This window comes from Streptomyces sp. NBC_01006, assembly GCF_045162725.1.
Classification (GTDB): domain Bacteria; phylum Actinomycetota; class Actinomycetes; order Streptomycetales; family Streptomycetaceae; genus Streptomyces.
The window spans coordinates 1,659,608-1,716,649 of the sequence record NZ_CP108700.1; the positions used below are offsets into that span (position 1 = coordinate 1,659,608).

54 protein-coding genes, 2 rRNA genes, 1 pseudogene and 1 riboswitch (1 of these 58 running past the window's edge) are annotated in these 57,042 nt (G+C 70.9%); of the genes and pseudogenes, 14 read left to right on the top strand and 43 right to left on the bottom strand.

Annotated elements, in window-relative coordinates; genetic code table 11:
- Positions 1-30: 30 nt before the first annotated feature.
- The 16 genes from OG509_RS07430 to OG509_RS07505 form a co-directional block, all read right to left on the bottom strand.
- Complete coding sequence (locus tag OG509_RS07430) at positions 31-1,563, bottom strand: GMC family oxidoreductase (protein WP_406181111.1); 1,533 nt, start codon at positions 1,561-1,563, stop codon at positions 31-33.
- Entirely contained in the window at positions 1,560-2,519 is a 960-nt protein-coding gene (locus tag OG509_RS07435; protein WP_406181112.1) for an adenosine kinase, read from the bottom strand. The genes OG509_RS07430 and OG509_RS07435 overlap by 4 nt, the downstream gene beginning before the upstream one ends.
- A gap of 136 nt (positions 2,520-2,655) precedes the next feature.
- Positions 2,656-4,818, bottom strand: coding sequence for a 4-alpha-glucanotransferase (gene malQ / locus OG509_RS07440; RefSeq protein ID WP_406181114.1), 2,163 nt, complete (start codon positions 4,816-4,818; stop codon positions 2,656-2,658).
- Positions 4,819-4,848: 30 nt separating this feature from the next.
- Positions 4,849-5,703, bottom strand: a complete 855-nt coding sequence (locus OG509_RS07445) for an HAD family hydrolase (RefSeq protein WP_406181116.1) — start codon at positions 5,701-5,703, stop codon at positions 4,849-4,851.
- Positions 5,700-6,308, bottom strand: a complete 609-nt coding sequence (locus OG509_RS07450; protein WP_406181118.1) for an NUDIX domain-containing protein — start codon at positions 6,306-6,308, stop codon at positions 5,700-5,702. The genes OG509_RS07445 and OG509_RS07450 overlap by 4 nt, the downstream gene beginning before the upstream one ends.
- Positions 6,305-7,228: a sugar nucleotide-binding protein gene (locus OG509_RS07455; protein ID WP_406181120.1), complete on the bottom strand. Its 924-nt coding sequence runs from the start codon at positions 7,226-7,228 to the stop codon at positions 6,305-6,307. Before OG509_RS07455 ends, OG509_RS07450 begins: the two co-directional genes overlap by 4 nt.
- A complete protein-coding gene (locus OG509_RS07460; RefSeq protein WP_406181122.1) occupies positions 7,225-8,253 on the bottom strand; it encodes an ROK family protein in 1,029 nt (342 codons plus the stop codon). Before OG509_RS07460 ends, OG509_RS07455 begins: the two co-directional genes overlap by 4 nt.
- Positions 8,246-9,442 (bottom strand): sugar phosphate nucleotidyltransferase, encoded by a 1,197-nt coding sequence (locus OG509_RS07465; protein WP_406181124.1) that lies wholly within the window; start codon positions 9,440-9,442, stop codon positions 8,246-8,248. Before OG509_RS07465 ends, OG509_RS07460 begins: the two co-directional genes overlap by 8 nt.
- A complete protein-coding gene (locus OG509_RS07470) occupies positions 9,435-11,549 on the bottom strand; it encodes a glycogen/starch synthase (protein WP_406181126.1) in 2,115 nt (704 codons plus the stop codon). Before OG509_RS07470 ends, OG509_RS07465 begins: the two co-directional genes overlap by 8 nt.
- A 12-nt stretch (positions 11,550-11,561) precedes the next feature.
- A complete protein-coding gene (locus OG509_RS07475) occupies positions 11,562-13,061 on the bottom strand; it encodes a phosphotransferase (RefSeq protein WP_406181128.1) in 1,500 nt (499 codons plus the stop codon).
- A 3-nt stretch (positions 13,062-13,064) separates the two neighbouring features.
- Entirely contained in the window at positions 13,065-13,871 is an 807-nt protein-coding gene (locus OG509_RS07480; protein ID WP_406181130.1) for an ABC transporter permease, read from the bottom strand.
- The gene (locus OG509_RS07485; RefSeq protein WP_406181132.1) at positions 13,868-14,764 is read right to left on the bottom strand and encodes an ABC transporter permease; all 897 of its coding nucleotides are present in this window, start codon (positions 14,762-14,764) and stop codon (positions 13,868-13,870) included. Before OG509_RS07485 ends, OG509_RS07480 begins: the two co-directional genes overlap by 4 nt.
- Positions 14,764-15,816, bottom strand: coding sequence for an ATP-binding cassette domain-containing protein (locus tag OG509_RS07490; protein ID WP_406181134.1), 1,053 nt, complete (start codon positions 15,814-15,816; stop codon positions 14,764-14,766). Before OG509_RS07490 ends, OG509_RS07485 begins: the two co-directional genes overlap by 1 nt.
- The gene (locus tag OG509_RS07495; RefSeq protein WP_406181135.1) at positions 15,813-17,114 is read right to left on the bottom strand and encodes an aspartate aminotransferase family protein; all 1,302 of its coding nucleotides are present in this window, start codon (positions 17,112-17,114) and stop codon (positions 15,813-15,815) included. Before OG509_RS07495 ends, OG509_RS07490 begins: the two co-directional genes overlap by 4 nt.
- Entirely contained in the window at positions 17,111-17,542 is a 432-nt protein-coding gene (locus OG509_RS07500; RefSeq protein WP_406181137.1) for a cupin domain-containing protein, read from the bottom strand. The genes OG509_RS07495 and OG509_RS07500 overlap by 4 nt, the downstream gene beginning before the upstream one ends.
- 204 nt (positions 17,543-17,746) lie before the next feature.
- Positions 17,747-18,877: a sedoheptulose 7-phosphate cyclase gene (locus tag OG509_RS07505; RefSeq protein WP_406181139.1), complete on the bottom strand. Its 1,131-nt coding sequence runs from the start codon at positions 18,875-18,877 to the stop codon at positions 17,747-17,749.
- 275 nt (positions 18,878-19,152) lie between these two features.
- Here OG509_RS07505 and OG509_RS07510 point away from each other — a divergent pair.
- A pseudogene (locus OG509_RS07510) lies at positions 19,153-19,425 on the top strand (serine/threonine protein kinase); the annotation flags it as partial.
- Positions 19,426-20,103: 678 nt separating this feature from the next.
- Here OG509_RS07510 and OG509_RS07515 read toward each other — a convergent pair.
- On the bottom strand, positions 20,104-20,952 hold the full coding sequence (locus OG509_RS07515; protein ID WP_406181141.1) for a LysR family transcriptional regulator: 849 nt from the start codon (positions 20,950-20,952) through the stop codon (positions 20,104-20,106).
- Positions 20,953-21,047: 95 nt separating this feature from the next.
- Here OG509_RS07515 and OG509_RS07520 point away from each other — a divergent pair, with 95 nt between their 5' ends.
- Positions 21,048-21,779, top strand: coding sequence for an SDR family oxidoreductase (locus OG509_RS07520; protein WP_406181143.1), 732 nt, complete (start codon positions 21,048-21,050; stop codon positions 21,777-21,779).
- Positions 21,780-21,936: 157 nt separating this feature from the next.
- Here OG509_RS07520 and OG509_RS07525 read toward each other — a convergent pair whose 3' ends face one another.
- Positions 21,937-22,554, bottom strand: a complete 618-nt coding sequence (locus tag OG509_RS07525) for an SDR family NAD(P)-dependent oxidoreductase (RefSeq protein WP_406181145.1) — start codon at positions 22,552-22,554, stop codon at positions 21,937-21,939.
- 27 nt (positions 22,555-22,581) lie between these two features.
- Between OG509_RS07525 and OG509_RS07530 the strand changes: the two genes are divergently transcribed.
- From OG509_RS07530 to OG509_RS07540, 3 genes are all read left to right on the top strand, one after another.
- Entirely contained in the window at positions 22,582-22,842 is a 261-nt protein-coding gene (locus OG509_RS07530; RefSeq protein ID WP_406181147.1) for a hypothetical protein, read from the top strand.
- On the top strand, positions 22,839-22,967 hold the full coding sequence (locus OG509_RS07535; RefSeq protein WP_406187501.1) for a helix-turn-helix domain-containing protein: 129 nt from the start codon (positions 22,839-22,841) through the stop codon (positions 22,965-22,967). Before OG509_RS07530 ends, OG509_RS07535 begins: the two co-directional genes overlap by 4 nt.
- Positions 22,968-23,133: 166 nt before the next feature.
- Entirely contained in the window at positions 23,134-23,919 is a 786-nt protein-coding gene (locus OG509_RS07540) for an SDR family oxidoreductase (RefSeq protein ID WP_406181149.1), read from the top strand.
- A gap of 26 nt (positions 23,920-23,945) precedes the next feature.
- Here OG509_RS07540 and OG509_RS07545 read toward each other — a convergent pair whose 3' ends face one another.
- Positions 23,946-24,317, bottom strand: coding sequence for a winged helix-turn-helix transcriptional regulator (locus tag OG509_RS07545; protein WP_406181151.1), 372 nt, complete (start codon positions 24,315-24,317; stop codon positions 23,946-23,948).
- 98 nt (positions 24,318-24,415) lie between these two features.
- Here OG509_RS07545 and OG509_RS07550 point away from each other — a divergent pair, with 98 nt between their 5' ends.
- Positions 24,416-25,255, top strand: a complete 840-nt coding sequence (locus OG509_RS07550) for an SDR family oxidoreductase (protein ID WP_406181153.1) — start codon at positions 24,416-24,418, stop codon at positions 25,253-25,255.
- A gap of 80 nt (positions 25,256-25,335) precedes the next feature.
- On the opposite strand, the gene OG509_RS07555 is transcribed toward OG509_RS07550, so the two are convergent.
- Positions 25,336-25,950: a cysteine hydrolase gene (locus tag OG509_RS07555; RefSeq protein ID WP_406181155.1), complete on the bottom strand. Its 615-nt coding sequence runs from the start codon at positions 25,948-25,950 to the stop codon at positions 25,336-25,338.
- Positions 25,951-26,026: 76 nt separating this feature from the next.
- On the opposite strand from OG509_RS07555, the gene OG509_RS07560 reads away from it, so the two are divergent.
- Positions 26,027-26,485, top strand: a complete 459-nt coding sequence (locus OG509_RS07560) for a pyridoxamine 5'-phosphate oxidase family protein (protein WP_406181157.1) — start codon at positions 26,027-26,029, stop codon at positions 26,483-26,485.
- 22 nt (positions 26,486-26,507) lie between these two features.
- Here the strand turns inward: OG509_RS07560 and OG509_RS07565 are convergent, their stop codons facing one another.
- Complete coding sequence (locus tag OG509_RS07565; RefSeq protein WP_406181159.1) at positions 26,508-27,419, bottom strand: LysR substrate-binding domain-containing protein; 912 nt, start codon at positions 27,417-27,419, stop codon at positions 26,508-26,510.
- 74 nt (positions 27,420-27,493) lie between these two features.
- Here OG509_RS07565 and OG509_RS07570 point away from each other — a divergent pair, with 74 nt between their 5' ends.
- Positions 27,494-28,426 carry a DMT family transporter gene (locus OG509_RS07570; RefSeq protein WP_406181161.1) on the top strand — a complete coding sequence of 311 codons (933 nt, stop codon included), beginning with the start codon at positions 27,494-27,496 and terminating at the stop codon, positions 28,424-28,426.
- Positions 28,427-28,444: 18 nt separating this feature from the next.
- Here the strand turns inward: OG509_RS07570 and OG509_RS07575 are convergent, their stop codons facing one another.
- From OG509_RS07575 to OG509_RS07590, 4 genes are all read right to left on the bottom strand, one after another.
- Complete coding sequence (locus OG509_RS07575; RefSeq protein ID WP_406181163.1) at positions 28,445-28,879, bottom strand: hypothetical protein; 435 nt, start codon at positions 28,877-28,879, stop codon at positions 28,445-28,447.
- Positions 28,879-30,174 carry an amidase domain-containing protein gene (locus OG509_RS07580; protein WP_406181165.1) on the bottom strand — a complete coding sequence of 432 codons (1,296 nt, stop codon included), beginning with the start codon at positions 30,172-30,174 and terminating at the stop codon, positions 28,879-28,881. The genes OG509_RS07575 and OG509_RS07580 overlap by 1 nt, the downstream gene beginning before the upstream one ends.
- A 3-nt stretch (positions 30,175-30,177) precedes the next feature.
- Positions 30,178-30,501, bottom strand: a complete 324-nt coding sequence (locus tag OG509_RS07585) for a type VII secretion target (RefSeq protein ID WP_406181167.1) — start codon at positions 30,499-30,501, stop codon at positions 30,178-30,180.
- 116 nt (positions 30,502-30,617) lie between these two features.
- Positions 30,618-31,949 carry an aminotransferase class I/II-fold pyridoxal phosphate-dependent enzyme gene (locus tag OG509_RS07590; RefSeq protein WP_406181169.1) on the bottom strand — a complete coding sequence of 444 codons (1,332 nt, stop codon included), beginning with the start codon at positions 31,947-31,949 and terminating at the stop codon, positions 30,618-30,620.
- Between the two features lie 64 nt (positions 31,950-32,013).
- Between OG509_RS07590 and OG509_RS07595 the strand changes: the two genes are divergently transcribed.
- Positions 32,014-32,718 carry a pyridoxamine 5'-phosphate oxidase family protein gene (locus tag OG509_RS07595; RefSeq protein ID WP_406187502.1) on the top strand — a complete coding sequence of 235 codons (705 nt, stop codon included), beginning with the start codon at positions 32,014-32,016 and terminating at the stop codon, positions 32,716-32,718.
- On the opposite strand, the gene OG509_RS07600 is transcribed toward OG509_RS07595, so the two are convergent.
- Entirely contained in the window at positions 32,700-33,731 is a 1,032-nt protein-coding gene (locus OG509_RS07600) for a DMT family transporter (RefSeq protein WP_406181171.1), read from the bottom strand. The two genes, OG509_RS07595 and OG509_RS07600, sit on opposite strands and share 19 nt — an antisense overlap.
- A gap of 163 nt (positions 33,732-33,894) precedes the next feature.
- A complete protein-coding gene (locus OG509_RS07605; protein WP_406181173.1) occupies positions 33,895-34,866 on the bottom strand; it encodes an EamA family transporter in 972 nt (323 codons plus the stop codon).
- 171 nt (positions 34,867-35,037) lie between these two features.
- Here OG509_RS07605 and OG509_RS07610 point away from each other — a divergent pair, with 171 nt between their 5' ends.
- Entirely contained in the window at positions 35,038-35,466 is a 429-nt protein-coding gene (locus tag OG509_RS07610) for an SRPBCC family protein (RefSeq protein ID WP_030158395.1), read from the top strand.
- Between the two features lie 84 nt (positions 35,467-35,550).
- Here the strand turns inward: OG509_RS07610 and OG509_RS07615 are convergent, their stop codons facing one another.
- The gene (locus tag OG509_RS07615; protein WP_385591484.1) at positions 35,551-36,159 is read right to left on the bottom strand and encodes a PadR family transcriptional regulator; all 609 of its coding nucleotides are present in this window, start codon (positions 36,157-36,159) and stop codon (positions 35,551-35,553) included.
- Between the two features lie 180 nt (positions 36,160-36,339).
- On the opposite strand from OG509_RS07615, the gene OG509_RS07620 reads away from it, so the two are divergent.
- A complete protein-coding gene (locus OG509_RS07620) occupies positions 36,340-37,179 on the top strand; it encodes a PhzF family phenazine biosynthesis protein (RefSeq protein WP_406181175.1) in 840 nt (279 codons plus the stop codon).
- A 47-nt stretch (positions 37,180-37,226) separates the two neighbouring features.
- Here OG509_RS07620 and OG509_RS07625 read toward each other — a convergent pair whose 3' ends face one another.
- Entirely contained in the window at positions 37,227-38,024 is a 798-nt protein-coding gene (locus OG509_RS07625; protein ID WP_385591479.1) for a CPBP family intramembrane glutamic endopeptidase, read from the bottom strand.
- 155 nt (positions 38,025-38,179) lie between these two features.
- The gene (locus OG509_RS07630) at positions 38,180-39,715 is read right to left on the bottom strand and encodes a glutamate-cysteine ligase family protein (protein WP_406181176.1); all 1,536 of its coding nucleotides are present in this window, start codon (positions 39,713-39,715) and stop codon (positions 38,180-38,182) included.
- Positions 39,716-40,209: 494 nt separating this feature from the next.
- Between OG509_RS07630 and OG509_RS07635 the strand changes: the two genes are divergently transcribed.
- Positions 40,210-40,830: a hypothetical protein gene (locus tag OG509_RS07635; protein WP_134068362.1), complete on the top strand. Its 621-nt coding sequence runs from the start codon at positions 40,210-40,212 to the stop codon at positions 40,828-40,830.
- Between the two features lie 311 nt (positions 40,831-41,141).
- Positions 41,142-41,348 (top strand): DUF5999 family protein, encoded by a 207-nt coding sequence (locus OG509_RS07640; protein ID WP_030158404.1) that lies wholly within the window; start codon positions 41,142-41,144, stop codon positions 41,346-41,348.
- 149 nt (positions 41,349-41,497) lie between these two features.
- On the opposite strand, the gene gcvP is transcribed toward OG509_RS07640, so the two are convergent.
- The gene (gcvP, locus tag OG509_RS07645; RefSeq protein ID WP_406181179.1) at positions 41,498-44,383 is read right to left on the bottom strand and encodes an aminomethyl-transferring glycine dehydrogenase; all 2,886 of its coding nucleotides are present in this window, start codon (positions 44,381-44,383) and stop codon (positions 41,498-41,500) included.
- A 198-nt stretch (positions 44,384-44,581) separates the two neighbouring features.
- Positions 44,582-44,680, bottom strand: a riboswitch (glycine riboswitch).
- 113 nt (positions 44,681-44,793) lie between these two features.
- Between gcvP and OG509_RS07650 the strand changes: the two genes are divergently transcribed.
- Positions 44,794-45,165 carry a PRC-barrel domain-containing protein gene (locus tag OG509_RS07650; protein ID WP_406181181.1) on the top strand — a complete coding sequence of 124 codons (372 nt, stop codon included), beginning with the start codon at positions 44,794-44,796 and terminating at the stop codon, positions 45,163-45,165.
- Here the strand turns inward: OG509_RS07650 and OG509_RS07655 are convergent.
- From OG509_RS07655 to OG509_RS07710, 12 genes are all read right to left on the bottom strand, one after another.
- The gene (locus OG509_RS07655; protein ID WP_406181183.1) at positions 45,162-46,628 is read right to left on the bottom strand and encodes a DNA polymerase IV; all 1,467 of its coding nucleotides are present in this window, start codon (positions 46,626-46,628) and stop codon (positions 45,162-45,164) included. The two genes, OG509_RS07650 and OG509_RS07655, sit on opposite strands and share 4 nt — an antisense overlap.
- A 76-nt stretch (positions 46,629-46,704) precedes the next feature.
- Positions 46,705-47,343, bottom strand: a complete 639-nt coding sequence (locus tag OG509_RS07660; RefSeq protein WP_403738582.1) for a MerR family transcriptional regulator — start codon at positions 47,341-47,343, stop codon at positions 46,705-46,707.
- A 192-nt stretch (positions 47,344-47,535) separates the two neighbouring features.
- Positions 47,536-48,009 carry a bifunctional nuclease family protein gene (locus tag OG509_RS07665; protein WP_030009777.1) on the bottom strand — a complete coding sequence of 158 codons (474 nt, stop codon included), beginning with the start codon at positions 48,007-48,009 and terminating at the stop codon, positions 47,536-47,538.
- 63 nt (positions 48,010-48,072) lie between these two features.
- A complete protein-coding gene (locus OG509_RS07670) occupies positions 48,073-48,846 on the bottom strand; it encodes a MerR family transcriptional regulator (RefSeq protein WP_406181185.1) in 774 nt (257 codons plus the stop codon).
- Positions 48,847-48,922: 76 nt separating this feature from the next.
- Entirely contained in the window at positions 48,923-49,819 is an 897-nt protein-coding gene (locus OG509_RS07675; protein WP_406181187.1) for an FHA domain-containing protein, read from the bottom strand.
- Between the two features lie 130 nt (positions 49,820-49,949).
- The gene (locus OG509_RS07680; RefSeq protein ID WP_406181189.1) at positions 49,950-50,837 is read right to left on the bottom strand and encodes a DUF881 domain-containing protein; all 888 of its coding nucleotides are present in this window, start codon (positions 50,835-50,837) and stop codon (positions 49,950-49,952) included.
- A gap of 5 nt (positions 50,838-50,842) precedes the next feature.
- Positions 50,843-51,175 carry a small basic family protein gene (locus tag OG509_RS07685; protein WP_030158423.1) on the bottom strand — a complete coding sequence of 111 codons (333 nt, stop codon included), beginning with the start codon at positions 51,173-51,175 and terminating at the stop codon, positions 50,843-50,845.
- Positions 51,172-52,080, bottom strand: coding sequence for a DUF881 domain-containing protein (locus OG509_RS07690; protein ID WP_406181191.1), 909 nt, complete (start codon positions 52,078-52,080; stop codon positions 51,172-51,174). The genes OG509_RS07685 and OG509_RS07690 overlap by 4 nt, the downstream gene beginning before the upstream one ends.
- Before the next feature lie 109 nt (positions 52,081-52,189).
- Positions 52,190-54,685, bottom strand: a complete 2,496-nt coding sequence (locus OG509_RS07695; protein WP_406181193.1) for a sugar phosphate nucleotidyltransferase — start codon at positions 54,683-54,685, stop codon at positions 52,190-52,192.
- Between the two features lie 100 nt (positions 54,686-54,785).
- Complete coding sequence (locus OG509_RS07700; protein WP_053688838.1) at positions 54,786-55,376, bottom strand: CDP-alcohol phosphatidyltransferase family protein; 591 nt, start codon at positions 55,374-55,376, stop codon at positions 54,786-54,788.
- Positions 55,377-55,497: 121 nt separating this feature from the next.
- A 5S ribosomal RNA gene (gene rrf / locus OG509_RS07705) occupies positions 55,498-55,614 on the bottom strand.
- Between the two features lie 76 nt (positions 55,615-55,690).
- A 23S ribosomal RNA gene (locus tag OG509_RS07710) occupies positions 55,691-57,042 on the bottom strand; it runs 1,771 nt beyond the window's last position.

Here is a 57,042-nt window from a genome sequence, read left to right on the forward strand (position 1 = left end):
TCCGCATGCCGGTGGGACCGGTCGGGGCGGTCATCGCTCGTCGCTCTCCTTCACCGCGTCGGCGAGCATTTCGGCGAGGACGAGTACCGGGAGCTGGGTGTTCGCCGCAGGAGCGGTGGGCAGGATGGAGGCGTCGGCGACCCGCAGGTTGTCCACACCCCGCACCCTGCCCTCGCCGTCGACGACGGCCGCCGGGTCGTCGGGGTGTCCCATGGCGCAGGTACCCACCGGGTGCCAGTACGTGCCGAGCCGGGCGCGCAGCTCCTCGTCCGACAGGTCGCGCGACGGGCGGCCCGCGACGGGGCCGGCCAGCGGCTTGAAGGCAGCGGTCGCGGCGAGCCGCTCCACGAGCTGCAGGCCCGAGCGGAGCGCGGCGGCGTCGCGGCCCGCCGGGTCGGTGAGGAAGGCCGGGTCGATGTCCAGGCGGGCGTGAGGGTCGGCCGAGCGCAGTCGTACCCGGCCGCGCGAGCGGGGTTTCATCAGGAAGGCCGAGATGCCCGCCTCGTACTCCCCGGGCGGCAGCGTGCCGAACAGCGGGTCGCCCGCGGAAGGCAGGATGTGCAGGTCCCAGGAGTCCCCGGGACAGACCTCACTGGCCGCCCGGATCAGCATCCGGCTGACGTACAGCTCGCCGGCCCCTTCCTTGGCCGCCAAGGCGGCGTTCAGCTCGGCCGTCGGGGTCAGCGGTACGAAGACACCAGGTTGGTCGACGAGGTTCGCACCCACGCCGGGCAGTTCGATCGAGGGCCGGATCCCGGTCTCCCGCAACTCGTCGGCGGGGCCGATGCCGCTGCGCAGCAGCAGCGCGGGTGAACCGAAGGCGCCGCAGGCGACGAGGAACGTGTCCGCCGCCAGGGTCTCGCGCCTCCCGTCCACGACGACCTGGACGGCCCGGACCCGCCCGTGGCGCACGGTCAGCAGGTCCGCCGTGGCGTTGCCCAGGATCGTCAGGTTGGGCCGCGACCGGGCGTGTTCGAGGTAGGCGAAGGCAGCGTTCCAGCGGAGGCCGTCAAGTGCGTTGATCAGCGGGGTGCCGCAGCCGGTCCCGCCCGAAGTGGCCACGTCCACGTCCGCGTAGCCGAGTTCACGAGCCCCCGCCAGGGCAGCCCGCGCCCAGACGGAGATTTCCCGCTCCGGTACGGTCCGCAGCCGCATCTGCTCGACGGCCCGCAGCCGATACGGCTCCATGGCGGCAGCCGACCACGGCCGGCCGCCCGCATCAGTCCACTCCTCGTGGTCGGCTGCCGAACCCCAGGTGTGCCAACAGCCGTTGACGCAGGAGGAGCCGCCCAGGACACGGGCGCGAATGCGGTGCACCTCAGTGCCGCGCTCCCAGACGTCGTCGCGCGGCAGGGAGCGGGCGTCCAGCAGCGTGTGCGGCCAGGCACCCCGGTCGGGGCCGTAGTCCGGACCGGCCTCCACCAGGCACACCGTCCGACCGGGGTCCTCGCTCAGCCGGGAGGCCAGCACACAGCCCGACACTCCCCCGCCGACGATCACGACGTCGTATCCGGACGGTGAGGCGGCAGCGAATGCGGACGCGCCGCTCGTCGTACGCGTCATACGAGGTCACCGGACGTATCGGCACCCGCGGCCGTCTCGGACGCGGACCGTGCCTCCAGCCTGGCCACTTCGGCGAGGAGCTCGGCACTTGCGATGGTGTCGGTGCGTGTCGACGGCACGGTACAGGCGTACGCACCGGCGACCGCCCCGTACAGGGCACACCGCCGGAGGTCTTCGCCGTTCAGCCAGCCGAACAGGAAGCCGGAGGCGAAGGCGTCGCCCGCGCCGTTGGAATCCACCACGGGGGCCGGGGGCGTGACGGCGGGGACGTGCACCAGTTCGCCGTCGGCCAGGAGGTAGGCGCCCCCGGCTCCGGCGGTGGCCACGACGGCCCGGGCCCGGCCGCGCCGGGCGATGTCACGCATGGTGCGCTCGGGGTCGTCCAGGGCGGTGGTGGACAGGAAGACGAGGTCCGCCGCCAGGGCGAAGGGCTCGTGGTACGGGTTGGCGCCGTCCCAGTCGTGCAGGTCGGTCGAGAGGGTCACCCTGGTCTCCCGCAGCACGGGCAGCGCGAGCGCGCACGGATAGGTGATGACGACGTGGGCGTGACGGCTGACGGCGGCCAGGTCCCGAACCGTCGCCTCGGGCAGCCGGTCGGACTCCTGGGAGCGGCTGTCGTCGTACAGGGACAGCCGCCGGCCGTCGGGTCCGACCAGGTTGACGGCGCGCTTGGTACCGCCGGGCAGAGGGACCTCGGTGAGGGAGATGCCCCGGTCTCGGTGGAGTGCGCGGACCAGGTCGCCCTCGTGGTCTTCGCCGATCATGTCCAGGTGGTGGGTGCGCAGGCCCAGGCTGCTCACCCCGAGCGCGACGAAGTCCCCGCTCTGTCCCGCTCGGGTCTCGATGCCGGGCCGGATCATGTAGCTGTCGGCATAGGGGAGCGGTAGCTCGGGGACGTGGACGATGGTGTCCACGCCGGCGCCACCCAGGACGAGGACATCGGTCTCGGTGCTCATGGGTCTGATCGTTCCTCTCGGTCGGGGAGATGTATCCGGGGAGGTGAATCAAGCGTCCGCCTTGTGCCGGCGGCAGTGTGCGGAGGAATTGCGCCGGCCGCCCCTCGCGGGTGGAGGGCTCTGGCGGGGCCGGCGGTCAGCCGTGCGGAGCGGCCGGGGTGGTGGACAGGTCGCGGTAGACCTCGGCGACCGCGCGCGGACCCTCATGCGCGAACAGGTCCTCCAAGGGGAGTGGAAGTCCTTCCGGTCCGGCCACGGGCAGGCGCCAGTTGGGGTACTCGTCGGACGTGCCGGGCAGGTTCTGCGGGCGGCGGTCCCCGACGGTGTCGGGCAGCCAGACGCCCAGGAGCTTCGCGGGTGTCCGGGCGAGAAAGCCGTGCAGGGCCAGGGCTTCGCGGCTCGGAACGCGGTCCGCTTCTCCCTCGGGGCACGTGTCCCGGCCTGCTTCCCCGTCCGGTCCGAGAGCGCCGGTTCTCCGCAACTCGGCCAGCCAGCCGTCGCGTTCGGCCTCGGCCGCTGCCCGCGCCTCCGCCTCCGGCTGGGTGAGCAGGCCCAGGCGGTCGTGCAGCCGGATGTGCTCGCCCTCCAGCCAGGCTGCGGTGCTGGGCAGGTCATGGGTGGTGAGGGTGGCCAGGCAGTCGGCGCGCCAGCGCTCGGGCGGCAGCGGCCCCGAGCGCTGCTCCGAGCCGCCGAGGTACTCGAACCGCAGCACGGAGGTGCCCAGGATGCCTCGGTCGGCCAGCTCCTCGCGCACCCCGGGCTCCACGGTGCCCAGGTCCTCGCCGATCACCAGACTTCCGGCCCGGTACGCCTCCAGGGCGACTACCCCGAGCAGCGCTTCGTGGTCGTAGCGGACGTACGTACCCTCCCCCGCCCGCGCGCCCTCGGGGATCCACCAGAGCCGGAACAGGCCCATGATGTGGTCCAGGCGAAGCGCGCCCGAACGGCGCAGCGTGCCGCGCAGCACCTCGGCGAAGGGGGCGTATCCGGCCCCGGCGAGGGTGTCCGGGCGCCAGGGCGGCAGCCCCCAGTCCTGGCCGTTCCGGTTGAAGTCGTCGGGCGGACAGCCGACCGTCACGCCACGGGCCAGGTACTGCTCGAACTGCCAGGCGTCCGCGCCCTCCGGGTCGACGCCGACCGCGAGGTCGTGCATCAGCCCTATCTCCATTCCCGCAGCTCTCGCCGCGTGCTGCGCCCCGGCGAGTTGCTCGTCGACCAGCCAGGCGAGTCTGCGGTGGAACTCGACGCGGTCGGTGAGCGCGGCACGGGCGGCATCGATCCCGGGTCCGGCGGGGCTGCGAAGCCCGGTCGGCCAGGAGCGCCAACGGGGGCCGTGCACCTCGGCGATCGCGCACCACAGGGCGAAGTCCGCGAGGCCCTGACCCCCGGCGTCGGCGTAGCGCCGGTACGCCTCCTGGCGGGCGGGGCTGAGCGGGGTGCGGTGCACCAGTTCCAGGGCCCCCAGCTTCAGCGCGCGAGCGGCCCCCCGGTCGATGGGGCCGCCCGCGAGTACCTCATCGTTCAGCTCCCGCGCGCGAGCGAGGAGTCGGGCCGCATGCTCCCGGTCCGCGGGCGACAGGGCGGCGAATTCGGGGACGGCCTCGATCCTCAGGTTCATCGGATCGGGATGACGCCGGGTGCTGGGACGGTAGGGGGAGGGGTCGGGCAGTGGTCCGGGCACGTACGCGTGCAGCGGGTTGAGAAGGACGAAGCCGGCACCGAGACCACCGGCCCAGCCCACCAGCTCGGTCAGGTCGCCGAGGTCGCCCAGGCCCCAGGAGCGGCGGGAGAGCACCGAGTACAGCTGCACGAGGAAGCCCCAGCCGCGCCGGTCGGGGCCCTTCAGCCTCTCGGGAGCAACCAGAAGCGGTACGGCCTCGGCGCGCGTGCCGTGCACCGCGTGCAGGATGTGGCGGCCGACCGGCAATTCGGCCAGTTCCCCGCCGTGGGCGCTGACGTGGTGGCGGCGGCCGTCCTCCGTGTCGACCCACAGCTGGGACCCGGACGGGGCGACCGGGGCCGCCGGAGGCCGCCCGGCGCGCACCACCACGCAGGGCGGCAGCAGGTGCCCGGCAAGGGCCTGCCTGCGTTCGGCCAGTGCGTCGCGAATGCCGCCGGGGGTACTCGTATCGACGTCGAGTGCGCCGAGCACGGCGTGCAGGGTCTCCGGGGAGACGTCGACCCTGCGGCCGAGATCGGTGGTGTAGTGCGTGGCGACGCCGTGGAGGCGGGCCAGGTCGGTCAGGTCACGTGCGACTCGGGGGCCTCGTGGCGTGTGGCTGCCACGGATGACGGGCATGGTTGCGGCTCTCCCTCGGAGGGTGGACGGTCAGAGGTGGGTCGAGGCGGGTTGCGCCGCGTGCGCGGGCGGGAAGAGGCGCTCCAGAACCACCGCGACGCCGTCCTCCTCGTTGGTCGGGGCGATCTCGTCGGCGTGACGGCGCAGTGCGGCGTGGGCGTTGCCCATGGCGACGCCGTGGGCCGCCCATTCGAGCATCGGGATGTCGTTGGGCATGTCGCCGAACGCAACGGTGTCGGCGGCGCTGAAACCCAGCCTGCGGGCGGCCGCAGCCAGGCCGGTCGCCTTGCTGACTCCGGCGGGCAGCAGTTCGACCATGTCCTCCCCGGAGTGGGTGACGGCGATCCGGCCGGCGCAGACCCGGTGCGCCAGTGCGGCGAGAGCGTCGTCGTCCAGGCGGCGGCTGCGGATCAGCACCTTCTCCACGGGTCGGGTCCACAGGTCGGTGTGGCCCTCGACGAGCCGCCAGCCGTGCCGGACGCGCTCCCCGAAGCCCGGGGTGACCAGGAACTCGCCGGACAGGCCTGCGGTGACCACGCCGAGCTCCAGCGGTCCGGCCGACTCGGCGATGCGTTCCACCAGCTCCCTTGCGGTGGACCGGTCCAGGGTTGCCGAGGACAGGAGCCGGTCCGCGCCGACGTCGTAGAGCTGAGCGCCCTGACCGCATACCGCGAGGCCTCGGTAGCCCAGGGGCTCCAGCAGGCTGCGGCAGCCGGCGGCCGGGCGGCCGGTGACCACCAGGTGGCGGGCGCCGAGCGCCGTGGCCCGGACCAGTGCCGTCCGAGTGCGCGGGGAGACGCTGAGGTCGCCGCGGAGCAGCGTGCCGTCCAGGTCGGTCGCGACGACCGCGAAGCGGGCCGGGCGGCTGTAAGGGGGGAACGTCATCGCCCGGCCTCCCCGCACCGGCTGCCGGTCTCCCTGTACCCCGTCCCGCCACAGGTTCCCTCGCTCCGCACCTCCTCGTGCAGCGTCAGCAGCGTGTGGGCGGCCAGCGTGGCAGCGTCCGTGATCCGGCCGGCGCGGACGAGCTCGCGCCACTCCCCCGGGTCGGCCGAGCGCTGGCACATGTCCGCCTCGGTGGCCTCGCGTTCGGTCTCGCCCGGGATCAGCCCCTCCGCAAGGTAGACATGGCAGCCCTGACACGCGTAGCCGTATGCGACGTGTACGAGGCCGAGGTAGGTCATCCGGGTGGCCCGCAGCCCGGTCTCCTCGCGCAGTTCGGCGCGGGCCAGGTCGAGCGGGGCCTCGCCGACGTGGCCCTCGGGCCAGGAGCCCTGCGGGAACTCCCAGTAGCGCCCGCCGACCGGGTACCGGTACTGCTCGACCAGGTGCACGGTGCCGTCGTCCTGACGGGGGATCACCAGTGCGTAGTCCGGTTTCTCGACGACGCCGTACACGCCGGGGCTGCCGTCGGGACGGCGGATGTCGTCCTCACGGACGGTCATCCAGGGGTTCCGGTAGACCTCACGGGAACGGACGGTTCGGATCACGAGGCGGCCTCCATCAGGTCGCGGGCCCCCTCGACGACTCCGCGCACCCGCAGCCCGTGCTGGAGCAGGAAGTCGTCCAGCAGGGTGCTGGTCAGGCAGGTATGAGTGGGGCGGCTGGCGTACCGGCCGTGCGCCTTGGGCACCCGGACCACCCGGGAACGCGGCACGCCCAGGCCGTCGGCGATGATCTCGGCCCATGCCGCTCGGGAGACGCGGTCGGGGCCGCCGAGGTGCAGGAGGCCGGGCGTCCCCGCGGTCAGGGCAGCGGCGCTCACGGCGGCGACGTCGTCGACCAGCACCGGGGTGGTCCACTGATCGTCGGGGGCCTCCACCCGCTCCCCGCCGCGCAGCCGGTGGGCGCAGGCGGCGAAGAAGTTGAGCCACTTGGCGGAGTCCGCAGGTTCCCAGCCGTAGACCAGACTGACCCGCAGCACGGTCGCGTCGCCGGCATCGCGCACGATGCGCTCGGCCGCCAGTTTCGCCCGTCCGTAGGCATTGGCGGGCGCCGTGGCGGCCGATTCGTCATTGACCGGGGAGGTGCCGTCGAAGACGTTGTCGGTGGAGATCAGGACCGTACGGCGGCCGGGCGCGGCCGCGGTGAGGTTGGCCGCCGCCGCGGCGTGCAGCTCGGCGGCGCGCACCGGATCGGCCTCGCACCAGGTGACGTCGGACGGGCCGTGCACCAGGACCAGCCGGTCAGGCCCTACCTCCTTCACCGCGCGGGCGCAGGAGGCCGCATCAGCGGCGTCCAGGCGCACCCAGGGCCCGGACTGCCGCGCGGGCGGGCGGCGAGAGGCCAGGACCGCGGTGTCGCCGCGCGCGGTGAGCCGGGCGGCGACCGCCCGGCCCACGAAACCACTGCCGACGACCAGGGTGGTCGAGCCGGGCATCGGCGCGCTCGTGGCCGTGATGCGGGTCATGCCGCCGTCACCTCCCTGCGCCCGTCGTCCGTCGCGGCGAGCAGCCGTCCGGCGCCGATGAGCCCGTGGTCGTCGTCGGGTGCTCCGAGTTCGACCATCCGCCGGATCTCCGCCGAGTCGAGGCCGAAGCAGCCCAGGCGCTCCAGCTCCTCGGTGAGCAGTTGGACATAGCGAGGTCCGACGGCCAGTGCGAAACCACCCATCAGGATGTAGCGGCGTACACCGATCGAGGTGAAAACGGAGGTGACGGCGGAGGCGAGGTGGGCCAGACCGCCGCGCAGCACCGCCGTCGCGAGGGCGTCCCCGTCGCGCACGGCTGCGACCAGCTCCGCGTTGTCGAGCAGCTCGGGGTCGGGTGCCACCTCGGCGAGCGACGATCGGGCGTAGCCCTGCGGGTCGGCGAGGGCGGCCCGGCGGGCCGCGGCGAGCATGCCCCGGCCGGAGGCGATCCCCCCGAGGTGGCCACGTCCTCCGCAGTCGCACAGGGGCGCGTACGGCGAAGGGTCACACGTCCAGTGACCCAGTTCGCCGCCGTGGCCCTCGGCGTCGAGGAGCACCTCCCCCGCTCGGTAGACCTTGCTGCCGATCCCGGAACTCACCGTGATCAGGCAGAACGGTTGCTCGTCCGGTCCTGTGGCATAGCGCCACACGGCGGCCGTCAGGTCGTTGACCACGACGACAGGGATTCCGAGGCGCTCCTCCAGCAGGTGACGGAGGGGCAGGGGTGCCCCGCGCTCGCCCCAGACGGTGGGAGCGGTCACCACACGGCCGTCGGCGGTGACCGGTCCGGCGAAGGCGACGGCGAGCGCGTGGCTGCCGTGCCGCTCGACGGCCTCGGCGGCGACGACGGCCAGCTGCTCGACGACCCTGGACTGCAGGACGGACACGGACGCCCCGGGGCGGCGGGCCATGCCGTCGGTGGGCATGCGGCGGACGTCGGAGACCGTGTTCGTCCCGGCGCAGTAGCGGGCGATCCGCAGGGTGGTGCCGCCCAGGTCGACGACGGTGAAGGCGCGTTCAGGCACGTGGTCCTCCGGTGGGTCCGGTGACGGCGGGCCGATCGTCCTCGGTGGCCGCCTGTCCGGTCGCGGTCTCGCGACGGGGTCCTGGGGCCTCCGCGGTTCCGGGGGTGTGCGGGGCCGCCACGTACTGCACGGTGCCGTCCTCCAGCACGATCGCCGAGTCGATCTCGGCGCCGGCGGGCACACGCGCGCCCGGCAGCAGCACGCTGCGGCGCACGCGTGCCCCGGCGCCGACACGGACGCCGGGGAAGGCGACACTGCGCTCGATCCGACCGTGGTTGACGAGGTCGGCGGGAACCATGCTGCGGACGATGCCGGGGGAGGCGGAGACGATCCCGCGCCGCACGGACGGCATCACCGTGAGGGGAAGCTGATCAGGTGTCAGAACCGCACCCTCCGCCAGGAGCGTCTGGTGGGCCCGGTGGTAGCGGTCGACCGTGCCGATGTCCTCCCAGTGACCGGGGACCTCGTGGCCGAGGATGCGCTCGCCTCCCGCGAGCATGGCGGGAATGACGTCCCGGCTGATGTCGTGCTGCCAGTCGGTGCCGTCCAGCCTCTCCAGGTAGTGGTGCAGGCGGGCCGCGTCGAAGACGCAGAAGGCGGCGAAGACGAGGTCGCTGGTGGGCTCGGCGGGCTTCTCCACGAACGCGGTGAGCCGCCCCGCTCCGTCGAACTCGACCATGCCGAAGAGGTGGACGTACCGTCGCTCGATCCGCTGGTAGGCGAGGGTCAGTGCGGCACCGGAGCGGCGGTGGGCGACGATCAGCGGACCGTAGTCGAAGCGGTAGACGTGGTCGGCGTGCAGCACCAGCACCTCGGAGGTGCCGGGCCCGAAGAGGTACGGGGCCTTGCGGATCAGCGCATCGGCCGTGCCGCGCTCCGGCGGACCCGGGCAGACCGGCGGGCGGTACCCGGCGCCTTCGCGGTACGCCCGGTCGTACGGACCGAAGTGCACCCGGAAGCCCGGCCGCCACCAGGTGCGGTGCAGGTCGTCCATGAGGTGCTGCTCCTCGTACTGGGAGAGAAGCAGCACCTCGCCCAGAGCGGATGCCTCGGCGTTGGCCAGCGAGAAGTCGATCAGCCGGCAGGAGCCGCCGAAGGGCACCAGCGGCTTGAGGCGGCCGTGGCCGAGTCTGCCCATCCTGCGGCCCTCGCCGCCCGCCAGCAGGACGGCGCGCACTCCGTCAACCATGGCGCACCACGTCCCAGGTGGAGCGGCCCGAGGTCAGGGTGAGCAGCAGGTGCAGGTCCCCTCCGGCATCCGGTGGTTCACAAGTGAACTCGCCTGGTCCGGTCCGTTCCAGAGGAAGTACCGTCACACCCCCGCGCCCGGGGGCCGGAGGGGCGAGGCGGACCAGCTCGACGCGTTCGGCGTGCGGCAGGCGGTACACGATCCGGCCGTCGGTGAGCGTGCAACGGCCGTCCAGAAGGGCGCGCAGTTCCGGGACCACATCGGCGGCGTACTCGCAGCGGGCGAAGTCGGCGCGCTCCCAGGCGGTGTCGAACAGAGCGCGGGCCGCGGGCCCGTCCAGCGGGCGGCAGCGCCGGTACGTCTCGGCGTCGCCGAGCCGGGCGGCGGCCTCGGCGATCGCGTCGCCATGGGTCTCGTACGCCTCGTCGGGCAGCAGGTCGAACCAGCCGTGCCGCAGCAGCAGTTCGACGCCGATCGCGGGCCGCCGCCCCTCCTGGAGCGCGGTGAAGGCCTCCAGGTGGAGGCGGGCGGCGCGCTCCCAGGTGAACCGCCGTGCGGTGGCAATGGCGTTGGTCCGCAGCCGGCGGTACTCCTCAGGGCGCTCGCGCAGCAGGGTCGCGCCCTGGTGGATGCGCCGCGCGAGAGAGTCGGCCAGGAGCGCGTCGTCCTCGGCGAAGGAGCGGTGGACGGCGAAGCCGGTGGCCCGTGCGGCGTCGGCGCCGTCCAGCGGGTCGGCGACGTGCCCGAAGTGGGCCATGCCCAGCTGGGCGGTGGCGATCGGGACGGCGCCGGCGGCCATCGCCTCGCCCTGGGCGATCAGGAAGGTGTCCATCTCGAACTTGGACGGGAAGACGCAGTAGTCCGATGAGGCGGCGTACTCGACGATCCGGCGCTCGTCGACGCGTTCGCACTCCAGGTGGATGCGGCCCTTGTGGCGCTCGACGACCTCGCGCACGTAAGGGTCGTCGATGCCGCCGTCGCTGAGGCAGCGCAGGATGAAGTTGGCCGCCAGTCCCTCGCCGAGGACCCGGTCGACGGCCCGGAACAGTTCGACCTGGCCCTTGTGGTTCACGGCGTAGCGGGCGTTGTGGAAGAACGTGGGCAGGGCGGGGTCGAGGCCGAGGCCGGCGAGGACGGAGGTGCGGTCGACGGCCGGCCGCTCCGGCGTGGTCCAGCCGGCGCCGATGGCACAGCCGCCGACGAAGCTCTTGTGGGCGTTGCGGCGCACCGTGTCATGGACCGGCAGCCGGGTGAAGAGCTGCTCGAAGGGGGTGTCGGCGAAGTCGGTGTAGAACTCCAGGTGTCCGGGCGAGAGGAAGTCGACCAGGTCCGCGTGCTCGGCGACCATGTCGTAGACGCGGACGTGACCGGGCCCGTACTCGTAGTGCAGGTGGGTGCGTTGCTGGTAGGCGCTCATGACCGTCTCGTACTCCGTGCGAGGGCGGTCGGGGGACTCGTCCTCGGCGGGCAGTACGTGCGGGACGCCCAAGAACTCCAGGAGCCGTTCGACTTTGGGACGGTAGACCTTCTTGGTGATCGGCATGTTGCTCTGGACGGTCCCGACCACGCGCTTGGCCGGGTCGTCCCGGAAGGCCGCCGGCATCAGGTAGTGGTAATACGGTTCGTGGGCGTGGAGGAGTGCCTCCTCGTCCCCGAACCGGTCGCGTACGAAACGGATGGTGTCCACCTGATAGGCGAGCGGCTTGAAGAAGACCAGGTCCCGCCCCTTGGTGTCGTACGGCGGGTAGAACCGGTCCGGTAGCTCGTCGAGCAGTTGGTTGGACAGGAAGTACACGTCGATCCCATCGAGGCGGAGCCGGTGGGCGGTGGTGGTCAGCGGGACGCTGACCACGGCGGGGAAGCGCTCACCCCACGTGTGCGGGTCGAGGACGAGAGGCAGTTCGTAGCGGTCCTCGTAGTCGAGCCGTTCCAGGTCGTACGAACCGCGCAGGTCGTCGAGGCGGCCGTGGGCGGGGGTGACGACGGAGACACGGTGGCCTTGGTCGGCCAGCGCCTTGGAGAGGTTCCAGAGATAGACGGATATGCCGCCCTGGAGGAAGCGGTGGTCGAAGCCCCCGCACTCGAAGTAGGTCTCAATGATGTGCACGGGTGCCGGTCCTCATCGGGCGGCCGGGAGGGCGCTGGCCTCCACGGCATGCCGCAGGTTGATCGCCGCGTGGTATGCGCGGTCGTGGGCGTACGCGTAGTCCAGCTCGTGAATCAGACGGCGCAGCCGGAACAGCCGCCGGGCGGGGTGGCCTGAGAGGGCTGGGCCGTCGTCGACGAGCAGGTCTCCGGCACGGGCTGCCCAGAGCCGGGCGGACGCGCGCAGCCGGTCCAGCTCGCCGAGCTTCTCCGGCGTCCAGCCGGGAGTGTCGGGACGGACGCCCGCGGCCTGGAGGAGGGCCGCGCGACAGGTGTCCTCGGGATCCATGCCGAGGGTGTCCGCGGCCTGGTCGGTGAACTCGTCGGCGGTGAAGATCTCCAGGCCGCGCGTGAGTGCGGCCAGGTCCTGCCAGGGCGACTGGGCGGTCGACGGGTCGGCCGGGTCCAGGATCGGGGTGGACAGGTCGATGAGACGGAAATCCCATATACCGCCGGGGAGTTCCTGACACAGTACGTGGGACAGGTGCAGGTCGCCGTGGCAGGGGCCGACGGGCCATGGCCGCGGTGGCAGGTCGGCGATCCGGGCCAGCTCGCGGGCCATGCCGGTGGCGGCGGCTTCCCTCACCTCGACCGGGATGCGGGTGTCGGCGAGGATCAGCGGGGTGAGTGCGCCCAGCTTCCCGGCCGTTTCCCTGAGGAAGCTGTCGGCCGGGAAATCGGGGTGCGGGGCGAGCCGTTCGGCGAGCTCCTGGTGGAAGCCGCGCAGGAATCGACCGGCGGCACGCAGGAGCGCCGTCAGGTCCTGCTGCGATTCGGTGACGGCAGCCCGAGGGCCGGTGCCCGCGTGCAGCAGGGGCCACAGGGCCCGGATGCCTGCCCGGAGCGGCACGTTCAAGCCCTCCCCCTCGGCGTAGCGGTAGAGCACTCCGAGGGGTTCGCGGCGTCCGGTGGCGGTGTCCACGTAGGCGTACTCGCCGACGGGCTGCTGAGTGCGGCCGCTGCCCACCATCAGGCGCAGCAGCTCGGGCTCGCGGGTGCCGTCGCCGATCCGGCGGTAGGCCTTGTGGGCGTGGGCCGTGCCGCCGAGGTCGAGCAGGGAGAGGGTGTTGGAGCACCAGCCGGGATCGAAGGGCAGCTGCCCCTCGTACGGGGCGGGTTCGCCGCGGAACTCGATGACATTGCCACGACGGGTGGTCACCCGCAGTCCTTCGCGCAAGGCGTTCACGACAAGCCGGTCGAAGGCTGCGGTGCCCTCGGCGCCACGGCCGGGATCGGCGTCGAGAACGGGAACGAACCAGCGTGTGGCGGTGCCCGCGCCCTGGCTGCGCTCGGAGGCAGGGCCTCCCGGGGTGGCTTCCGGGGTGCCGACGATCAGCAGCCGGACCTCGCCGAGGGTGGCCTGGTCGAGGAGTACCACGTGGCCGGAGTGACGGGTGCTCTCGTCCATCCAGGGGGCGGCACGCAGCAGTTCGACCGTGGCGGGCGGTGGCCCGCCGAGCAGCAGGGTGTCCAAGGTTCAGCTCCCGGTCATCTCGTAGCGGTCGACGCCCCGGTGCCAGACGGCCAGGGCGAGAATCACCAGCCCACCGGTCACCACGAAGAGCCAGGGCAGCATGCGGGTGTGCCCGAACAACAGGTATGTCGCGGGGACGTAGGCGGTGAAGGCGTAGGGCAGCAGCCAGGTCAGCAGCCACCGCAGGGACGGGTGGTAGAGGTCGAGGGGGTAACCGGAGAAGTCACCGAGCTGGTTGGCCGCGTACAGAGCCGGGAAACTGCTGGTGGTCCAGAACGCGAGCGATGCGAAAAGCGTCTTGATCGAGGCGAGGATCAACGCGCCGCACAGGACCAGCAGTGCGGCGAACAGCAGCTCCCCGACGCCCAGGTCGAGTCCCAGGTGGGCCGCGGCGTACCAGGCCAGGGCAGCTCCGGTGAGCAGTTCCCCGAAGCCGTCCGGGTAGAGGAAGCGCTCGGACAGCAGCGAGAACAGCGGATGGACCGGCCGGATGAGGTAGCGGAAGAACTCGCCGTTCTGCACCAGCTTGCGGGCCAGGATCCACAGCTGGTCGGTGAACATCCGGTCCAGGCCGCGCGGCAGGAACGAGAAGCCCAACAGGAACAGCACCTCGTGGTAGTGCCAGCCGGCGATCAGGGGAACCTGCCGGAAGATCACGCCGATCACGGCGACCTGACCGATCACACGCAGCAGTAGTCCGCCGGCGCCGAGGATGAAGTCCATGCGGTACTCGGTCAGCCGGTTCACGCTGATGGCGCTCAGATGCCAGGTGAGCCGGATGTAGCGGGCGGCGGTTGCGAGCGGTCTCATCCGCCGAGCACCTCCAGGCGGCGCACGGCACGGCGCCAGGCGAGAGCGGCCAGCACGGTCAGCGCCGCGGCCCAGGCCAGCTGGACGGCGAGGATGCCTGCGGCGTCGACCGGACCGTCGTACCGGCCGAGGAGCAGCCGCAGCGGTCCGTCGACCATGCCCTGGAAGGGCAGCACGGACGCGACGGCGGCCAGTGGCCCGGGCAGCAGCGCCAGCGGGACGACCTGCCCGGCGAAGAACGCGACGACGCTGTCCTTGACGATACGGACGCCCCAGACATTGGTGGTGACGAACCCGGCCAGCCCGACCAGCAGATTCACGGCGAAGCCGATCACCAGCGACAGACCGGCCGAGCACGCGAACAGCAGGACACCGGGCCAGGTCGGGGTGGTGAGCGGCAGCAGCAGCGCGTAGAGGAGCACCACCGGCACCGCGACCAGGGTGGCGTTGGTCAGCGAAACCGGAAGGCCCGCGGCGAAACGGGCGAGTGGATAACTGACCGGCCGCAGCAGCGAGACGGCGATGTCACCGCGCTGGACCTCCCCTGCGACCTCCTCGTCCACCCGGTTGGCCTGCAGCAGGCCGAGCACCTGGGCCAGTAGCACATACGTGGTCAGGCGGGGCAGGTCGTAGCCACCCGGCAGGCCGCCCTCGCGGCCGGCATACACCGCGCGCCACAGGAAGACCTGCACCCCGACCGCGGCCGTCGCCGTGAGGGCGTTGATCAGGAAGGTCGAGCGGTACTGGAGCAGCCCCTGCAGACTCGCCGTGGCGAACGGCGTGTAGCGGCGCAGAGTGGCGGTGGCTTTCGTACCGGCCCACCTTCCTTCGCGTGAGCCGGCCGCCCCTGACGGACCCGGCCGCCCCTTCGTCCCGTGGCTTGACGTCGACATCAGGCAGCTGTCTCCCGCATCCCGGCGGACGGTCCGTTGCCGCTGCCGGTGTAGATGCGGCGCAGCACCATCTCTAGGTCCGGTTCGGGGGCCACGCAGTCGGTGACGTCGAAATGCTCCAGCAGGAACCCCATCACCTGGCGGGCCGACCATCGGTCGGCGGGGTACTCGACCTTGATTCGGCCGCCGTCGACCAGGGTCGCCGACGCCCCGTCAAGATGTGCCTCGATCAGTGCGGTCCCGCGGTCGGTACTGCCATGGCCGACCTGGTGCTCCGGCTGTTGACGGTGCTCGAAGACCACCGCGCGGGTGTCGGCGGTGCGCAGCAGCTCGTGCATGGTGCCCCGGTGCACCACCTCGCCCCGGTTGACCACCAGCACCTGGTCGCAGATGGCACTGATGTCGCCCATGTCGTGGCTGGTCAGCATCACGGTGGTGCCGAGTTCGGCGTTGGCGCGGTTCACCAGTTCGCGGACCGCTTCCTTCAGGACCAGGTCGAGGCCGATGGTCGGTTCGTCGAGGAACACCACCTTCGGGTCGTGCAGGAGACTGGCCGCGACCTCGGCGCGCATCCGCTGGCCGAGACTCAGTTGCCGCACCGGCGTGTTGCCAAGGGCGCCGAGGTCCAGCACGTCCCGGTAGAGGTCCATGTTGCGTCGGTAGACGGCGTCGGGGATCTCGTGGATACGGCGCAGGATCCGGAAGGAATCCAGTACCGGCAAGTCCCACCAGAGCTGGCTGCGCTGGCCGAAGACGACCCCGATGTTGGCCGAGTTGCGCCGCCGCTCCCGGTACGGCTCCAAGCCCGCCACCACAGCGCGGCCCGAGGTTGGACTCATGATGCCCGTGAGCATCTTGACGGTGGTGGACTTGCCCGCTCCGTTGGCGCCGACGTACGCGGCCTTCGCCCCGGCGGGGATCTCGAAGGAGACCCCGGAGACCGCGCGCACCAGCCGGTACTCCCGGCTGAACAGGGTGCTGAGGCTTCCGAGCAACCCGGGCTTCCGCTCGTGGACCTTGAACTCCTTTGCCAGGTTCTCCGCGACGATCACCGCTCGGCTCCCGTGACGCGTTCCAGGGCCCGGCCGAGGAGGGCGATGCCTTCCTCCAGCAGGTCTCGGTCGATGGTGAACGGCGGGGCGAGCCGGATGATGTGGCCCCCGATCGAGGTCCGCAGCCCCAGATCGAGCGCGGCCAGGTAGACCTCGCGGGCGATCTCGGGCGCGGGTTCACGGGTGTCGCGATCGCGTACGAACTCCAGCCCGTACAGCAGCCCTACGCCTCGCACATCGCCCAATACCGCATGTTTTGCCTGCAGTTCGACAAGCCCTTCGCTCAACAGGGCACCGAGGACGTCGACCTGCTCGATCAGGGTGTCGCGGCGGACGACCTCTAGCGTGGCCCTGGCCGCGGCGATGCCCAGCGGGTTGTTGGAATAGGTGGAGGCGGTGGAGCCCGCACGGCCCACCTGCGGGTGGCGCAGCACGTCGGAGCGACCGGCCAGCACGGCGAACGGAAAGCCCGAGGCCATGCCCTTGGAGAGGGCGACCAGGTCCGGCTCGATGCCGAAACGCTCGGCGGCCAGAAAGGTGCCGGTGCGTCCGCCTCCGGTGAGGACCTCGTCGGCGACCAGCAGCACGCCGTGCTCACGGCAACTGTCGGCGATCTGCTCCCAGTAGCCGGGCGGAGGCACGATGACGCCGGCCGCACCGAGCACCGGCTCGAAGACCAGCGCGGAGACATTGGACTTCTCGGCGATGTGCCGGCGTACGAGGGTGGCACAGCGCACCCCGCAGGACGGGTATGCGAGTTCGAGCGGGCAGCGGTAGCAGTAGGGGGAGTAGCCGAGGACGCTGTTGCCCGCGAAGGCCTGGTTGCCGATGTCCCAGTGGACGAGCATGCGGGCACCCTGGGTCTTGCCGTGGAAGCCGTACCGCAGTGCCCCGACCCGGTTGCGGCCGGGCTCGGCGACGGCCTGGACGGTGCGCAGTGCGGCCTCGACGACCTCGGCGCCGGTGGAGAAGAAGGAGTAGGTGTCGAGGTACTCCGGCAGCAGGTCGGCGAGCAGGTCGCACAGGCCCGCGCGGTCGGCAGTGGCGAAGTCGTGGACGTTCCACAGGCGGGCGGCCTGTTCGGCGAGCGCCGCGACGACTTCCGGGTGGCAATGCCCGAGCGACTGGGTGAGGGTGCCGGCCGCGAGGTCGATGTACTGGTTGCCGTCCAGGTCGGTGAGGACCGCGCCGCGGCCCTCGACGAAGACGCGGCGGCCCAGCGCCGACTCCTCCGAGGCGCCGGGGGCCAGCCGCGCCGCCTCCCTGTCCAGCTGTTCCAGCTGGCGGGGGCCGGTCACCGGGCACCATCCAGCGGACCGACCTCGAAGACCAGGAGCTTGAGTTCGGTGTCGCCGTCGTTGGCCAAACCGTGCTCTCCGTAGGGACGGTTGGTGATCACGTCTCCCTCGCGCACGCCGAACTCCGCACCGTCCAGAGTCATTCGGCCACGGCCGGAGAGGATGACATACGTCTCGTGGTCGTCGGCGTGCCGGTGTAACCCGATGGAGGTGTGCGGGGGCAGCACGACCAGGTCCACGAAGGCGATCGGCGCCGGGGCCTCCTCCCGGCGGTAGGCGCGGTGGGCCAGGATGGTGCCGTTGCCGCCGTGGTCTCCGGTGACCTCGCGCAGCAGCCCCTCGTACAGGTTGGTGATCCTGGCACGGGTGGGTCCGGGAGTGGCGGGGTCTGCGTGCGGGTGCGTCGGATCCGGCTGGGCGGGGCTCATCGGGGTGCGGCTCCAAGGGGCTGTCTGTATACGGCTGGTCGGACCGGGGCGAGGGAGACCGGAGCAGACCGTGCGGCCGGGGAACGCGGCGTCGTCACATACGCCGAGGAGGCCCCTGTTGTCCGGCGAAGGCGGGAACCGCACGGGCGGGCGCCGCCGGTTCTGGGGGGGGCGGAGGGGGCACCGAGGATCCGGGTGGACCCCTCAGCGCACCGTCACAAGAGGGGCGGACTGCGCCTTGGCCCGGGCATCGAGTGCCCGCAGCGCCTCGTCCAGGGCGCCGGCCGGGATGTCGTCCAGGTCATCCACGAAGACCCCGGAGCCGATGCCCTCGGGCACCACGAGGTGCAGTCTGCGTCCCCGCCGCTCCCAGGAGTCTTCCAGGGCTCGGTTCATCAGGTCGGGGGTGCAGGTGCCGGCGTCGTGGACGGGCAGACCCAGCGCGATGAGCAAGCTGAGGATCCGTTCGCAGTCCTCGGCGTCGATCAGGCCCAGGACCCGGGCGAGCTGGCTGGAGAGAGCCATGTCGATCGCGACGGACTCGCCGTGCGCGATCCGGTATTCGCCGGCCGTCTCGATCACAGGGCCGAAGGTGTGGCCGAAGTCGGCCAGGCGGGCCAGGTCGTGCTCACGAAGATTGGGGCAGAGCTCCTCCATCATCAGAGCCATCGAGGTACGGATCACGTAGTCCTCGACGCCGCGCCTCCCGAGGCCCGCCTGGGTGAGCCAGGCCGACGAAGGGTCCGGCCGCTGAAAGACCTCCGGGCACTCTTCCAGCACCCTGAACAGGGCGGCATCCTTGATGATCGCCATCTTGGCTATCTCGCCGAGCCCGCAACGTATCTGGCGGGGGGACAGAGTCCGGAGGAAGGCGCGGTCGTTGAGGGAGGCATGCGCCGGGTGGTAGGCGCCAAGCATGTTCTTGATGCCGAGGGCGTTGACGCCGGTCTTGACGCCCACGCCCACGTCGACCTGGCCGACCAGCGTGGTGTTGACCTTCATGTAGCGCACGCCCCGGCAGTAGATCGCCGCGGCGAAGCCCACCAGGTCGCAGGTGACCCCTCCGCCGACGGCCAGCATCACTCCGCGTCGGTCGAGCCCTGCCAGCTTGGCCCGGGCACAGATCTCCTCGACCGACGCCATGGTCTTACGCTGCTCACCGCCCTCCAGAACGACCGCGCTCCAGCTGTCCGGGGCGAGTCGGGCCCCGAGGTAGGCACGCAGCTGCTGCCCGTAGAGCCGGTCGACGGTCGGGCTGAGGAAGGCGACCACCCGGCGGCCCTCGCAGTAGTCCGCCAGCAGGGGGTTTCCGGGGGCGAGGACGTCGTTCGCCAAATCGACGCGGTACGAGGTTCCGTCCGGTGCATGGAGTGTGAAACCTCTGTCGTCGCCTAAGACTCCCGGCTGCACAACAGATGCCTGCGCCGTCACAACACTCCTCAGATAGGTCGGTCGGATAGCCGGACTGGCCGTCATTGGTGATCGACCGAGGCTAAACAGTGATCGTCTTCTGTTGCAAGGAATTAACGAAAGCGTCAGTGGGTTCTTGCAGGGGCGCGGCATGCCGGGCCGACGCCGGCTGCCGGGCAGGCCCCGGCCCCACTGCACCCTTGCCCCGCCCTGGGTGCGGTCATGAGCCCGCCGACGTGCCCGAACTGCTCGACCGGGAGGTCGCCGTCAAGGTACTCCGCGCCTTCACCGACGCCTCTGCAGCCGAACTGGCCGATCGGCGGACCCGGATGCAGCGCGAGGCGCAGGCCGCGGCCCGTATCCGGCACAGCAGCGTGGCCACCGGGCACGACGTGACCGAAGAGCAGGGTATGCCGGTCATCGTCATGGAACTCGTCGACGGGCCCTCGCTCGACGAGACCTCGCCGAAGCGTCCCGTCCCCTGGAGGATGTCGGCTGGCCCCTGAAGGTCGGATCCCGGTTGATCGACTGGACGGCCCCCACCCCCGGCATCGAGGCAGGCCTGCGCTTCGACACCGTGGTCAAGCCGGGAAGCGTCCTCCCGGCCTGGACCGTCTGGGGCGGCAACACACTCGCACACGGCCAAGGCCATCGGCAGCCGCAGCACACCACCGCCACCGCACCCCGCCTTCCGACACAGGCCGCCGTGGCCCGCCCCCCGGCATCGACGCCCCGGCCCGCACCCAGGCGCTGGACTCCAGTCAGCCGACGAAAGAGTCGGGCCCGACGGACCCGCGGTACGGCGGTATCCCCGGTGGGTGGCACAGTGGACTCCACGGTCTGCCGTGCCCACCAGAGTATCCGCAGGTCAAGGGGCTGACCATGGGACCTACATGACGTAGGTCCCGAGGTCGTCGGCCTCGACGATCCCGGGGAACGAGCCGCCCTCACGCAAGGGTGTGACATAGTGCGTCGCTGTCACTTCTGTAAGCCTTTTCCCAGGGTATCCATTCATCAAGCCTTGCAATCAAAGGGACACTCGCCGCTCCCCGACGCGTACCGAGGGACTCCCAGCGCCAGAGTAGGCGCCGTGATCGTCGCGCCCCACCGGGATTCCGGGCCGTCGCCCGCGAACGCCGCCTGATGCGGCACTAGAGACGCAGTGCAGTCCGGATGAGGTCGGCGACGGCTCTGGACCGGCTGTGCGATGGCCAGGCGATCACCGTGGTGACCGTCGGCGCGTCCAGCACGGGCACGGCGGCGAGGTCGTCGTGCAGTTGGGCTCGGCACGACTCCGGTGAGACCGCGCAGGCACGGCCGAGCGCGACGAGCTGCAACAGCTGCGCGTGGTCGCGAACTTGCGGGCCGGGGCCGGGAGCGTACGTACCGTCGGGCTCGGGCCAGCGTGGCAGGGGCAGGCCCGGCAGCCCGGTGATGTCGGCCATGTGCACATGGGGCCGGACGGTGAGCGGATGCCCGGCCGGCAGGACCACGACCTGGCCCTCCGTGCTGAGCTCCTCGGTGTCGAACCCGGCCGTCGAGTCGAACGGCCGGTGCAGCAACGCCACATCGGCCCGGCCCTCGCGCAGCAGCCGTCCCTGCTCGGCCGGGCCGCACAGGATGACGTCGACGGGCACCGCGCCGGGTTCGGCGGCGTACGCGTCGAGCAGCTTCGCCAGCAGCTCGCTGGACGCGCTGGCCTTCGTGACCAGGACCAGGCCGGGATGGCCGGTCGCGGCAAGGGCGGCGCGGCGGGTGCGGCGCTCGGCGGCTTCGACCACGTCGAGGGCGGCGCGGCCCTCGGCCAGCAGCACCGCGCCGGCCTCGGTCAGCGTGACGGTACGGCTGGTCCGATCCAACAGCGCCGCCCCGAGCCGCCGTTCGAGCTGCTGGATCGCCCGCGAGAGGGGCGGCTGTGCGATCCCGAGCCGCTGCGCGGCGCGCCCGAAGTGCAGTTCCTCGGCGACCGCGACGAAATAGCGCAGTTCCCGCGTCTCCATACGACCACGGTACTCCGGATCCATACCCGGACGGTATCGCCGCCCACCCGATCGGTCTTGGACCTCCCGCCGGCTCCGCAGGCAGCATGATTCCCATGAGTGAACGAACGATTGCGCTGGTCACCGGCGCGAACAAGGGAATCGGCTACGAGATCGCCGCAGGCCTGGGCGCCCTCGGCTGGAGCGTCGGCGTCGGCGCCCGCGACGATCAGCGCCGCCAGGCCGCGGTGGAGAAGCTGCGCGCGGCCGGCGTCGACGCGTTCGGCGTACCGCTGGACGTGACCGACGACGCGAGCGCGAGCGCCGCCGCGCGACTGATCGAGGAACGGGCCGGGCACCTCGACGTGCTCGTCAACAACGCCGGCATCAGCGGTGGCATGCCGCAGGAGCCCACCCAGGTCGATCCCGGCACCATCCGGACGGTCGTGGAGACCAACGTGATCGGCGTCATCCGCGTGACCAACGCGATGATGCCACTGCTGCGCCGCTCCGCCTCACCGCGGATCGTGAACATGTCCAGCAGCGTGGGCTCCCTCACCCGCCAATCAGGACCCGCTGCAGACCAGACGGCAGGTCCTGCGGCCGTGGCGTACTCGCCATCGAAGACGTTCCTGAACGCCGTCACCCTCCAGTACGCCCGGGAGCTGAGCGGCACGAACATCCTGATCAACGTCGCGTGCCCCGGCTACGTCGCGACCGACCTCAACGGCTTCCGCGGCGTACGGACCCCCGAACAGGGCGCGGCGATCGCGGTCAAACTCGCGACCCTGCCCGACGACGGCCCGACCGGCAGGTTCTTCGACGACGCCGGCGAAGTGCCCTGGTGACGTGCACGGCGGACCGAGGCCGGGTTCGGCAGTTCCACGCCGGCGACACGGCGCACACAAGAACTGAACAGACCTTGGTGGCACCGCAAATGGCCGGTCGTACCGTCGCGTCCCATGGCCGCGACAGGGCGCACCCAGTCCGTGCCCGTCGGCCTTGTCAGTCGTCGGCCTTGTACAGGTCGGTCTGGCCGTCCGATGCGGTCAGTCCACCGTCCACGGGTATGTGCACTCCGTTGAGGTAGCCGGCGTCACGACCGGCGAGGAACGCGATGACGGCCGCGACCTCGGCGGGCTCGGCCGGCCGGCCCATGGGTACGCGCTCGGCGAAGCGCTCGTGCAGTGGAGTTCCCTCGGCGAGTGCGGCGCGCAGGACCTGCCTGCTGAGCGTCACGCCGGGGTGAACGGCATTGACCCGGATCTCCCGGCCGTGATCCAGTGCCATCGAGTTGGTCAGGTTCACCAGCGCACCCTTGGTCATGTTGTAGGCGGCCTGGTTCCATTCACCGCGCAGCGCCGCCACGGATCCGACGTTGACGATGCATCCGCGCACTGCCCGCAGGTGGGGCAGTGCGGCTCGGGCGGCGAAGAAGGCGCCGTCGATATCGGTGCGCACCATGGTCCGATAGTCCTCCATGTCGATCTGCTCGACGGTGCCCGGAATCGCCACCCCCGCGTTGTTGACCAGCACGTCCAGGCGCCCGAACCGCTCGGCCACACCGTCCATGGCCGCGGTGACGGCGGCGAGGTCCGAGACGTCCGTTTCCTGATCCGCCACATCGGACGGCCCCTGCACTTCGAGACGGTGCCGGACACGAAAGCGAAGGTCCTCGTCCTACCCGCAGCCCTGCTCACACCACTGCTCGGGCCACGGCAGAGCATCACCGGGCCGGCGGACTGCGCCGAAGTACGCCTGCTGGCGGCCCACTCGAACATGATCTACGAGACGGTCACCGGTCTCGGGCCCGCGGGAGTGCAAGCCGCGCACAGCGCACTCATCGAGCTGGCCAAGGCGGTGGCGCGGCGCCGGGTCGACGACGCGGAGCCGCAGCTGGCTTCCGGCTGAGCGTCTCGGAGCTCGCCGCGTACTGGCAGTTCGCGGACAGCAGCCACATCATCCGGGCCTTCAAGAAGCGCTACGGCCTCACGCCCACCGAGTACGCCCGCTCCACCGTCCCGCCGGAGAACTGAGCGGCACACCGCACCGCGGTACGGACGGCCGGTCCTCCAGCCTGATCCGGCTCGCCACGGCGACCATCTCGCCAGTTACTGCTAGAGTCGAAGTTACTGGCTTCTATTTCAGAAGTAGCGACGGGAGCGGTGCCTACCGCGCCCGCACCCGGGATCGGAGCACCCCGTGACCACATCCATCAGCGAATCCCTCGAAGGCCGACGCGCCCTGGTCACCGGCGGCACCAAGGGCACCGGGGTCGCCATCGCCCGACGTCTCGCCGAAGCCGGCGCAACCGTGCTGGTCACCGCCCGAAGTCGCCCCGACGACGTCGAGGAGAAGGCCTTCATCGCCGCCGACCTGTCCACGGCTCAGGGCGCAGCCCACGTAGCCGCCGAGGTGGACGCCCGCGTGGGAGGCGTCGACATCCTGGTCAACACCCTCGGCGGCTCCGCGGCGCCGGCCGGAGGGTTCGCGGCACTCGGCGAGGACGACTGGTCCAGGGAGCTGAACACGAACCTGCTGGCCGCCGTCCGCCTGGACCGCGCACTCCTGCCGCACATGATCGCCATGGGCAAGGGCGCGGTCGTGCACGTCACCTCGATCCAGCGCCGCATGCCGCTGTGGAACGGCACCCTGGCCTACGCCGCCGCCAAGGCCGCCCTGACCACCTACAGCAAGGGCCTGGCCAACCAGGTCGCCCCGCACGGCGTCCGCGTCAACACCGTCTCGCCCGGCTTCGTCCAGACCTCGGCCGCCGACCACCTCGTCGCCCGGATCGCCCACGAAGCAGACATCACCCAGGAAGCGGCACTGGGCCGCCTCATGGACTCCCTGGGCGGCATCCCGCTCGGCCGCCCCAACCGGCCCGAGGAAGTCGCCGAACTCGTCGCCTTCCTCGTCTCCGACCGCGCCTCGGCCATCATCGGCGCCGAACACGTCATCGACGGCGGCACCACCCCCACCGTCTGACGCCGGGCGTCAGCGGTCCATCGGCGCTACTGCGCGCCGCGCGGCGGCAACCGCCGTGTGATCCGGCCGAACAGCTCTTCCAGCGGCTCGCCGATGTCCCGACCGAACTCGGTCAGGCCGTAGGTGACTTGGGGCGGGGTCGTCGGCTCGACCTCCCGCCAGACCAGGCCGTCCTGGACCAGCGCGCGCAGGGTCTGGGCGAGCATCTTCTCGCTGATGCCGTGGATGCTCTCGCGCAGCTCGTAGAACCGGAGGTTGTTGCTGCGCAGGGAGATCAACACCCAGATGCCCCACCTGCTGGTTACGTGGTCGACCACATCGCGCGCGGGGCAGTCGGTGTGAAACACCTCATACCGCTTCCCCGTCTCGACCTTCGTGAGCTGCGCACCTTCTGTCACGTGATGAGCTTACCCCGAGGTATGTCCTTACGAAAAGTAAGCCCGGCTCCTAGCGTGAAGACCACTGAGGGCATCGAACATCGAACAAGGAGCTGATCATGATCGTGGTGACCGGGGCTACGGGGAATGTCGGCCGGCCATTGACGCGGGTGTTGGCCGAGGCGGGCCAGCAGGTGACGGCCGTTTCACGGCACGCGGCGGCGGTGCCGGACGGCGTCCGCCACGTCGCGGCCGACCTGGCCGAGCCGGCCGGCCTTGAGCCGGCTCTGGCCGGGGCGAAGGCACTGTTCCTGCTGCTGTCCGGCGACATGCACGCCGCCGGAGCCGGCCCGGCCGACATCATCGCCGCAGCCGAGGCCGGCGGGGTCCGCCGGGTCGTCCTGCTCTCCACGCAAGGCGTGGCGACCAGGCCCTTCGGCGCTACGCGGATCGCGATGCGCGCGCTGGAGGACGTACTGCGGGAGTCCGGCCTGGAGTGGGCCATCCTGCGGCCGGGCGGCTTCGCCTCCAACGCCCTGTGGTGGGCCGATTCCATCCGCACGCGGGGCGTCGTCGCCGCGCCCTTCGGCGACGTCGGGGTGCCGATCGTCGACCCGGCGGACATCGCCGAGGCCGCGGCGGCCTGCCTGCTCGACGACCGCCACAGCGGCGGCGTGTACGAACTGACGGGCCCGGAGGTGATCACGCCGCGCCGGCAGACGGAGGCCATCGCCGCCGCGCTGGGCCGGCCAGTGCGGTTTCACGACCTCACCCGCGACGAGGCCAAGGCCGCCATGGCCCAGAGCATGCCGGCCGAGCTCGCCGAGGACACCCTGACCATCCTCGGTTCGCCGAACCCGGCCGAGCTGCGCGTCAGCCCGGACGTCGAGCGGGTCCTCGGCCGCGCCCCGCGCCCGTTCGCCGACTGGGCCGCCCGCAATATCGCCGCGTTCCGCTGAACCTGGGCAGCGGCGCGCCGAGCTCGCCGCCGACGGGGCGCGGGCTGGGCCTTGGCACGTCGTTTCGCCGGTGTCCGCGATCATGCGGAGGGAGCCCACTGCTCCAGCAGGGCGTCGGCGGTGGTGATCGTCGCGACGAGCGCCAGACAGTTGCGGATCACCTCGGCCGTGTACGCGGCGGGCACCCCCGCGATGGCGTCGGAGGGCACCACGACCCGGTAGCCGAGGTTGACGGCGTCGAAGACGGTGTTCGGGATCGCGATGTTCGAGGAGACCCCGGCGACGACGAGGGTACGGATGCCGAGATTGCGCAGCAGGGCGTCCACGTCGGTGCCGGCGATCGGTGAGAGGCCGTGCAGCCGGCGGACCACCAGGTCGTTCTCGGCCACCTCGATGGGGGCCGCCACCTCCACCGCCCGGCTCCCGGACAGCTGCCGGACGGGCAGCTTCCCGGCGGCCCGGAACAGCCGCGCGTTGTCGTTGGCCGCCAGCCCGTCCGGCCGCCGCTCGGCGATCGCGTGCAGCACCTGTACGCCGACCGCGTGAGCGGCGTCGACCAGCGCGGCCACCCGCCCCAGCATCCCCGAGTCCCGGGCCTCCTTGGCGAGCTCGGGCAGGGCACTCTCCTCGCCGACGACGCCGCTTTGGCACTCGACGGTGAGCAGCGCGGTGGTGGCGGGATCGAGTTCCGGCATGGCTCCCCCTGGCGTGACGACGATCGATCCCGCATGATTCCTGACACTCAGTCAGATGTGAAGGGGTGCGGGACGGATGGACGGATCACAGCGGCGGGGCCGCCGCATCATGATGACCGACGCGGAAGTGGACGCCTTCCTGCGCGAGCAGCGCACCTGCCGGGTGGCGACCGTCTCCGCGGACGGCCGCCCGCACGTGGGCGCCCTGTGGTTCGCCTGGGACGGCAGCTCTCTGTGGCTGTACTCGATCACGCGCAGCCGCCGCTGGTCGGACCTGCGCAAGGACTCGCGGATCTCGGTGGTCGTGGACGCGGGCGAGGCGTACGACGAACTGCGCGGGGTCGAACTCTCCGGCAGCGCCGTCTTCGTGGGCGAGGCCCCGCGCACGGGCGAACCCTGCCCGGAGCTGGCCGAGGCGGAACGGCTCTTTCCGGCAAAGAACTTCGGCATCGAGGAGATGCCGCACGACGGCCGCCACGCCTGGATCCGCCTCACCCCGGAGTCGATCGTCTCCTGGGACTTCCGCAAGCTCTGACGTACCGCTCCGCCTACTCCGCCTACCCCACCAACTCCACCGCGGCGGCGGCCTGCCCCAGCGCCTCCACGGCGGCCCGGATCGAGGGCCGCCGGTCCGCGTCCGCCCGCCAGACGACGTACACGTGACGCCGGACGGCGTCGCTCACCGGCAGCAGCCGGACCCCGGCCGGCACCGGACCGCGCCCGAGCCGGGGCGCCACGCACACCCCGAGCCCCGCCTCCACGAAGGCCAGCTGGGTGTGGTGCTCCTCGGCGATGTGCGCGATGCGCGGCTCGACGCCGGTTCCGCGCAGTGTGTACACGAGCCACTCGTGACAGAACTGCCCCTCGTTCCAGGAGATCCAGTCGTCGTCGGCGAACTCGGCCAGCGAGATCCGGTCGCGGTCGGCCAGCCGGTGGCCGGCCGGCACGGCGATGTCGCAGGAGTCGTCGAGCAGGTGCGCCCGCGTGAGCTCGGCGGGGACCGGCATCCGCTTGTTGTGCCAGTCGATGGCCAGCGCCAGGTCGAGGTCCCCGCGCACGACCGCAGCCATGCTGTCCTCGGGCTCCTGCTCCCGTACCAGGGCCCGCAGTTCGGGATGTCCGGCGCGCAGGGCGGTCAGCGCCTGGGGCAGCAGCCCGCGCATGGCGGTCGGGAAGGCGCCGATCCGCAGCTCACCGACGGCGCAGCCCCGCTGGGCCTCCACGTCGGCCTGGGCGAGCTCGACCTGGGAGATGATCCGGGCCGCATGATCGGCGAGCAGCCGTCCGGCGTCCGTGAGCCGGACCCCTCGGCCGTTCTTGGCCAGCAGCGGCTGGCCGACCTCCCGCTCCAGCTTGGCCATCTGCTGCGAGACGGCGGAGGTCGTGACGTGGAGCCCGTCGGCCGCTCCGCTGACCGAGCCGTGACGGGCGAGGGCATCGAGGGTGCGCAGGCGCTCCAGGTTCAACATGTAAGCAATGCTACGCCGTCGCTGCGAAGAAATCTCGCTTGTCCTACGTAGTTGAGCGGAGCAGAGTTCTCCTCATGAGCGCACCCGCCACCCCTCGCCCCACCCTCTCCCCGCCGGTCACCCCCGCCCGCACCGCCCGTGTGGACTGGCGGCTCCGCTTCGCGATCCTCTCGGTGGTCTGGGGCTTCAGCTTCCTGCTGATCAAGGTGGGGACGGAGGCCTACGCCCCCTTCCAGGTCGCCCTCGGCCGGGTACTGTCCGGAGCGCTCGCCCTGCTGGCCGTGCTCCTGGTCCGCCGCGAGCCGCTCCCCCGGGGCCGCCGCACCTGGGGCCACCTGTTCGTGGCGGCGCTCCTGCTCAACACCGCCCCCTTCTCGCTGTTCTCGTACGCCGAGCTGAGCATCCCGTCGAGCCTGGCCGGGATCTGCAACGCCACCTCGCCGCTGTGGGGCATGGCGCTGTCGCTGGTGGCCCTGTCCGAGGACCGCCCGACGCGCCGCCGCTTCGCCGGCCTGGGCCTGGGCTTCCTCGGCGTCCTGACGGTCCTCGGAGCCTGGCAGGGCTTCTCGGGCATCGACGCCAAGGGCACCGCGCTCGCCCTGCTCGCCTCGCTCTGCTACCCGATCGGCTGGATCTACGTCCGGCGCACGCTGGCCTCGGTCCCGGGCTCGCCGGTGGCGCTGACCGGCGCGCAGCTGATGCTGTCCACGCTCCAACTGCTGGTGGTGAGCGCCGCGTTCACCTCGGCTCCCACCTCGTTCCCGCTCTGGCCGACGCTGTCGGTGGTCGCACTGGGCGCCCTGGGTACGGGAATGGCCCTGCAGATGCAGTACGGGCTGGTGACGGAGGTCGGCCCGACCACGGCCCAGATGGTCACGTACTTCATCCCGGTCATCGCCACCACGGCGGGCGTCCTGCTCCTCGGCGAACAGCTCCACTGGAACACCCCGGTGGGCGCGGCGATCGTCCTGGCGGGGGCGGCGCTGACCCAGACGCGGCGCCGCTAGCCCGCGGGGCGCGGGTGCCTACCCGCAGTCGCCGAGGATCGGCCCCGAACCGTCGGGCGTGTTGGTGGTCCACAGCATGAACAGCTCCAGCAGGATCGCCACGACGTTGAGCAGGGCGACGACGAAGGCCAGGAGTCCCGGCCAGGTGTCCCAGATCCGGACCCCACAACGCCGCCGGATCCACCGGGCGAGCAGCAGGCAGACGAGCATGGCTGACAGCCCGAGGACCGGACCCGCCCACGCGAAGACGTACTCCACCTTCGGGAAGGGCATGTGCCGACAGGCCGCCTGCTGCCGGTGCACCCATGCCATGTCGATGTCCTCGACGTGCAATGAGGAGAGCACGCCGAGCACAGCCACGACCGGCACGAGCAATGCCGTGATCACCATGCCGGGGGTGACCGTGCGGCCTCGCGAGGCGGCGGGCGAGGTGGCGGCGGAAGAAATGTCCATCAGTACCAATTCGGGTGCGGTCGGACGATGTGGATGCGCTGCTCGCCATGGTTCCGGGTGGCAACGTGCTCGCGACTTTCCAGACTCACGTTCTGGAACGAGCTGGTGTGCTGGCTCAACTTGACGTCGCCGTCAGGGGTCACCGAGGTCACCACGGCAGCGTGGTAGATCTCCCCCGGTGGTTCGTCCGGGTCGGGAGCGATCTGCTCGTAGAAGATCACGTCGCCGGGACGCGCTTCCGATCGCGTGACCTCCTCACCGCCGTTGTGCAGGAGAAAGCCGTGCAGGTCTTTGGCCAGGCCCCAAGAGCGGGAGTGGTAGACCCGGCGGTCGATCCTGTCCACCCCCACACCGCTCTCCCGCCCCCAGGTGTTGTCCCCGCCGGGCCCCAGCCAGAAGTCGAACTTCTTCTGCATCCCGCCGGCCTCCAGGGCCGACGATGTGAAATTGGCACAGTTGTTCTTGAAATCGAGGTCGTCCTTCTTGTCCCAGTGGTCCAGCGCGTACCGCACCATCTCGACCCGGTCGATCTTGCCGTCGGGCCCGCGGAGCTCGCGTCCGACCTCGGGCGGCAGGCCCTTGAGGTCGGCGAGGGTCACGGGATCGGCCCGCATGAGGTCCTTCTGCTGTTGCGGGGTCAGGCCGTCCCACCAGGCGCGCTGGAGGTGCGGGTCCCTCCCCACCGGGATGTCCGCCCTGAGCATGTCGAATTCGATGTGGGACGCCTCGACCAGGATCTCATTGTGCGCCTGTGAGGTGTCGGCGACATTGATGGTCGTCGCCAGCTTGTCCAGCTCGGCGGAGGCTTTCCCGTCCGCCTGAGAAGCCTCGCGCAGGGCTTCCTCTATCAGCGCGTTGACCTCGGAGATGTGGCCCAGTTCCTTGGTGTAGGCGTCGCGCACGTTCTGCGGGACGTTCGGGCCGACGGGTGCGGCGCCCGTGTACGCGCCCACCGCGTGACCGTCCTGGATGCTCAGCCCGTGTTCCCTCGCCAGCTCGGCCGCGTGGAAGAGGGTGCGCTGGGCGAAGCCCATGGAATGGGCCAGGGCGTCGAGGACCATGGCGACACCCTTCATGATGTCGCCGCCGGACTCCAGACGGTCGGCGAGGTCCTCCAGGCGCTTGCCGGCCTGCTTGCCGGTGGCGTCCGCCCAGTGGTCATCGAGGGGCTTCTTGCCCTGCGCGCGGATGTCCTCGCAGGCGGAAGAGGAGCGCCGGGCAAGGTCGACCCAGTCGTCCGCGGCCTTCTGCCACTGGTCCACGCGGCAGTCGTACAGGTCGTGATAGGCGACCACGGGTCAGTTCCTCCCGAAGTCGGCGAGGCCGTGCCGGAGCCTGCCGAAGGCGTCCCTCGCCTGGGCATCGGTGGTGTCGTAGGCGTTGGCCGTGGTGTGGAGGTTGTCGGCCATGGTGTTCATCTGCTTTCCCAGGTCGACCATGTGGTCCTCCCACGCGGTCGCACACCGCTTCAACGCCCCCGCGGAGGCCCAGCCGTGGTGCCCATCGGCTGCCGTGTCGCTCGAATCGAGGGACTTGCGGAGGTTCTCCAACGCCTTCTCGGCAGCCGCGTCGGCACCACCCGCGCTTTGCCGCACGTAGTACGTCTTGACGTCTATGTCCACGCATTCCCCCATGAGTTGTTCCCGAACAGCCTAACTTCGCTCATGCGTGCGTTTTGTCAGCAACGCGGCGAGTCCTCAGGCTCTTCGGGCAGGAGGGGCCGTGGCCGGGTGGGCCGTCAGTCGAAGCGGCCGCCCGGCGTGCGGCGGACCGACGCCGCCACCGCCGCCGCCAGCCCCGGCACCTCGCCCGGCCGTACGGCCGAGACCGTGATCCGTACGCCCGGCCCCGACTCCACCCGGAACCGGCTGCCCGGGGCCACCGCCCAGCCCGCGGCCAGCAGCCGCGTCACCGCCCCGGTCTCATCGGCGACCGGCACCCACACGTTCATCCCGCTGCGCCCGTGCGCCTGCACGCCCTGCTCCCGCAGCGCCGCGACCAGCGCGTCCCGCCGCTCCGCGTAGGAGCGCGCGACCGCCGCCCGGTCCACCGCGTCCGAGGTCCACAGCTCGACCACCGCGTACTGGAGCAGTCGGCTCACCCACCCCGGGCCCAGCCGCTGGCGCCCCCGTACCCGGTCCAGGGTCACGGCGTCGCCGGTCAGCACCGCCAACCGCAGGTCCGGCCCGTACGCCTTCGCCGTCGACCGGACCAGCGCCCAGTGCCGGGTCACTCCGCCGAGCGAGTGAAGCGGCAGGTCCACGATGGCGTGCCCGTGGTCGTCGTCGACCACCAGCACCTCCGGATGCCGGGCCAGCACGCCGCGCAGCTCCACCGCCCGCTCGGCGCTGACGGCCGCCCCGGTCGGGTTCTGCGCCCGTGCCGTCACCAGCAGCGCCCGCGCGCCCTCCGCGAGCACCCGCTCCACCGCGGAGACGACCGGCCCATCGTCGTCCACCGCCACCGGTACGACCCGCAGTCCCAGCGCCGCCGCCAGGTCCAGCACGCTCCCCCAGCCCGGGTCCTCGATCGCCACCGCGTCCCCCGGCCGCAGATGCGCGGCCAGCACCCGCTCGATCCCGTCCAGTGCGCCCGAGGTCACCCCCACCGGCCCGGCGGGAACACCGTCTGCGTCGAAGTCGGCCCGGGCCAGCCGCTCCAGCTCCGGCACCACCGGGTCGTCCCCGTACAGCGTCGGCGCCTGCGCGTACCGCCGCGCGGCCCCGGCCAGGGCGTCCTCCAGCGAGGGCAGCAGCCGTACGTCCGGATTCCCGGACGCGACGTCCCGCGCCCCCGGCGGCACCGCCACCCGCAGCTCGTCGCGCGGCGCGCTCGCCGGCCGGCCCCTGACCCGGCTGCCGCGCCGCCCGTCGGTCTCGATGACCCCGCGCTCGCGCAGCGTCCGGTAGGCGGCGGCCACGGTGTTCGGGTTCACCCCGAGCAGACCCGCGAGCTCCCGCATCGGAGGCAGCAGCGCTCCGGGCGCCAGCGCGCCCGATCCGACGCCCGCCTCGACACTCGCCGCGATATCCGATGCGCGGCGCCCTGTGATCCGATACTCTCCTAGCACAAACCCAAGTATGCACTAGTACAACGGAGCGCGCACCATGACCGCCACCACCGACACGCAAGAGATGCCCGAGACGAACGGGACGACGGGCGCGAGCGGGGCGACCGCGGCGACCGGCGGCGGCTACGAGCCCACCGACCGCACCGTCCCGAGCCGCTCCCGCGAGCGGGCGCGCTACGACCGCGAGACCGTCCACTCGATACTCGACCAGGCCTACGTCTGCCACCTCGGCTTCGTCCGCGACGGCGCACCGGTGGTCCTGCCGACCCTGTACGGCCGGGTCGGCGAGACCCTCTACGTCCACGGCTCGACCGGCTCGCGCCCGCTGCTCGCCGCCGGTCAGGCCGACCCGGGACTGCCCGTCTGCCTGACCGTGACGCACGTGGACGGCCTGGTGCTGGCGCGGTCCGCCTTCCACCACTCGATCAACTACCGCTCGGTGATCGTGCACGGCACCGCCTACCAGGTGACCGACGAGGCCGAGCGCCGGATGGCCCTCGACGCCCTCGTCGACCACGTGGTTCCGGGCCGCTCGGCCGACTCCCGGCCCGCCAACGCCAAGGAGCTCGCCGCCACCGCGGTGATCCGCCTGGACCTGAACGAGGTCTCGGCGAAGCTCCGTACGGGCGGTCCCCACGACGAGCCCGAGGATCTGGGCCTGCCCTACTGGTCGGGCGTGGTCCCGGTCGCACCGGTGCACGGCACCCCGATCCCGGCCGACGACCTGGCCCCCGGCATCGCCACCCCGGACTACCTCGCGGCGCTCTGAGCCCCGCGGGGCTCATCCGGCTCACGCGACTCACGCAGCCCACGAGGCGCACGGGCGGGCCGGACCCCCGGCCCGCCCGCAGGATCGCCCGCAGGCCTGCCCGCCTCCGCCGCGATCAGCGCACCCACCGCCGTCAGCAGCAGTACGGTCCCCAGCACCACGGCCCCGGTCAGCCGCTCCCCGAGCACCAGCACGGCGATCACGGCCGCGCTGACCGGCTCGATCAGCATGATCACGGACACGGTCGCGGCCCGCACCGCGGCGGCCCCGGTGAAGTACAGCGCGTACGCCAGCGCCGTCGGCACCGTGGCCACGTACACCAGCAGCCACAGCACCCGCCCGAGCTCGGCGGTGTGCGGCACCAGCCCCTCCGCCGCGGCGAGCGGCAGCAGGCACACCGTGCCCACCGCGACCGACCAGGCGGTGGTGACCAGCGGGTCCCCGCCCGCCCCGCGCCGCCCCAGCCAGCGGGCACGCAGCGTCATGCCGGCGTACCCGGCGGCCGACAGCAGGGCCCAGCCGACGCCGAGCGGCCGCACCTCGCCGCCCCCACCGCCCAGGACGAGCACGGCGAGTCCGGCGAGCGCCCCGACGACGGCGGCCACGCCGCCCCGGCCGAGCCGCTCGCCCATCCAGTACCGCGCCCCGACCGCGATCAGCACCGGCCCGGCGCCGAGGGTGACGACCGTGCCGACCGCCAGGCCCGTCTCGCGCACGCCGCCGAAGTACGCGGACTGGAAGAGCGTGAACATCAGGCCGGTCCCGATCAGCGAGGCCACCGACGGCCGCGCCGCGGCCCGCGCCGCAGCCGCCGCGCCCCGGGGCCGGCGTACGGCGAGCACCCCCAGCAGCACCACCAGCCCGCCGGCGCACCGCCAGAACGACAGGGCGAGCGGGCCGAGGTCACTGGCCAGGAAGAGGAGGGAGGCGGCCGCCCCGGCGGTGCCCCAGGCAGCTCCGGCGACGACCAGGTACAGCAGACTGCGCCCTGAAGCGGGCGAAGGATTCGACACGAGTGTGCTCCGCGCATGCGTGAAGGATGAAAGGGAAGGTCATCGCTTCGCGGGCAGCGCGGATCGGCCCGGGAACTCCCCGGGGCGGATCCTCGTCGGAAGGGCGGCTGCCCGCGGCTACGCGGCGGGAGGCGGAAGCACGGTCGAATGCATGATCGCCACCTTAGGCTCTCGTCGTCTCGCGGTCCAGAACGGCCGCGTCCGGATCGGCCGCCCCCGGCGGCGTCGGCCGCGCGGACTGCGCGATGAAGGCCCCGCCCAGCACCAGCGCACCGCCGACGATCTGCGGGGTCGACAGGTGCTCGCCGAGCAGGATCCACGCGAACACGGTGGCCACGACCGCCTCCAGGCAGGCGACGACCCCGGCCACCTGCGGCGAGAGCTTGCGCACCGAGACCACGCCGGTCAGGTACGCGAAGACCGTCGCGATCAGCACCACCCAGCCGAGCAGGACCCACGCGGGCACCCTCAGGTCCCCCATCGCGGCGTACCCGCTCAGCACCTGCCAGTCCATCTGCCACGGCCGCGCGATCACCGTCATCACCAGCGCGCCGACGAGCATGCCGTACGCGATCACGCCGATCGGGTCGGGCACGTCGTCCTCGGCGCCGCCGTCGGCGCCATGGTCCGCGAACACGAAGTAGAAGGCCTGGCAGCAGGCGGCGGCGAGACCGAGCAGCACGCCGAGCGGATCCAGGCTCAGCCCGGACCAGATCTCCACCACGCAGGCCAGCCCCACGACGGCGACGGCGGCGCCTGCCGCGGCGGCCCGCGTCACCGGCTTGCGCTGCACGAAGCGGATCCAGCCGAGCAGCAGCGCCGGGCCGAGGTACTCCAGCAGCAGGGCCACGCCGACCGGGATCCGCGACAGGGAGGCGAAGTAGAAGGCCTGCACGCCCGCGACCGCGACGATCCCGAACCCGGCGAGCAGCAGGGGTTTGCGCAGCAGGAGATCGCGGTGCCGCCAGGCCAGCGGGGACAGCACCAGCGCCGCCCCGGCCACCCTGAGCCAGACCATGTGCAGCGGGTCCAGACCCGCCTCGATCAGCGGCTTCGCCGCCACACCGGAACCACCGAACGCAACCGCCGAGACGAGCGCGAGGCCCAGTCCGGCGTTTCTCCCTGACGCTTGCATCGGGCCATCATGGCAGGGCCGGTCAGCACCGTCACAGGCATGACACCTGTTGAGACGGATCCGAGACCGGGCGTGACCGGGCCGATCGTTTCTGACAGGTCGTCAGTATTGAATGTTCCGCCCGCCGGGGCTACGTTCCGCCGCACGTACCCGACGAGAAGGGGTGGCCGCATGGCCGAAGTGACCGCGGAATCACGCATCGAGGCGTCCGCCGCGAAGGTCTGGGCCCAGCTGACGGACTGGGCGGCGTACGGCGAGTGGAGCATGACCCACACCAATTTCCCCAAGGGCGGCCCCGAGACCCTCGCGGTCGGGGCGACCTTCGTGGAGAACATGAAGATGATGGGCTTCCCGGCCGAGGTCGCCTGGACCGTCTCGGAGCTGGAGGACGAACGCGTCTTCGCCATCACGGGCAAGGGCCCGATGGGCGTGGCCATCCTGACCCGGTACACCCTCGTCCCCGACGGCGCGGCCACCACGGTCCGCATCGACGGCGAGTTCAACGGGGCCGCCGTCTCCCTCATGGCGGGCAAGCTCAAGGACTCGGCCACCGCCGCGCTGAACGAGTCGCTCCGCAAGCTCGCCGGCCTGGTCGCCTGACCCCTCCCCGCCGGGTACCCGGATACGGCGGCGCGCCCCGCGAGAGGACTCGCGGGGCGCGCCGTTTTCATTTCGCCGGCCGGCTCAGTGCTCGTCGGCCAGGATCAGGTAGAGCTTCTTGCGGGCGTCGTTGATGACCGCGAGGGCCTTCTCGCGCTGCTCGGCCGAGCCGGTCTTGAAGACCTGGCCGAAGGCCTCGAACAGGCCGATGCCGGCCGTCCGGACCTCGTGCATCGCCTCGAAGTCGACCCCGCGCCCGGCGTCGGCCCAGGGGGCCTCGGAGCCGGACTCGGCCTCGGTGCGGCCGGCGTCGGTGAGCGTGAACAGCTTCTTGCCGCCCTCGCTCTCGCTGGAGATGAGCCCCTCGTCCTCGAGCAGCTGGAGGGTCGGGTAGACCGATCCCGGGCTGGGCTTCCAAGCCCCGCCGCTGCGCTCGCCGATCTCCTGGATCATCTCGTAGCCGTGCATCGGCCGGTCCTTCAGCAACGCCAGGATCGAGGCGCGCACGTCTCCGCGCCGGGCCCGGCCGCGCGGTCCGCCGCGTCCGCCGCGCCCGCCCCAGGGGCCGCCGCCGAAGGGCGGCCCGAACGGGCCGAAGGCAGCGCGCCGCCCCTTGAACTCCTCCCGACGATCGGGCCCGCAGTGGCCGTGGCCCCGTCCGTGCTCGTGTTCGTGCTGTCCGTGTGAACGCATGACTGCGCTCCTTTCGTCTTTCGGTTTCATGTCATCGCTCTTGCGATGCCTCTACTATCGCTGACCCATCGCGATGCGTCAACGATATATCGGAAACTCTCAACGAACACGCGCCTGACCAGGCCAGTCATCTGCGATTGGCCTTTGTCGACGATCGAGAAACGGCCCTACCGTCGGTGCATGCGCCTCCGAATCGTCGACGCCTTCACCGACCGTCCCTTCCGCGGCAACCCCGCCGGAGTCGTCCTCCTCGACGGCGAGTTCCCCCCGGACGCCTGGCTTCAGCAGGTCGCCGCCGAGGTCAACCTCTCCGAGACCGCCTTCGCCCGTCCGCTGCCGCCCGGCGGGGACGCCGACTGGTCCCTGCGCTGGTTCACCCCCACCGCCGAGGTCGACATGTGCGGCCACGCCACGCTGGCCACGGCGCACGTGATCACGACGAGCGGGCTGGCCACGGGGCTGATCCGGTTCTCCGCGCGGTGCGGCATCCTCACCGCCGAGACCGCCGGGACCGCCGCCGGGACCGCCGAGGGCGGCGCGATCACCATGGACTTCCCGACGTCCTCGCTCACACCGGTGGAAGCGGACCCCGCCGTACGGATCGCCCTCGGCGCGGAGATCAGGTCCGTCCACGACACGTCCGAGCACATCGGCGACCTGCTCGTCGAGCTGGCGGACGAGCGGGCCGTACGGGAGCTCACCCCCGACCTCACAGCCCTGCGCGGCCACGCCCGCCGCGGGGTCATCGTCACCGCGGCCGCCGAGGACCCCTCCCGCGGGTACGACTTCGTCTCCCGCGGCTTCTTCCCGGCCTTCGGGATCGACGAGGACCCGGTCACCGGCAGCGCCCACACCGCGCTCGCCCCGTTCTGGGCCGCCCGGCTGGGCCGTACCTCACTCGTCGGCCTCCAGGGCGGGGCGCGCACCGGACGCGTCGCCGTCCGGCTGGCCGGCGACCGTACGCTCCTGACCGGCAACGCGGTCACCGTCATCGACGGCGAACTGCTCGCCCGCCCCTGACGGACGGAAGCCCACACCCACACCCACGCCCACGCCCACGCCCACGCCTACGGCGTCGGCAGCCAGCCCACCTTGCCCGCGAGCAGCGCGTACCCGCCGAAGGCCACGATGTCGAGCAGCGCGTGCGCGACGACGAGCGGCCCCACCCGGCCCCAGCGGCGGTAGGCCAGCACGAAGACGACGCCCATCACCATGTTGCCGAGGAAGCCGCCGATGCCCTGGTAGAGGTGGTACGAGCCGCGCAGCACCGCGCTGGCCAGCAGCGCGGCCATCGGCGACCAGCCCAGCTGGTCGAGCCGGCGCAGCAGATAGGCCAGCACGATGACCTCCTCCACCACCGCGTTCTGCAGGGCGGAGAGGATCAGCACGGGGAACTTCCACCACACGTCGGGCAGCGCCTCCGGCACCACCGTGAGGTTGAACCCGCTCGCCCGCGCCGCCAGGTAGAAAGCCAGCCCCGCGCTCCCGATCCCGGCCGCGACCAGGGCTCCGCGCCCCAGGTCCCAGCCGGGCCGGGTGCGGTCGAAGCCCAGCACCCGCAGCCCCGGCGCGCCCTCCCGGGTCAGCAGGTGGGCGACCAGCAGCACCGGCACCAGCGCGGTGCCGATGCCGAACAGCTGCCAGGCCAGGTCCAGCCACGGCCGGCCGGGGGCGTACGAACTGTTGAGCGTGGCGGCCTGGTCCTTGAGGCCGCCGGGCTTGGTCAGCGAGCCGATGAAGCTGATCAGCGAGGAGCAGGCGCTCGCCCCCAGCGACAGCGCCAGCACGAGCAGCGTCTCGGTGCGCAGGACCCCCCGCCCGTCCTCGTGCAACGCCTTGACCACCGGTTCCGGCTCCGCCCGCACGTCCGACTCCCGTCCCGCCGTTCCGCCTCGTCCACCCCATACTGCCTCTTCGGCAGGGGAAGGGGATCACCGGACCCGGAACGCGGGCGGCGGCGGTGCCGTGGCCGGCCCGGCGAGCCGGGCCCGCACGGGTTCGGCGCCGGTTCGGCAGCGGTTCAGCGCCGCGCCGGCACCGCGGCGCTCACCTCCTCGTCCGCCAGCCCGACCGGCCACGTGTGCACGGGGTCGCCCTTGTGCATCAGCTCGCTGTAGCGCCGGGTGATGGCGGCCAGCGCCTCGTCCCGTCCCATCCCGGACGCGAGCGCCCGGTGGTAGGTGTCCACCTGCCAGGTCGCCCCGTTGACCCGCCGCTGGCAGCGCTCCTCGATGATGCCGAGGTAGTGGTCGCGGTCGGCGGGCTCGATGCCCCACGCGTCCAGCCCGGCCGCAGCCATCGGCAGCAGCTCGTCCAGGACCAGGCGTACGGCGGACACCCCGGCCAGGCCTCCGCCCCGGCCCCGGCGCGGCCAGCGCAGCCGCGCGTCGATGCCGTACCGGCAGGCCGCGTCGAAGTTGGCCTCCGCCTCGGCGAACGGCAGCCGCGTCCACACCGGCCGCTGCTCGTCGGCGAGGGTCCGCACGAGCCCGTAGTAGAAAGCCGCGTTCGCCACCACGTCGGCGACCGTCGGCCCGGCCGGCAGCACCCGGTTCTCCACCCGCAGGTGCGGCATCCCGTCGGCGACCCCGTACACGGGCCGGTTCCACCGGTAGACCGTGCCGTTGTGCAGGACCAGCTCCTGCAGGCTCGGCACCCCGCCCTCGGCGAGCACGCGCAGCGGCTCCTCCTCGTCGCAGATGGGCAGCAGGGCCGGGAAGTACCGGACGTTCTCGGCGAAGAGCTCGTACGCCGACTCCACCCAGCGCTCCCCGAACCAGGTCCGCGGCCGCACCCCCTGGGCCTGCAGCTCGGGCGGCCGGGTGTCGGTGGCCTGCGTGAAGAGCGGCGGCCGCGACTCCCGCCACAGCTCGCGCCCGAACAGGAACGGCGAGTTGGCACCGACGGCTATCTGTACGGCGGTCACCGCCTGCGCCGCGTTCCACACGTCGGCGAACCGGCCCGGCGTCACCTGAAGATGCAGCTGCACGGAGGTGCAGGCGGCCTCCGGGACGATCGACCCGGTGCTCCAGGTGAGCCGCTCGACCCCGTCGATGTCGAGCAGGAAGTCCTCGCCTCGCATCATCAGGATCTGCTCGTTCAGCAGCGAGTAGCGGTCCACCGCGGAGAGGTTGGCGGTGACCAGGTCGGAGCGGGTGATCGTCGGCAGGATGCCGATCATCACCACCCCGGCGTCTATCTCCGCTGCCTGCCGGTGGGCGTAGCCGAGCCCCGCGCTCAGTTCCTCGGCGAGCTGGTCGAAAACCCGCCCGCCGAGCCGGTGCGGAAGTACGTTCACCTCCAGGTTGAACATTCCGAGCTCGGTCTGGAAATCCTGGCTCGCTATCCGCTCCAGAACCTGCGCATTCACCATTCTCGGCAACCCGTCGGAACCCGCCAGATTCAGCTCGATCTCCAGCCCCATCATGTTCTTGGGACGATCGAACCTCTTCTCCGCCAGAAGCCGCTCCAGCCCCTCCAGGCACTCGTGGAGCTTCCTCCGATACTTCTGCCGATCGGACAGGTCGAATCCGCCCGCCACGACCTTCTCCCCCATCGGAGCGTCCCTCCTCGATTGCGCCCGGCCCATGCCACCCAGGCGCGTGTGTACGGTCGATGATGCCCCGGAGGCGAGATCGCTAACGCAGCGGGGGCGTGCGTGGCGGGGAGCGCGCGCCGGTTTGGCCGAAGGGCGCTATGGCACATTCACTTGGCAAGACGTCGTATGCAAATTCCGCATGGGTTTTGCCGGTTCCGGATAATGGACGCTTTCCAGCCGAGCCCCCGTCCGGTAACCTCCGAGGTCAGCGCGGATTGTTCGCGTGCAACCGGCATGAAAGCCATGTCAGCGGGACCGGTAAGCGCCTTGTCGGCAATAGGCGGGACAGCTAGCCGAAACACTGCGTGAACACATGTCGTATAAACTCCGCAAACGAGGCAGAGAGTTGGCGCGCGGCCATTGCCCCTCAGCCCCCCTCTGGCCCCAGAATGCGACAGCGCCGTCCGCACCTGCCCCGTTCCACAGGTCTCCCAAGTGAGAGGCGACCCACCATGCCGCTGCATGTCCCTCCGGCTCCCGCGCCCGCCCTGCGCAGCGTCCTCGCGGCACTCGGTTCCCCCACCGCCGTCCACGAGGCGCACACTCCGGCCCTGCGCGCGCTGCAGGGCCCGATGACCGCCGAACTGCCGCTGCCCGTCCACGTCCTGGACCGGCTGAACATCTCCCAGCTGGCAGCGGGGGGCCGCCCGCCCCGCACCCGGCTGACCGCCTGGCGGTTCCTGATCCGCAGCGGCGACCGCTACGTCGCGGCCGCGGACACCCGGCTGACACCGGACGGCTGGGTCTTCTCCCATTTCTTCGAGGGTCCCTACGTCGCGGCCACCGAACGCGCCCTGCGCCAGGCGGAATCGCTCGGCAAGAGCTACCAGCCGCGACTGCTGTCCGTACCGGAGCTGTACATGCTGACGCTGTGGCTGCACGGGGCGGTCGGCGCCGACGCCTCCGCCGGGCTGCCCGCCGCCGCGGATCTGCTGGTGCCGCTGGCTCCGGCCCCGCCCGGCATCGCCCCGTACCGGCCGCACCCGGTGTCCGAACTGCTGCCCGTGATGACGCACCGGCTCACTCCGCCGAGCCCGCCGGTCCCGCCGTCGCTGGCCGCGCCGGCCGCCTGAGGGGGTTCCGGGCCGCGGTGCGGCGGGTCTGAGCAGGTGCGTTCCCTGCCGGTGGTCCGTACGACCCATTCGGCCTAGCCCAGTCGGGCCACCCCCGAACCATCCGAAATGACAGGGGAGTTGACCTGAACCGCCCGCACGAGTGATGCGTCATCAATCTATGAGGACAGCTGCCGGGAAATCCCTGCGGACGCAACTCCGGAGGGCAACACTGGGACCCTGACCAAACCAAGACGTTGATACGGGGGGCGGCCATGAACAAAGCTTCGAGCCGCAGCACACAGACCACATCGCAGCGAAAGAACGCATCCATGTGCCAGCACCAGCCAGCGTGCCCGTCAGCCGACTCCGCCGACCGGGAGGCCGCCAAGCCGTTGGCCAACCACCCGGAACAGGGCTGGAGCCTGCTGTGCAACGGCGTCCTGCTCTTCGAGGACACCGGTGAGCTGCTGCCGGACGGCCAGATCATCGCCCCGCACCGCCCGCTCGCGGCGGCGCACGTGATGAAAGCGGCCTGACCGGCGGCAGCACGGAACGAACGGGAAGCGCGCGGAAGAGTACGACGAAGGGGCCGGCCCGGGAATCATTCTCCCGGACCGACCCCTTCGTCATGCCGTCATGTCATACGGACATGTCAGGTCGCTCCACGGGCGCGGCGCCCCGCGGATCAGTTGTCGTACTCGTCCAGCGGCGGGCAGGAGCAGACCAGGTTGCGGTCGCCGAAGGCACCGTCGATGCGGCGCACCGGCGGCCAGTACTTCTCCGCAGCCGTGACCCCACCGGGGAAGACGGCCTCGTCGCGGCTGTACGGGTGGTTCCACTCGCCGCCGAGCGCCGCCGCCGTGTGCGGGGAGTTGGCCAGCGGGTTGTCGTCCACCGGCCACTCGCCGCCCGCGACCCGGTCGATCTCGCCGCGGATGGCGATCATCGCGTCGCAGAAGCGGTCGATCTCGGCGAGGTCCTCGGACTCCGTCGGCTCGATCATCAGCGTGCCGGCCACCGGGAAGGACATGGTCGGCGCGTGGAAGCCGTAGTCGATGAGGCGCTTGGCGATGTCGTCGACGCTGACGCCCGTCGCCTTCGACAGCGGGCGCAGGTCGATGATGCACTCGTGCGCGACCAGGTTGCCCGGGCCGGTGTAGAGCACCGGGTAGTGCGGCTCCAGGCGCTTGGCGATGTAGTTCGCGCCGAGCACCGCCACCTGGGTGGCGCGCTTGAGGCCCTCGCCGCCCATGAGGCGCACGTACGACCAGGAGATCGGCAGGATGCCGGCCGAGCCCCACGGCGCCGCCGAGATCGGGCCGACGCCCGTCTCCGGGCCCGCGGTCGGCTGGAGCGGGTGGTTCGGCAGGTACGGGGCCAGGTGCGCCCGGACACCGACCGGGCCGACGCCCGGGCCGCCGCCGCCGTGCGGGATGCAGAAGGTCTTGTGCAGGTTCAGGTGCGAGACGTCGCCGCCGAAGTGACCCGGCTTGGCCAGGCCCACCAGGGCGTTGAGGTTGGCGCCGTCCACGTAGACCTGACCGCCGGCCTCGTGCACCTGGGCGCAGATGTCGGCGACGTGCTCCTCGAACACACCGTGCGTCGAGGGGTACGTGATCATCAGCACGGAGAGCTCGTCGCGGTACTGCTCGATCTTGGCGCGCAGGTCGGCCGCGTCCACCTCGCCGTCGTCGGCGGTCTTGACGACGACGACCTTCATGCCGGCCATCACGGCGCTGGCGGCGTTGGTGCCGTGCGCGGAGGACGGGATGAGGCAGACGGTGCGCTGCTCGTCGCCGTTCGCCCGGTGGTAGGCGCGGACGGCCAGCAGGCCGGCGAGCTCACCCTGGGAGCCGGCGTTCGGCTGGATGGAGACCTTGTCGTAGCCGGTGACCTCGCAGAGACGTTCCTCCAGCTCGGTGATGAGCGTGAGGTACCCCTCGGCCTGCTCGACCGGGGCGAACGGGTGCATCTGGCCGAATTCGGGCCAGGTGACCGACTCCATCTCGGTGGTCGCGTTGAGCTTCATGGTGCAGGAGCCCAGCGGGATCATGCCGCGGTCCAGCGCGTAGTCCTTGTCCGCCAGCTTGCGCAGGTAGCGCAGCATCGCGGTCTCGCTGCGGTGCTGGTGGAACACCGGGTGCGCCAGGTAGTCGTCCGAGCGCAGCAGGGCCTCGGGCAGCGCGTCGGCCGTGGTCTCGTCCAGCGCCTCGATGTCGGCGCTCACGCCGAAGGCGGCCCAGACCGCCTCGATGCCGGCGCGCAGCGTCGTCTCGTCGCAGGAGACGGAGACGTGGTCGGCGTCGACCTGGAACAGGTTGACCCCGCCCTCGCGGGCGGCGGCGACGACCTCGGCGGCCTTGCCGGGCACCCGGGCGGTGAGGGTGTCGAAGTACGAGCCGTGCACCAGCTCGACGCCGCCGGCCTTGAGACCGGCCGCGAGCAGGGCCGCGTAGCGGTGCGTCCGGCGGGCGATCGTACGCAGGCCGTCCGGGCCGTGGTAGACGGCGTACATGCCGGCCATGACGGCGAGCAGCACCTGCGCGGTGCAGATGTTGCTGGTGGCCTTCTCGCGGCGGATGTGCTGCTCGCGGGTCTGCAGGGCCAGGCGGTACGCCTTGTTGCCGTCCGCGTCCACGGAGACGCCGACGAGGCGGCCCGGCAGCGAGCGGGCGTGCTTGTCCTGGACGGCCATGTAGCCGGCGTGCGGGCCGCCGAAGCCCATCGGGACGCCGAAGCGCTGGGTGGTGCCGACGGCGATGTCCGCGCCGAGCGCGCCCGGGGAGGTCAGCAGGGTCAGCGCGAGCAGGTCGGCCGAGACGGCGACGATCGCCCCGAGGCCGTGCGCCTGGTCGATGACCGGCTTGATGTCCCGTACGGCACCGGAGGCGCCCGGGTACTGGACGAGCACACCGTAGACGCCGCGCTCGGCGACCTCGGCCGGGATGCCCTCGGACAGGTCGGCGACGACGATCTCGACGCCGATCGGCTCGGCGCGGGTCTCGATCACGGCGATCGTCTGCGGCAGCGCGTCGGCGTCGACGAGGAAGATGTTGCCCTTGGACTTGCCGACGCGGCGGGCCAGCGTCATGGCCTCGGCGGCCGCGGTGCCCTCGTCGAGCAGGGAGGCACCGGAGGTCGGCAGGCCGGTGAGGTCGGCGACGACGGTCTGGAAGTTGAGGAGCGCCTCCAGGCGGCCCTGCGAGATCTCGGGCTGGTAGGGCGTGTACGCCGTGTACCAGGCCGGATTCTCCATCACGTTGCGCAGGATCACCGGCGGGGTGAAGGTCCCGTAGTAGCCGAGACCGATCATCGGGGTGAGGACCTGGTTGCGGTCGGCGAGCGAGCGGAGCTCGGCCAGCACCTCGGCCTCGGTTCGCGCCTCGGGCAGGTTCAGCGCCTCGGCGCTCTTGATCACATCCGGTACCGCGGCGGCGGTCAGTTCGTCCAGCGAGCCGTAGCCCACGTGGGCGAGCATCTTCGCCTGCGCCTCGGCATCCGGGCCGATGTGGCGCTGCTCGAAGGGGATGCCTCGCTCCAGCTGGGAGAGCGGAATGCGGTTGGCGGTCATGTACGGAGGCCTCCTGGGTCGTACGACCTGCGAGGGGCACCACGGCGCGGGCACCCGGACGGCCTCCCCCTCTGTCATCTCAACCTGAGAGCTTCACCGGAGTCGCGGGGGTGGCCCGCGGATTCCGGCTTTCACCGTCGGTGAGGAGGGGAACCGGCACTGTGCGCCCGGTACCCGCCCCTGCTTTCCAGAGTGGCCTCGTCACGTGCGGTACGTATGCCTGAGAGATTCCGGGGAGGATTTGCTCCTTCGGCGCCTCCGTCGTACTCACTCGGAGGACTCTCCCGCACAGGGTCAACAGCCATCACCCAGCCTACCAGCGAGGTTCTGGGCCCTGCCTCGAGTGGCCCGCACTCCGGAAATGCCCTTCTGTAGTCATTACGGAGGAGTTGCGACCATATGGAGGGACCGTGCAGACCGACATCGATCCGCGCAGCCTGATCGGCCGCAAGGCGTTCGACCGCAACGGAACCAAGATCGGCACCGTCGACGAGGTCTACCTCGACGACGCCACGGGCGTGCCCGAATGGGCCGCCGTCCGGACGGGCCTGTTCAGCCGGGACGCGTTCGTCCCGCTGGAGCCGAGCGAGGTCGTCGACGACACCCTGCGGGTCCCCTTCGAGCGCTCCCTCATCAAGGACGCCCCGGACTTCGGCGTCGGCCGCCACCTCTCCCCCGAACAGGAACTCCAGCTCTACCACCACTACGGACTGGACGTCTCCCTCCCGTCGGACATCCAGCGCGACTTCGGGCACCTGGCGAACGGCGAGGACACCCCTTAGGTCGCGTCCGCCCCTGCCTCCCCTACGAGGGGCAATGGATCGGAGGGCTCCAGCTCGGGGTCCTCCACCCGGAAGGTACGCACCCGGCCCGGCGCCGATCCGGGCTGCTCGAACCGCACGGTCACCCTCCCGACCCCACTGCCCTGCACCCATCCGGGCCCGTACACGGCGTGCAGTACGTCGCCACCGGCCGCCCAGCGCCGCTCGGGGGCGGGCTCCGGCTCCCCGGACGCCCCTGACGGCTCCGCACCCCGCGGGGCCTCTCCTGGCCCTCCAGGCGCTCCCGGCGCCCCTGTCTCCGGGGCACCGTCGGGCTCGGCGGCCCCGCCCTCCGCAGCCGCATCGGCGGCTTCCTGCGCGGCAGCCTCCGCGGCTGCCTTCGCCTCCGCCGCCATGGACTGCGCGAACAGGTCCTCCTGCGTGTAGTCCGCGAGGCCCGTCACGCCCACCCCCAGCAGCCGGACTCCGCCCGTGGTGTCCACCGCCTCCAGCAGCCGCGCCGCGGCCTCCCGCACCACCGCCGGGTCGTCGGTGGGCCCCCGCAGCGTCTCGGAGCGCGTCAGGGTCGAGAAGTCGTAGCGCCGCACCTTCAGCACGATCGTGCGCCCCGAGTGCCCCGATCCCCGCAGCCGCTGCACGCACCGGTCGGCGAGCCGCTGCACCTCGGTCCTGATCCGCACCCGGTCGTGCAGGTCCACGTCGAAGGTGTCCTCCACCGACACGGACTTCGCGTCGCGCTCGGCGACCACCGGCCGGTCGTCCAGCCCCAGCGCCATCCGGTACAGCCCGACCCCGTGCGAGCGCCCGACCATCCGGACCAGCTCGTCCTCGCCGGCCTCGGCGAGCTCCCCGACCGTGGTGATCCCCGCGCGCCGCAGGTGCTCCCCCGTGACGGGCCCCACCCCGGGCAGGGTCCGTACCGACATCGGGGCGAGCAGCTCCCGCTCGGTCCCCGGCTCGATCAGCAGCAGCCCGGCCGGCTTGGCCTCCTCGGACGCCACCTTGGCCAGCATCTTGGACCCCGCCAGCCCCACGGAGCCGCTCAGCCCGGTCGCGGCCCGGATGTCCGCCCGCAGCCGCTCCCCCGTCTCCCGGGCGCTCTTCGAGTCGAAGGCGGTCCCGCCCGCCTCCAGGTCCACGAAGGCCTCGTCCAGGCTGAGGGGCTCCACCAGCGGGGACAGCTCCCGCAGCAGCCCCATGACCACCTCGCTGACCGCCTGGTACAGCCGGAAGCGGGGGATCAGGTACGCGCCGTTCGGGCAGAGCCGGCGCGCCTGGGCCATCGGCATCGCAGAATGCACCCCGAAGCGCCGGGCCTCGTAGGACGCGGTGGCGACCACCCCGCGCGGTCCGAGCCCGCCGACGATCACGGCCTTCCCGCGCAGGCTCGGCTTCGACGCCTGCTCCACGGAGGCGTAGAAGGCGTCCATGTCCAGATGCAGGATGGTCGGCGCGGCTCTCACAGCCCCGATGCTGCCTCATGCCACTGACATTCGGCCGGGGCCGGGCCCGGCGTCTTCGGCCCGCGCCGGGGCGGGCTCAGCCGGCCCGGTTGCGCCGCGCCGCCAGCTCGTCCGTCGGGTTGTGGCCGACCACCGTCTCGCCGGTGTCGACCCGCTCGCCGTGCAGCTGCGACAGCGCGTTCTCCACGTCGCTCCAGACCACGCCCACGGCGATGCCGAAGATGCCCTGCCCGCCCTGGAGCAGGCTCACGACCTGGTCCGGCGAGGTGCACTCGTACACGGTGGCGCCGTCGCTCATCAGCGTCATGCGCTCCAGGTCCGAGAAACCGCGGTCGCGCAGGTGCTGGACGGCGGTCCGGATGTTCTGCAGCGCCACCCCGGTGTCCAGGAAGCGCTTGACGATCTTCAGGACGACGACGTCCCGGAAGCTGTAGAGGCGCTGGGTCCCGGAGCCGTACGCGGGGCGCACCGTGGGCTCCACCAGCCCGGTGCGCGCCCAGTAGTCCAGCTGGCGGTACGTGATGCCCGCCGCGGCGCACGCGGTCGGTCCCCGGTAGCCCACCTGCTCGGGCGCCGCGTCCGCGCCCACCGGTGCGACCTGCGCGCCGTCCGGCTGACGGCGCGCGGAACCGGCCGCACTGCCGTGGAGCGGGTACGGCCCACCGTCACTCCGCACGGGGATGCCCCCGGTCGTACCGTCGCCCGTGACTCTCACGCCGACCCTCCGTCCTTGACCTGCCCCCTCGAAGGTAGGCAGTCACCAGGGGTGCGTCAACGATCGCCACACTCGGCACGCCGAGTGATAATCACCCTGAGAGTGGTTTCCCGTGTCCTATGCCGGGGAAGGGCTAACCGAATGGGCTGACGCCCCCCGGGGACACGCGGCGCGGACGGCGCGGCCGACGGCTCACTGCGGTCCGGTACCGAAGTCCTCCGGGGAGATCTGGTCGAGGAACTCGCGGAACTTCTCCACCTCGTCCTCCTGCTCGTCCGGAATGGCGATTCCGGCGTCGTCCAGCACGCCGTCGCTCCCGTAGATCGGCGTTCCGGTGCGCAGGGCCAGCGCTATGGCGTCGGAAGGCCGCGCGCTCACCTCGACCCCGCTGGCGAAGACAAGCTCCGCGTAGAAGACGCCCTCCCGCAGATCCGTGATCCGGACCTCGGTGAGCTCCTCGCCGATCGCCTCCAGCACGTCCTTGAACAGGTCGTGCGTCAGCGGCCGGGCAGGGGCCATGCCCTGCTGCGCGAAGGCAATGGCGGTCGCCTCCCCTGGTCCGATCCAGATGGGGAGGTACCGGTCGCCTCCCACTTCACGCAGGAGCACGATCGGTTGGTTGGAGGGCATTTCCACCCGGACACCCACAACGTCGAGCTCGTTCACACAGCAACCCTAGGACCTGCCCGGCAGGTTTGGGTAGTCGGGCCCCCTCGGGGATCCCCGAGGTCAGTGCAGACGGACCCCGAGCGCGGTCTGCACCAAGGCCTCGTGGAGCCGTACGGACAGCCCCGCGAGCTCCTTCAGAGTGGCCTCGGCATGCGCCCTGGTCTGCGGGTTGCGGTGCCGCCGAAGGGGTGCCACGACCTGCTCCACCAGACCCGCCTCGCGGTCCGCGGCGGCCTTCATGGCCCTCAGGTGGCGCGGCTCCAGCCCGAACCGGCCCAGATCCGCCACCAGCCGGGCCACGGTGACCGTCTCGGCGTCGAATCCACCGCCGGGGGCCTCGCCGATCAGCCCGTACGACTCCCACTCGGCGAGCTGCGCCTCGTCCACCTCGGCCGCGGCGAGCAGCTCGGCGCGCCCCACCCGGGCCGCGGCGGCCCGCTCCCGGCCCACTTCGCCGTAGACGGCGGAAGGGCTCGCGGGATCGACGGAATCCCCGTGCGCCGTGGGCGCGGGGATACGGATCTGCTCGCCGCGGGCGAGCGCGTCCAGCTGCTCGCGGATGACCTTCAACGGCAGGTAGTGGTCGCGCTGCAGCCTCAGGATGCGGGCCAGCCGCTCGACGTCCTCGGTGCTGAACTTGCGGTATCCGGAAGGTGTGCGCCGGGGCTCGACGAGCCCCTCCGCCTCCAGGAAGCGGATCTTCGAGATCGTGACTTCGGGGAACTCGTCACGCAGCAGCGTGAGCACCGTGCCGATGCTCACCAGCCGCCCGGCGGAGCCGGCGCTTCCGGCGGTGCCGCTCTTCGGGGCACCGCCGGCCGGGATACGCAGCATGGGACCTTCCCTCTGGGGGTGACCCCCGGACGGAGTCCGGAGGTGGGGATCCCCCCAGGCGGAGCCCAGGGGGTGGTCAGACGCCCCGCAGGCTCGCGTAGAAGACCATCCGGTACTTGCCGATCTGCACCTCGTCGCCGTTGTGCAGGGCGACCGAGTCGATCGGCTCACGGTTGACGTACGTGCCGTTGAGGCTGCCCACGTCGGCGACGGTGAAGCCGCCGTCCTGGCTCCTGCGGAACTCGACATGCCGCCGGGAGACCGTGACGTCGTCCAGGAAGATGTCGCTCTGCGGGTGCCGGCCCGCCGTGGTCAGCTCACCGTCCAAGAGGAAGCGGCTGCCGGAGTTGGGTCCGCGCCGCACGATGAGCAGAGCGGAACCCGGAGGCAGGGCTTCCACCGCGGCCTGGGCCTCGGGGGACAGCGAGGACGACACGTGCTGTTGTCCCGACACCTCGGCCTCGTAGGCCTCAAGGCCCGAGATCGAGATGGTGGACGTGGTCTCCGAGGCACGCTCCGGCGTCAGACCCGCCCGCAGCGGCGCGCCGCAGTTGGAGCAGAACCGGCTGGCCGCATCGCTGCGGTGTCCGCACCTGCTGCAAACCTGCTCGGCCGACATGGACGGCTCCTCGCGCCGCGGCTGCCCCGCGGAGGCATTGGTGGCATACGGGTCGGGGGTAAACCCTCCACCCGAACTTGAGGTTGATGGTTCACCGAAACCTATGCGTCCGGAACCGGCAGGGTCAACAGACGACGCGCCCGGCGCGCCCGAAACATCCCCCGCGCCGGCGACCTCGTCACGGAAGAGCGGCCGGCCGCCCTGCCCTTCCACCTCTCCCTGCCCCGCGCGGTGCTTGGCCGCACCGCTTTCCTCGCGGTTCTTCTTGCCGAACAACTTCTCAAACAACTTCACGGGCGATTCCCCTTGAACGAAACAGACCCGCCCGTGGGGCAGGACGAACTCCGAATGCACACACCTGCCGACCCGGACATTCTCACAACGTCCGTAACCACCAGACAGTTTCCACCACGCGGCACGACTTCAGTGCGCCGACCCCCCGCAGGCATCAGCCCGCGTGAGCCCGTCCGCGCTCTGCTCCGCGTCACGACGTTGACGACCGAGCGTAGTCAGGCTGCTTCGCAGCCCGCAAGGCATCCACAACGATCTTCGCCGACCGTGTGACAGCGACGTTGGCCTGTTCCTTCTCCAGCGTCTGCACGACACCGCCGGGAATGTTCAGGGCGGGCTCCAGATCCTGCGGCTTGCCGATCACCTTGAACTCATAAGGCTGTGTGATTTTCTTACCGTCGATCCCGATCCCGCCGCCCTCGTCCGAGAAGAACGAGCTCGCCACGATGCGCACCCCGTTGACCTGGATCGCCTCGGCCCCGGCCGCCCGCAGCTCCTGGAGGGTGTCCAGCAGCTGGTCCGACTGCACCTGCCCCCTGGGATCGGTGATCTTCAACGTGATGCCCGGTCCCTGCGCCGCCACCGTACCGGCCAGGATCCCCAGTTGGCGTTCCTTCTCGATCGTCTGGCGACGGGCCTCCTCGGCCTGGTTCGAGCTGCTCTCCAGCTCCTTGCGCTGGTCCTCCAGCCGCTGCTTCTCGTCCTCCAGGCGCTTGGTCCGCCCGTCGAGCTCATCGAGGATCCGTACGAGGTCCTCCTGACGGGCCCCGCGCAGCGCGCTGGAGTCGCTGTTCGAGCGCACCTGGATGGCCAGGCCCAGCCCGAGGACGAACAGGAGCAGCGCGACGATCAGTTGGGCCCGGCTCACGCGCGGCGGCCACACCGCTTCCGCCAGCCGCTGCCGACCGCTCCGCGCGGGCCCGGCGGGCTCCACGGCCTGGCCGGGCTGGTCGGGCTTCGCAACCTGGCCGGTCTGGGCCCCCTCGCCGGCCGCCGAGGGCTCGGCGGGCCGCGCCGGCTCGTCCTGCGGCGGCGTCTCCGAGCCCATCGGCTCCTCGGGCGGGTTGTCGTTCGTACTCATCGGCCTCACGCCCGGAACACGTGCCGGCGGATGGCCGCGGCGTTGGAGAAGATGCGGATGCCGAGGACCACGACCACACCGGTGGACAGCTGCGAGCCGACACCCAGCTTGTCTCCGAGGAAGACGATCAGAGCCGCGACGACCACGTTGGACAGGAACGACACCACGAAGACCTTGTCCACGAAGATGCCGTCCAGCATCGCGCGCAGGCCCCCGAACACCGCGTCCAGCGCCGCCACCACGGCGATCGGCAGATAAGGCTCGACGACGGCCGGCACTTCGGGCCGGACCAGAAGCCCGACCACCACTCCGGCCACCAGGCCCAGTACCGCGATCACGATGCACCCTTCTTCGGCTCTTCTGCTGTAGCTGTACGTACGGTCAGGCTCGACGCGGCCGGCAGCCGCAGCTCGTCCGCCGGGGACAAGGTGGCGCGGATCCCGTAGTTCTCCTGCAGGGCGTGCAGGTACTGGCCGTCCGCGGAATCCTGGAACGCGGTCCCGAGCCGCTTCTTGTCCCCCACCGCCAGCACCTCGTACGGCGGCACCAGCGGCCTGTTGTCGACCAGTATCGCGTCACCCGCGGCCCGGATCGCCGACAGCGCCGTCAGCCGCTGCCCGTTGATCGAGATGGCCTCGGCGCCGGACTGCCAGAGCCCGTTGACGATCTTCTGCATGTCCCGGTCCCGCAGCCGGCCGGTGTCCGAGAACCCCGCGTTCTCGCGCGGCTTGCCGCCACCGCCCGAGGAGGAGCCCTTCGCGTCGTCCACGACCAGCTTGAGACCGGGCCCCTGGACCTCCGTCGCACCGGACAGCAGTGCCACGAGCTGCCCCTGGTCCCCGCCGTGCTGCTTGAGCGCCTCGCGCTGGCGGCTCGCGACGTTCTCCCGCAGCCGCTCGATGTCCCGCTCCAGGCCGTCCGCGTGCTCGTCGGCCCGCTGCACCCGGTCGATCAGCTCCTGCCGCTCCTTGGCCAGCACCGGCGCGGCTATCCGCGCCTGGGCGGCACCCAGCGTGACGACCAAGGCGGCGAGCACGAGCCCGGCGGCCAGCGCCAGCTTGGCCTTCAGGGTGCGCGGCAGACCCGCCGTGCCGTCCGCCTCGCGCCGGGCCGACGCCTCCGCGTAGCCCTCGTCGAGACTGTGGTCCATCACGTGCGTCAGCAGCGACATGGATGCGTCCGGGCGCGCGGGAAGCGCCGGCGCCGAACTCCGGTTGTGGGGCGGCTGCGACATGCCGCTCATCGTCGCATGTCGGCGCCGCCCACACCGAATGCGCCCGTCCTGTGGACAGGGAGCGACATCCGCCGCACCCGGACCACCGGACCACGCCGTTTCCGCCGGCTACGGGCGCTCAGTGCCCGGCACCGTCCACCACGCCGGCCCACTCGTCGAGCAGCGCCTGCGCGGACGGGTCGTCGGGGCCCTCGGCCCACAGGTGCGTGACCGCCTCCGCCGGGTCCGGCAGGACCAGCGCCCACCGCCCGTCGGCCTCGACCACCCGCACACCGTCGGTGGTGTCCACCTGCCGGTCCCCCGCCGCCTCCACGACCCGCCGCATGACGAGCCCCTTCACCGCCCACGGGGTCGGCACGTCCCGCTTGAGTACATGGGCTCGCGGTATCCGCGCATCGATCTGGCTCAGCGTGAGCTGCGTCCGCGCCACCAGCCCGATCAGCTGGACGAAGGCCGCCGACCCGTCGAAGACACTGCTGAACTCCGGAACGATGTAACCGCCCCGGCCGTCCCCGCCGAAGATCGTGTTCTCCGCCCGGCCCACGCGCGTCAGGTCGTCGGGCGAGGTCGTCGTCCACTCCACCTGCGTCCCGTGGTACGCCGCCACCTGCTCGGCGATCCGGGTCGTGGTCACCGGCAGCGCCACCTTGCCGCTGCGCTTCTCCGCGGCCACCAGGTCGAGCAGCACCAGCAGCGCCCGGTCGTCCTCGATGATCCGCCCGCGCTCGTCCACCAGGGAGATCCGCTCGCCCACCGGGTCGAAGCGCACTCCGAAGGCGGCCCGCGCCGAGGCCACGATCTCTCCGAGCCGCACCAGTCCGGCCCGCCGGGACTCAGCGGTCTCCGTCGGCCGGGACTCGTCGAGTCCGGGGTTGATCGTCAGCGCGTCCACCTCCAGCCGGCCCAGCAGGCTGGGCAGAACCAGCCCGGCGCTGCCGTTGGAGGCGTCCACGACGACCTTGAGCCCGGAATCGGCGATGCCGGTCGTGTCCACCCGGCGCAGCAGGGAACCCGTATAGGCGTCGAAGACGCTGCCCGGGAACTGGAGGTCGCCGATCTCGCCAGGGAACGCCCGCCGGTACTCCTGCCGCGCGTACACCCGGTCCAGCTTGCGCTGCTGCTGGAGCGAGAGGTCCGCTCCTCGCTCGTCCAGGAACATGATGTCGACCGAGTCCGGCACTCCGGGCGAGGTCCGCACGACGATCCCGCCCGCGGTACCCCGCGCGGTCTGCTGCCGCGCCACCGGCAGCGGTACGTTCTCCAGGTCGCGCACGTTGATCGCGCTGCACTGCAGCGCCGAGATCACCGCCCGCTTGAGCGCTCTCGCGCCGCGGGAGTGGTCACGGGCCGTGGTGACCGTCGCGCCCTTCTTCAGGGTCGTCGCGTACGCCCCGGCGAGCCGGACCACCAGCTCGGGGGTGATCTCCACGTTCAGGATGCCGGTCACTCCGCGGGCGCCGAACAGATGCGCCTGACCTCGCGACTCCCAGATCACCGACGTGTTGACGAAGGCGCCGGCCTCGATCGTCTTGAAGGGGTAGACCCGCACGTTCCCCTGAATGATCGATTCCTCACCGACCAGACACTCGTCACCGATGACGGCCCCGTCCTCGATCCGGGCGGCCCGCATGATGTCGGTGTTCTTGCCGATGACGCAGCCGCGCAGATTGCTGTGGGGCCCGATGTAGACGTTGTCGTGGATGACGGCCCTGTGCAGGAAGGCCCCGCTCTTCACGACGACGTTCGAACCGACGACCGTGTGCTCGCGGATCTCCACACCGGCCTCGACCTTGGCGTAGTCCCCGATGTACAGCGGCCCGCGCAGCACGGCGTCCGGGCTCACCTCGGCGCCTTCGGCGATCCACACACCGGGCGAGATCTCGAAGCCGTCCATCTCGACCTGGACCTTGCCCTCGAGTACGTCGGCCTGCGCCTTGACGTAGCTCTCGTGCGTGCCGACGTCCTCCCAGTAGCCCTCGGCCACATAACCGAAGATCGGCCGGCCTTCCTTCATCAGCTGCGGGAAGACATCGCCCGACCAGTCGACCGGAACATCCGGGTCCACGTAATTGAAGACCTCGGGCTCCATCACGTAGATACCGGTGTTGACGGTGTCCGAGAACACCTGCCCCCATGTCGGCTTTTCGAGGAAGCGCTCCACCTTGCCTTCCTCGTCCACGATGGTGATGCCGAATTCCAGCGGGTTCGGCACCCGGGTCAGGCACACCGTGACCAGTGCGCCCTTCTCCTTGTGGAAGCGGATGAGATCGGTGAGGTCGAAGTCGGTGAGCGCATCGCCGGAAATGACGAGGAAAGCATCGTCCTTCAGGGCCTCCTCGGCGTTCTTCACACTGCCGGCAGTGCCGAGTGGCTTCTCCTCGTTGGCATAGGTGAGTTCCATTCCGAGCTCCTCGCCGTCACCGAAGTAGTTCTTGACGAGTGAGGCCAAGAACTGCACGGTCACAACGGTCTCACTGAGCCCATGCCGCTTGAGCAGCCTGAGCACGTGCTCCATGATCGGCCGGTTGGCCACCGGCAGGAGCGGCTTGGGCATGCTCGAGGTCATGGGGCGAAGGCGAGTGCCTTCGCCACCGGCCATCACGACGGCCTTCATGTCGGAAGAGTCCTCCTTGAGAGACGACGTTCTCGCCGACCTCACCCGTCCCGGACGGTGACTCCGCAACTCCTCCGCGTCAGCCCCACGCCGAGCGAACTCAATCGGCCGCGGCGTCCGCCTTCACGAGCCGGCGGACTTGCACCACGTAAAGGATTCCTGCCCACCAGTAGAGGGTTGTACCCCATCCGGCGAACGCCCATCCGAAAACTGCCCCCATCCAGGCCAACCAACCCGTACCGTCACTGAGCAACAGCAGGGGGAACGCGTACATCAGGTTGAAGGTCGCGGCCTTGCCGAGGAAGTTGACCTGCGGCGGCGGATAGCCGTGACGGCGCAGGATCCAGACCATGACCAGCAGCATCAGCTCACGGGCCACCAGGGCCCCGGTGAGCCAGAGCGGCAGAATGTCTCGATAGGTCAGGCCGAAGAGCGTGGAGAGGATGTACAGCCGGTCTGCGGCCGGATCCAGCAGCCGACCGAGGTTGCTGATCTGATTCCAGCGCCGCGCCAGCTTCCCGTCGAGGTAGTCGCTGACCCCGCTGAGCATGAGCACGGCCAGTGCCCAGCCGTCGTGCTTCTCCAGAATCAGCCAGAGGAACAGGGGCACGCCGGCGAGGCGAGCCATGCTCAGGATGTTCGGAATGGTGAAAATTCGGTCCGTCTGAACCCGAGTCTCCTGGACCTCCACCCGGGGGCCTCCACTGTTGAACGTACGAACGATGCCTCCTGACCCTACAGGAAGCCGCACCTGGCCAGAACGCAGAAAAGCCCCGTACCGGATACCCGGTACGGGGCTTTCTACAATGATTGTTCGGCGGCGTCCTACTCTCCCACAGGGTCCCCCCTGCAGTACCATCGGCGCTGAAAGGCTTAGCTTCCGGGTTCGGAATGTAACCGGGCGTTTCCCTAACGCTATGACCACCGAAACACTATGAAATTTGAACGCTGGCATGAACACAGCTGTTCGTTATTTCAGAACTAACACAGTGGACGCGAGCAACTGAGGACAAGCCCTCGGCCTATTAGTACCAGTCAGCTCCACCCGTTACCGGGCTTCCACATCTGGCCTATCAACCCAGTCGTCTACTGGGAGCCTTACCCTCTCAAGGAGGTGGGAATACTCATCTTGAAGCAGGCTTCCCGCTTAGATGCTTTCAGCGGTTATCCCTCCCGAACGTAGCCAACCAGCCATGCCCTTGGCAGGACAACTGGCACACCAGAGGTTCGTCCGTCCCGGTCCTCTCGTACTAGGGACAGCCCTTCTCAATATTCCTACGCGCACAGCGGATAGGGACCGAACTGTCTCACGACGTTCTAAACCCAGCTCGCGTACCGCTTTAATGGGCGAACAGCCCAACCCTTGGGACCGACTCCAGCCCCAGGATGCGACGAGCCGACATCGAGGTGCCAAACCATCCCGTCGATATGGACTCTTGGGGAAGATCAGCCTGTTATCCCCGGGGTACCTTTTATCCGTTGAGCGACGGCGCTTCCACAAGCCACCGCCGGATCACTAGTCCCGACTTTCGTCCCTGCTCGACCCGTCGGTCTCACAGTCAAGCTCCCTTGTGCACTTACACTCAACACCTGATTGCCAACCAGGCTGAGGGAACCTTTGGGCGCCTCCGTTACCCTTTGGGAGGCAACCGCCCCAGTTAAACTACCCATCAGACACTGTCCCTGATCCGGATCACGGACCGAGGTTAGACATCCAGCACGACCAGAGTGGTATTTCAACGGCGACTCCACCCCAACTGGCGTTGGGGTTTCAAAGTCTCCCACCTATCCTACACAAGCCGAACCGAACACCAATATCAAACTGTAGTAAAGGTCCCGGGGTCTTTCCGTCCTGCTGCGCGAAACGAGCATCTTTACTCGTAGTGCAATTTCACCGGGCCTATGGTTGAGACAGTCGAGAAGTCGTTACGCCATTCGTGCAGGTCGGAACTTACCCGACAAGGAATTTCGCTACCTTAGGATGGTTATAGTTACCACCGCCGTTTACTGGCGCTTAAGTTCTCAGCTTCGCACACCCGAAAGTGCACTAACCGGTCCCCTTAACGTTCCAGCACCGGGCAGGCGTCAGTCCGTATACATCGCCTTACGGCTTCGCACGGACCTGTGTTTTTAGTAAACAGTCGCTTCTCGCTGGTCTCTGCGGCCACCCCCAGCTCACGGAGTAAATCCGATCACCAGTGATGGCCCCCCTTCTCCCGAAGTTACGGGGGCATTTTGCCGAGTTCCTTAACCATAGTTCACCCGAACGCCTCGGTATTCTCTACCTGACCACCTGAGTCGGTTTAGGGTACGGGCCGCCATGAAACTCGCTAGAGGCTTTTCTCGACAGCATAGGA

Coding starts and splice junctions, on each gene's coding strand:
- OG509_RS07605 (WP_406181173.1), bottom strand. CDS start 34,866: ATGCAAGCGTCAGGGAGAAACGCCGGACTGGGCCTCGCGCTCGTCTCG.
- OG509_RS07480 (WP_406181130.1), bottom strand. CDS start 13,871: ATGAGACCGCTCGCAACCGCCGCCCGCTACATCCGGCTCACCTGGCAT.
- OG509_RS07435 (WP_406181112.1), bottom strand. CDS start 2,519: ATGAGCACCGAGACCGATGTCCTCGTCCTGGGTGGCGCCGGCGTGGAC.
- OG509_RS07680 (WP_406181189.1), bottom strand. CDS start 50,837: ATGAGTACGAACGACAACCCGCCCGAGGAGCCGATGGGCTCGGAGACG.
- OG509_RS07575 (WP_406181163.1), bottom strand. CDS start 28,879: ATGGACATTTCTTCCGCCGCCACCTCGCCCGCCGCCTCGCGAGGCCGC.
- OG509_RS07565 (WP_406181159.1), bottom strand. CDS start 27,419: ATGTTGAACCTGGAGCGCCTGCGCACCCTCGATGCCCTCGCCCGTCAC.
- OG509_RS07465 (WP_406181124.1), bottom strand. CDS start 9,442: ATGGTTGACGGAGTGCGCGCCGTCCTGCTGGCGGGCGGCGAGGGCCGC.
- OG509_RS07635 (WP_134068362.1), top strand. CDS start 40,210: ATGCCGCTGCATGTCCCTCCGGCTCCCGCGCCCGCCCTGCGCAGCGTC.
- OG509_RS07555 (WP_406181155.1), bottom strand. CDS start 25,950: ATGCCGGAACTCGATCCCGCCACCACCGCGCTGCTCACCGTCGAGTGC.
- OG509_RS07500 (WP_406181137.1), bottom strand. CDS start 17,542: ATGAGCCCCGCCCAGCCGGATCCGACGCACCCGCACGCAGACCCCGCC.
- OG509_RS07550 (WP_406181153.1), top strand. CDS start 24,416: ATGATCGTGGTGACCGGGGCTACGGGGAATGTCGGCCGGCCATTGACG.
- OG509_RS07690 (WP_406181191.1), bottom strand. CDS start 52,080: ATGAGCGGCATGTCGCAGCCGCCCCACAACCGGAGTTCGGCGCCGGCG.
- OG509_RS07595 (WP_406187502.1), top strand. CDS start 32,014: ATGCCCGAGACGAACGGGACGACGGGCGCGAGCGGGGCGACCGCGGCG.
- OG509_RS07620 (WP_406181175.1), top strand. CDS start 36,340: ATGCGCCTCCGAATCGTCGACGCCTTCACCGACCGTCCCTTCCGCGGC.
- OG509_RS07615 (WP_385591484.1), bottom strand. CDS start 36,159: ATGCGTTCACACGGACAGCACGAACACGAGCACGGACGGGGCCACGGC.
- gcvP (WP_406181179.1), bottom strand. CDS start 44,383: ATGACCGCCAACCGCATTCCGCTCTCCCAGCTGGAGCGAGGCATCCCC.
- OG509_RS07485 (WP_406181132.1), bottom strand. CDS start 14,764: ATGTCGACGTCAAGCCACGGGACGAAGGGGCGGCCGGGTCCGTCAGGG.
- OG509_RS07630 (WP_406181176.1), bottom strand. CDS start 39,715: ATGGGGGAGAAGGTCGTGGCGGGCGGATTCGACCTGTCCGATCGGCAG.
- OG509_RS07610 (WP_030158395.1), top strand. CDS start 35,038: ATGGCCGAAGTGACCGCGGAATCACGCATCGAGGCGTCCGCCGCGAAG.
- malQ (WP_406181114.1), bottom strand. CDS start 4,818: ATGCCCGTCATCCGTGGCAGCCACACGCCACGAGGCCCCCGAGTCGCA.
- OG509_RS07455 (WP_406181120.1), bottom strand. CDS start 7,228: ATGACCCGCATCACGGCCACGAGCGCGCCGATGCCCGGCTCGACCACC.
- OG509_RS07445 (WP_406181116.1), bottom strand. CDS start 5,703: ATGACGTTCCCCCCTTACAGCCGCCCGGCCCGCTTCGCGGTCGTCGCG.
- OG509_RS07560 (WP_406181157.1), top strand. CDS start 26,027: ATGGACGGATCACAGCGGCGGGGCCGCCGCATCATGATGACCGACGCG.
- OG509_RS07695 (WP_406181193.1), bottom strand. CDS start 54,685: ATGAAGGCCGTCGTGATGGCCGGTGGCGAAGGCACTCGCCTTCGCCCC.
- OG509_RS07640 (WP_030158404.1), top strand. CDS start 41,142: ATGTGCCAGCACCAGCCAGCGTGCCCGTCAGCCGACTCCGCCGACCGG.
- OG509_RS07515 (WP_406181141.1), bottom strand. CDS start 20,952: ATGGAGACGCGGGAACTGCGCTATTTCGTCGCGGTCGCCGAGGAACTG.
- OG509_RS07520 (WP_406181143.1), top strand. CDS start 21,048: ATGAGTGAACGAACGATTGCGCTGGTCACCGGCGCGAACAAGGGAATC.
- OG509_RS07670 (WP_406181185.1), bottom strand. CDS start 48,846: ATGCTGCGTATCCCGGCCGGCGGTGCCCCGAAGAGCGGCACCGCCGGA.
- OG509_RS07570 (WP_406181161.1), top strand. CDS start 27,494: ATGAGCGCACCCGCCACCCCTCGCCCCACCCTCTCCCCGCCGGTCACC.
- OG509_RS07430 (WP_406181111.1), bottom strand. CDS start 1,563: ATGACGCGTACGACGAGCGGCGCGTCCGCATTCGCTGCCGCCTCACCG.